A 54,149-nucleotide genomic window follows, 5' to 3' on the forward strand; every position below is an offset into this window, starting at 1 on the left:
ATTGCCGGGCCGGGGCCGCTGTGGTGCAGAATTGTCGCATGCGCCTTTGGAAGTTTTGCCTGTTGCTTGCAGGAGCCACTGCGGCCCTGCCGTCTTGGTCCGCCCACGCCTATGCGTTATGGGGGGAGCCCAAGTACCCGTCCGGCTTTGACCACTTCGCCTATGTGAACCCGCAGGCCCCCAAGGGCGGGGAGCTGCGGCTGGTCAGCAATCTGCGCACTTCCACCTTCGACAAGTACAACCCGTTCACCATCAAGGGCTCGGCGCCGGCCTATCTGTCGTCGCTGATGTTCGACACCCTGCTGCTGGGCAGCATGGACGAGACGTCGACCGGCTACGGCCTGCTGGCCGAGGATGTGAGCGTGGCAGCGGACGGACTGTCGGCCACCTTCCGCCTGCGGCCGCAGGCGCGCTTTCACAATGGCAAACCGGTCACGGCCCAGGATGTGAAGCACAGCTACGACACGCTGATCGGTCCTTATGTGTCGCCTGGCTACAAGACGCTGCTGGCCGAGGTGGCAGGCTGCGAGGTGCTGGATGCGCGCACCGTGCGCTTTGTCTTCAAGGTGCCCAACCGCGAGCTGCCGCTGACCGTGGGCGGCCTGCCCATCTTCAGCCGCGACTGGGGCCTGGACGAGGACGGCAAGCCCAAACCTTTCGACCAGGTGGTGATGGACACCCCCATTGGCAGTGGCGCCTACCGGATCGGGCCGGTGCGCTTTGGCAAGGACATCACCTATGTGCGCGACCCGCAGTACTGGGCGCGCGACTTGCCGGTGCGCAAGGGTGCGGCCAATTTCGACCGCATCAGCGTCAAGATCTACAAGGACAACACGGCCAAGCTCGAAGCGCTGAAGGCCGGTGAGTTCGATCTGATGCGCTTTTTCAGCGCCGGCGACTGGGCGCGGCGGGTGAATGGGCGCAAGTTCACCAGCGGCGAGCTGGTCAAGGGCGAGTTCGCGCACAAGCTGCCCACGGGCTTTCAGAGTTCGGTGCTCAACACCCGTCGCCCGCTGCTGCAGGATGCGCGGGTGCGCGAGGCCCTGGGGCTGGCGGTGGACTTCGACTGGATGAGCCGACAGATGTTCTATGGTGCCTACCAGCGGGTCAACGGCATTTTTGGCAACACCTTGTGTGAAACCCATGGCAGCCCCACGCCGGCCGAGCTGGCGCTGATGGAGCCCTGGCGCAAGCAGCTGCCTGCAGCCGCCTTCGGGCCCATGACGGTGCCGCCCAGCACCTTGCCGCCCAGCAGCCTGCGTGACAATCTGCGCCGCGCCAAGCAACTGCTGGCGGATGCGGGCTGGACGGTGCAGGACGGCGTGCTGCGCAATGCCAAGGGCCAGGCCATGGAGCTGGAGTACCTGGACAGCGGCGATGGCGGCATCCGCACCGTGGCGCCCTGGCAGCGCAACCTGGAGAAACTGGGCATCCGCCTGAACTTCCGTGCGGTGGACTTCGCCCTCTACCAGCAGCGCCTGCAGAAGTTCGACTTTGACATCACCACCATTGCCTACCAGGGCACGAACAACCCGGGCCAGGAATTTGCGGACCTGTTCGGCAGCGCAGCGGCGGACCAGGAAGACTCTGGCAATTTCCCCGGGGTGAAGAGCCCGGCCGTGGATGCCTTCATCAAGGCCATGACCAGCGCCAAGACGCAGGAACAGCTGCTGCCCGCCTGCCATGCGCTGGAACGCGCCATTGCGCACGGTCACTACCTGATTCCGCAGTGGTCGGCCGGCACCCACCGCATGGCCTACAACGCCTGGCGCCTGGCGGTGCCCAGCGTGGTGCCGCCGTATTCCAGCGGCGAAGGCTGGGTGATGGACACCTGGTGGGCCCGGTCGCCCGCAGGCAAGCCGGCCCCCTGAGCCGTTTTTCCGGGCCGTTCCCCGCCATCGGGGCGGAAGGCGTGCCAGGAATTCAGCGCGGCAGGCGCTTGGCCAGTTTGGCAGCGTACATGGCCTGGTCGGCACGCACCAGCAGTTCGGCGCTGCTGCGGCCTGCTTCCGGAAAGCGCGCGGCACCGATGCTGGCGCCCACCTGCAGCGCCTGGCCCAGGTAGTCCACCGGGGCTTCCACGGCGGCCGTCACCTTGGCCAGCAACTGGTCCAGCTGGAATTGCGGACCCTTGCCCTGGGCCACGATGACGAATTCATCCCCGCCCAGCCGGGTCACGGTGTCCGTGCTGCGCAGGCAGGCCTGCAGCCGCTGTGCGACGGTCTGCAGCAGCACATCGCCGGCCGCGTGGCCGTGGGTGTCGTTGACGGGTTTGAAACCGTCCAGGTCCAGCAGCAGCACATAGCCGTGCAGGTCTTCCCCGGCCTGGGCATGTGCCAGCGCATGGCCCAGGGCTTCTTCCAGCACCACGCGGTTGCCCAGCCCGGTCAGCGGATCGTGGCGGGCGCGGTGCTGCAGCGCGCGTTCGCTGTCGCGCAACTGCACGATGGCGCGGTCCAGGGTGCGGGTGTGCTGCCGGCTTTCCAGGAAGGCGCCGATCATGTCGGCCACGGTGTGCAGAAACACCCGCTCGCTGTCCGACCAGCGGCGCTGCTGCTGCAGGTCCTGCACGCACAGATAGCCGAACCACTGGCCCTGGCCCCACACCGGCAGGGCGGCCACGCTGCGCACCCCGGCGGCGATCAGCTGCTGGCGTTCGGGCTCGGGCAGGTCCTCTACGGTGCCCAGCAACCCGGAGCGTTCCTCAAAGCAGCTGCGCCAGCGGGCCGGCACCAGGGCCTGTGCTGCGTCCGGCCAGGGGGCTCCGGCCACCACGCGGGCCTGGGCCTGCCAGGTGGTGGCGGTGGTCTGCAGGTTCTCGGCCAGGTAGATGCGGTCCGCACCGGTGGTGCGCAGCACCTGGGCCAGCACCTCGGGCAGTGGACTTTGCTGGCCGGCGGCGGTGGCCAGCAGGCTGCGGGCGCAATGGGCCAGGGTGGACTGGCGGGCAAAACGGGAGTCCAACTCTTCGAGCAGGGCGTCATAGGCCTGGACCACGTCGGACAGTTCGTCGTTGCGCAGCCCCTCCCCGGCATCCGCCGGGCCGGCGTGGCTGCGCACGGTGCGCTGGTCGCTGATGGCCTGGCGAAAGCGTGCCAGCGGGCGGCCGATGAGGTGGCGGAACACCAGGGCAGCCCCCAGCAGCACCACCACCAGCATGGCGGCGAACACGGCCAGTTGTTGGCCCAGGTTCTGCATGGCGGCCTGGGCCATGGAGAAAGGGGTGAACTGCACGCTCAGGTGGCCCACCTGGTGGTCGCGCCCTTGTTCGTCGCGGTGGTGCAGCGGCATGGCCAACTGGTTGGTGTGTGCGGGGTCCTGGGCTGGGAGGATGGTGTCGAGGGCGGATTCGGAGGCGATGACGTTGTCGCCGCAGCTGTCGTGCAGGCGCACGGCCTGCACCAGGGGCTGCTGGGCCAGGGTGTCCACGATCCCGCGTGCGGTGGCGCCATCGCAGTCCCACAGCGGCTTGATCAGGGTGCGCGCAAAAATGCGCAAGGTCTGTTCGCGCAGTGCGGTGTGCTGCGCTTTTTCGCTGTGGTAGTTGACGGTGGCCGTGGTGCCTGCGGCCAGCACAAAGGCCAGCACCAGCGGCCACAGCAGCCGCTGCACGAACTGCCCGTGCAGCGTGCGGCGGCGGGGCAGCGGAGGCGCGGATGTGGCGGGAGAAGGGGGCATGCGGGCCTCAGGGCTGGAACAGCAGATGGCGGTAGCGCGGCGGCACCAGACGCTGGTCGTAGAAAGGGTTGGCAATGTCGATGGTGGTGCGCTCGCGGAAGAAGCGCGCGTCGGGCGGGTGGCGGTACTGGTTCCATACGCGCATGAACTGGCCGTTGGCCACGATGCGGTCAAAGCCGGTCTGCAGCGCCTGGTACAGCGCCTCGGTATCTGGTCCCGGGGCCACCCAGACAAAGCGGAACCAGGGGTAGCGCACCAGGAGGTAGGGGTCGACGGTGAGTTGGGGGTAGTACTTCTGGAAGTGGGGCAGGAAGTAGTTCAGCGTCTCTTCCAGGCCCAGCGGGAACAGGTCCAGAAAGCCTGCCTCCATCTGTTCGGCGAATTCCCCGTTGCTCCAGTGCTTGATTTCCTTGGTGGGGATGCCGGCCGCGCGGTAGATCTCCACATCCATCCAGCCCACGTTCTGCCCCATGGAGAACTGCGCCAGGTCGGCGGCCGTGCGCACCTGGGCCAGCTTGTCGCGCTGCGAGGCCAGCAGCAGGTTGATGCGCCAGCCCAGCAGCCCCCGGTCCAAGGGGATGGGCACCATGCGCAGCTTGCCTTGCTCCACCAGTCGCAGCCGTGCCGGGGTGGCGGGCATCATGTCGATGTGGGTGTGGCCGTGGCTGATCTGGTAGAGGTTGCGGCGTTCGTTGCCCTGCGGGGCGTCGGTGAAGGTGGCCTGCATGCCGGCGGCATCCAGCGCGGCGCGCACCAGGGCGCGGGCATGGGCCAGGTGGGGCTCGTTCTGCACCACGAAAACGGGTGCAGCCGCCTGGCATGCCGGGCCACCCAGCCCGCAGGCGAGTGCCAGAATGCGCAGAGCGGATCGAATGCGGAGGAGCCAGACCATGGTGTCCATGCAGCGGATAAACGGGCAAGATGTAAGCAAAAGCTGCAAAGCTTAGCCGATTCCGCGCGACATAATGCATGTTCTATGCTGGCCTATATCCTCAAACGCTTTCTGTTGATGGTGCCCACCTTGCTGGGTGTGTTGCTGCTGACTTTTGTGGTGATCCAGTTCGTTCCCGGCGGCCCGGTGGAGCAGTACCTGGCAGAGGCCAAGGCCGGTATCGGCGGGGGCGGTGCCGAAGGTGGGGGCATGGCCTACCGCGGGGCGCAGGGGGTGGACCCGCAGCGGCTGGAGCAGATCAAGGCCCTGTACGGCTTTGACAAGCCGGCGCACGAGCGCTTTTTCCAGATGCTGGGCCAGTTCGCACGGTTTGACCTGGGGCGCAGCTTTTTCCAGAACAAGGATGTTTGGACGCTGATTGCCGAAAAGCTGCCGGTCTCCATCAGCCTGGGGTTGTGGACGTTTTTCATCAGCTATCTGGTGGCCGTGCCGCTGGGCGTGGCCAAGGCGGTGCGCGCGGGCAGCCGCTTCGATCTGCTGACCACGCTGCTGATTCTGGTTGGCTATGCCATCCCCGGCTTTGTGCTGGGCGTGGCCTTGCTGGTGATTTTCGGGGGGCAGCTGCAGTGGTTCCCGCTGCGCGGGCTGACATCGGCCAACTGGGACGAGTTGAGCACCCTGGGCAAGGTGGCCGACTACCTGTGGCATATCGCACTGCCGGTGACGGCCATGGTGGCGGGCAGCTTTGCCGTCACGGCCATGCTGACCAAGAACGCATTTCTGGAAGAGATCCGCAAACAGTACGTGCTGACGGCCCGGGCCAAGGGCCTCTCGGAGCGGCAGGTGCTGTGGAAGCATGTGTTCCGCAACGCGCTGATTCCCATCATCACCGGCTTTCCGGCGGCGTTCGTGGGAGCGTTCTTCACGGGTTCGCTGCTGATCGAGACCCTGTTTTCGCTGGACGGGCTGGGCCTGCTCAGCTATGAGAGCGTGATCCGCCGCGACTACCCGGTGGTGCTGGGTTCGCTGTTCTTTTTCACGCTGATCGGTCTGGTGACCAAGCTGATCAGCGACCTGTGCTACGTGTGGGTGGACCCCCGCGTGAAATTCGATTGAAAGCGCACTCGGTGCACACTTCAGGGCCCTTCCACACGCACAGGCTCCCGGCGGCGTTCGCGCAGGCGCAACGCCAGCACGGCCAGCAGCGCCAGATTGATGAGCAATACCGCGGCGCCTTGCCAATGGGGGGCGTGCAGCAGGTGCTGCACCTCCAGGGGCACATAGATGCTGCAGGACAGCACGCCCAGCCATTCACCCCAGGCCCGGTCCTGCCACAGGCCCCAGGCTTCAACCCAGCGCACGGTGATGTACAGCCCACCCAGCCACACCAGCGTGTGCACGGGTGTGGCATTGACGCGGTCGACCGCCTGCATCAGCAAGGCCGGGTAGTGCTGCTGGGGACTCAGGCCGATATGCCCCATCCATTCCAGCGCCAGATGGTGCAGATCGTGGTGCAACAGTTCCAGCAGTCCCAGCAGGCCGACCAAGGCGGTCACCCCTTTCAGGGCCTCGAAAATCGCCACGCCGCGCACGGCGTGGCGCAGACCGGCTGGGGGAGAAGCAGTGGGGGGAGAGGGCATGAGCGCGAGGGAATGGGAAGGCGGGCGGTGTGCTGTCGCCGCAGTATGGGTGCGCAGCTGCGTGCCTGGCAATGGATGCACCGTCGGCAGCAGTCGCTGCTGACAGTACAAGGAGTGTTTGCATGACGGTGGAGACAGCGCGTTCGCCAGCCGCCCGCGCGTGGGCGCGGTTTCGGCGCAATCGCCTGGGCTTTTGGAGCCTGGTGCTGTTTGTGGTGCTGGTGGTCATCAGCCTGGGGGCGGAGCTGGTCAGCAACGACAAGCCGCTGGCCGTGCGCTATGAGGGGCAGATGTACTGGCCGCTGTGGCACAGCTATCCCGAAAAGGTGTTTGGTGGCGACTTTGACACCGCCACCGACTACCTGGACCCCTTCATCCAGGCGCAGCTGTCCAAGGGCAGCAACTGGGCGGTGTTTCCGCCCAACCCCTATGGCGCCAACACCATCAACTACTTTGCCCAGTCGCCCAACCCGGCGCCGCCCACCACGGCCAACTGGCTGGGCACGGACGACCGGGGCCGCGACATGCTGGCCCAGCTGCTGTACGGTTTTCGCGTCAGCGTGCTGTTTGCGCTGGCGCTGACAGCCACCGGCGTGCTGCTGGGCGTGGTGACCGGCGCCATCCAGGGCTTTTTCGGCGGCAAGACAGACTTGGTGTTCCAGCGCTTCATCGAAATCTGGGGCTCCATGCCTGAGCTCTACCTGCTGATCATCTTCTCTGCCGTGTTTGCGCCCAGCATCACCTTGCTGCTGGTGCTGCTCAGCCTGTTTGGCTGGATGGGGCTGTCCGACTATGTGCGGGCCGAGTTCCTGCGCAACCGCCAGCTGGATTATGTGAAGGCGGCGCGGGCGCTGGGGGTGTCCAACGGCCAGATCATCGGTCGCCACATCCTGCCCAACAGCATGACGCCGGTGGTCACCTTTCTGCCCTTTCGCATGAGTGCGGCCATTCTGGCGCTGACGTCGCTGGACTTTCTGGGCCTGGGGGTGCCGCCCGGCACCCCCAGCCTGGGCGAGCTGCTGAGCCAGGGCAAGAACAATATCGACGCCTGGTGGATTTCGCTGTCCACCTTTGGCGTGCTGGTTACCACGCTGCTGCTGCTGACCTTCATGGGGGATGCGCTGCGCGATGCGCTGGACCCGCGCAAGGCGATGGAAACACCGGCGGCACCTGCCGCCCCCGCCGGTGCGGGCAAGGGGGGCGCATGAGCGAGTCCACATCGATGAATCCGGTCCCTCTGCTGTCGGTACGCGATCTGCGCGTGGCCTTTGGCAGCAAAGAGGTGGTGCACGGCACCAGCTTTGAGCTGCATGCCGGTGAAAAACTGGCCCTGGTGGGTGAATCCGGCTCGGGCAAGACGGTGACGGCGCTGGGTCTGCTGCGCCTGCTGGGCGATGCCCGCATCAGCGGCCAGGCCCTGCTGGATGGGCGCGACCTGCTGACTTTGCCGGAGCGGCAGATGCAGACCGTGCGCGGCGGTGATGTGGCCATGATCTTTCAGGAGCCGATGACGGCATTGAACCCGCTGATGACCGTGGGCGACCAGGTGGCGGAGGTGCTGCTGATCAAGCAGGCGCTCAGCAAGGCCCAGGCCTGGAAGCAGGCCGTGGAGCTGCTGGCCACCACCGGTATTCCGGAGCCCGAGCGCCGCAGCGCCGCCTATCCGCACCAGCTCAGCGGTGGCCAGCGCCAGCGCGCCATGATTGCCATGGCCCTGGCGTCCCAGCCGCGCCTGCTGCTGGCCGATGAGCCCACCACCGCGCTGGATGTGACGCTGCGCACGCAGATTCTGGAGCTGCTGGGCGACCTGCAGCGCCAGACCGGCATGGCTATGGTGTTGATCACCCATGACCTGCACCTGGTGCGCCGCTTTGCCGACCGTGCCGTGGTGATGGAGCATGGCCATCTGGTGGAGCAGGGCCCGGTGGCGCAGCTGTTTGCAGCGCCGCAGCACCCCTACACCCGCAAACTGCTGTCCAGTGCGCCCCGGCGCCAGGTGGTGGAAGTGGCGGACGGCGCCGTGCCCCAGCCCCCTGTGCTGCATACCCAGGATCTGCGCGTGGCCTATGCCACGCCGCTGCCGGGCATCAAGGGGTGGTTCCGCCATGGCGAATTCGTGGCTGTGCAGGGCGCCAGCCTGGCGCTGCAGCCAGGCCAGACCCTGGGTGTGGTGGGCGAGTCGGGTTCGGGCAAGTCCACCCTGGCGCAGGCCATCCTGGGGTTGCTGCCGTCCAAAGGGGTTTTGGACGTGGGCGGTCAGCCTTGGCAGCAGCCGGCCATCCGCAACAGCCCCCACAACCAGCGGCTGCGCCGCCAGGTGCAGGTGGTGTTCCAGGACCCGTTCTCGTCGCTGTCGCCGCGCATGACGGTGGGCGAGATCGTGGGGGAAGGCCTGCGGGTGCATGCGTCCGCGCTGTCGGCCGGGCAGGTGCGCCAGCAGGTGCTGGCCATGCTGGAGGAGGTTGGCCTGAGCGAAGCCCAGTTCCCCGGCCTGCTGGAGCGCTACCCGCATGAATTTTCCGGCGGCCAGCGCCAGCGCATTGCCGTGGCCCGCGCCCTGGTGCTGGAGCCGCAGCTGCTGGTGCTGGACGAGCCCACCAGCGCGCTGGATGTGACCATTCAGCAACAGGTGCTGGCCTTGCTGCAGCGCCTGCAGCGCGAGCGCGGTCTGGCGTATCTGCTGATCACCCACGATATGGACGTGATCCGTGCCATGGCCCACCAGGTGCTGGTGATGAAGGATGGCGCCATCGTGGAGCAAGGCCCGGCCCTGGAGTTGCTGGCCCAGCCCCGCCATCCCTATACCCAGAAGCTGGTGGCGGCCACGCAATAGGGCAGGCACCCCGGAAGGGGCATGCGCCACCCATGGCCTGCCGGGGCGGAGTGTCGGCGCCTTTGCTCCGCACGGGTGGGCGCATGGCCGCCGCCTTGCCGCAGCAAGCTGTGTGGGTGCTAGTAGCTGCCGGTGGGGTTGACGCCGTCCTGGTGCACCCAGATCACGCGGTCCACCGGTACGCCCATCTCGCGCGCCTGGCGCAGCAGGCGCTCTTCCACCCCCATGGGCAAAAAAGGTGTGCGCGACAGAATCCAGAAGCGGTCCAGCTGCGAGCCCACCACCATGGCCCAGCGGTATTTGGGGTCCAGCGCCACCACGTTGTAGCCGTCGTAGAACGGCCCGAAAAACGCCACTTTCAACGCACCCACATCCGGCCCCAGCACGGTCTTGGCTTTGCCGGTGGCGATATGCCATTCGCGCTTGCGTGGGTCGTAGCCGCGGTTTTCCACGCGGATACCGCCATTGGGCAGGCGGCTGTATTCGGCCTGGGTGCGCTGCAGGCCTTTTTCAAAACGGTTGTCGATGCGCGCGACCTCGTACCACTTGCCCAGGTAGCGGCCTAGTTCAAAGTCGGACACCGGTATGGCCGTGGGGGGAATCGGCGGGCGGCGCAGCGCATACCAGGCAATCGCGCCCACGGTGGTCAGCGCCAGGGTGGCCAGCACGGGGATGTTGCGTTCCAGCACCTGCGAAACCGGCAGATGGCCGCGTGCTTCTGTGGGGTCCTGGCGGAGCGGATCGGGGAGGCGGAGCATGGCAGGTTCCTTTGGCTGCAAACAGGGAAGTCGGGCGGCGCAAACGGGTGCGGTTACCAGCTTAGGCATATCCGCAGGCGCTTGCTATAGGTTCTGACTGTAGGTGTGGCGTAGTTGCAGCGCTTGTAGTCCATTTCTGGCAAAACGCGTGCGCAGGTGCAGGGCTTGCGGTCCTGTCAGCGTACCGGCAGCGGTGTGCCAGAGGGTGGCTTGTGCAGGAAAGCGGATGCAGTACAAAGCTGTGCATTGCGGGTTTTTACGGAGCCGGCGGAGGGGCGCCCCGGCCGCACCGCAGGGAAATTCCATGCTGCATGGCGCGGAACGCGGGCCCTTGCGGCCTTGGTCGAGGGCGCAGCAGTGTTTTTGAATGACCGCTGAAACCGGCCTGCAACGCAGGTGGCACTAGCACAGTTGGCTATGTATTTGTGACTTTGTGCAGGGATTTGCACGCGCACTGTTCAAGCCGGGCGCTGGATGTGGAAGAATCCTGCCCTTTACCGTTGTTCGCAAAAGGAGTCCATCATGGGCAACAAAATCGTGACCGAAGCCGATCGCAAGTTCACCCCCCAACCCGCAGTGCCTAACGGCGTGACCCTGCCCACCGGTGGCCGTGGCCAGCGCGTGAGCCTGGAACGTGGTTCGCACACCCGCAGCAAGAAGAACCCTGGCAAGCGCCACGGTTGATTCCCGGACCTGCAGGCGCCTTGCCTGCGGATCTGCTGCACAACAGCCCGCCTTGGCGGGCTGTTGTCGTTTTGGGGTCGTCCACCGTGTGCAGAGGCACATGCCATGGGCGCACAGGGAGGCCGTCACGACCGTATGCGGCGATCTGGCTGCTGGCCAGGGGGTGTTCTCCCGGATGGTGGAGCCGGACGGCTCTGGCTAGCGTGTGGGCATGCACCACAGGCTTTGCGCATTGGGGGATGGACGGATTTCACCACGGTATGAAGCACCGGGAGTTTCCGGTGCGTGGCGCAGGCATCAGCACGGACTGGCGCGGGTCGCTGCTGCGCTATGGGTGGCACTGTGCGCCGTGACTGGTGCAGCGGGTATAGCAGGTGCGGCAGGTGCAGCGCAGGCCATGCCTTCTGTTGCGCCGCAGCCATCCCCTTTATCTCCGTTGTCGCCAGCTCTGTCAGCGCCTTCTCCCTGGGCAGGCCAGGGCGCCGTGCCCTCGCTGCAAGCCAGCCATGTGGCGGCCTGCACCGCCTGCCATGGGCCGCAGGGGCGGGCCACGCCGTCCGGTTACTTTCCACGCATTGCGGGCAAGCCCGAGGAATACCTCTACCAGCAACTGCTGAACTTCCGCGATGGCCGGCGCAGCTACCCCTTGATGGGCCATCTGCTGCAGCACCTGGATGACGGCATGCTGCGGGGCATGGCGCGTTATTTTGCGGCGCTGGATGTGCCGTATCCGCCGCCGGAGCCCCCGGCTTCCACGGCGGCCCGCCTGGTGCGTGGCGCACAGCTGGTGCGCCAGGGCGATGCCGCACGCGGCATTCCTGCCTGCACCCAATGCCATGGAGCGCAGCTGACGGGCAGTCTGCCGGCGGTGCCCGGGCTGCTGGGTCTCTCGCGCGACTATCTGAACAGCCAGCTGGGAGCCTGGCGTGCCGGGCGGCGCGCCGCCCGCGCGCCGGACTGCATGGCCCAGGTGGCCAAGGGGCTGGCGCTGGAGGATGTGGCCGATCTGAGCGCCTGGCTGGCCACACAGCCCGTGCCCGTGCACTCCAAGCCATCCGCCTCTGCGGCCGTGCGCTGGCCGCTGCCTTGCGGTGCGGCGCCGCAACCCGGGGAGGGGCGGCCATGAGTGCGCCACGGATGCCGCGCGCCATGGCGCAGCCCATGCCGGTCGGCCTGGGGGCGCGGGGGCGGCGCCGGTGGATGCGGGTTGTGGTTCTGTGCGCCTTGCTGGCTGTGGCCGCGCTGGCCTGGCTGCTGTGGCGTGGCAGTGCGGCGGGCACGCCGTCGGAGACGAAGGGTGCGGAGTCGTCGGCGCCGCCTTCTGCCGCGGTGCTGGAGCGCGGGGCCTATCTGGTGCGGGTCGGCGCCTGCATGGGCTGCCACACCGCCCAGGGCGGTGTGGTGCTGGCGGGGGGAGGCGAGGTGCGCACGCCGTTTGGCGTGTTCCATGCGCCGAATCTGACCCCCGATGCCGAGACCGGTCTGGGCCGCTGGAGCCTGGCCGATTTTCGTCGCGCCATGCGCCACGGCGTGGCGCCCGGCGGGCGCTTGCTGTACCCCGCATTCCCTTACGAGCAGTACACGGCCTTGCGTACGGATGACGTGGATGCCCTCTACCACTACCTGCGCAGCCTGCCGCCGGTGGCGCAGCCGGCCCAGCCGCATGTGCTGGCGTTTCCCTATGGGTCCCAATGGGCGCTGGCCCTGTGGCGCGGGCTGTACTTCCGCCCGGCCGCTGCTGTGGCGCAGGAAGGGGAGGCTGGGCCACTGGAAGCGGGGCGGTATCTGGTGCAGGCTGTGGCACATTGCGCGGCCTGCCATTCCCCGCGCAATGGCCTGGGGGCGCTGGGGGGCGGCCAGCGGCTGGAAGGGGGGCTGATGCCCACCGAGGGCTGGCAGGCGCCGTCGTTGCTGGACAGCCGCGAGGCCGGCGTGCAGCGCTGGACGCCGCAGGCCGTGGTGCAGCTGCTGCGCACCGGGCGCACCGATGAAGGGGCCACGGCCAGTGGCCCCATGGCGGATGCGGTGTTCTGGAGCACCCGGTATCTGACGGACGGCGATGCCCGGGCCGTGGCAGCCTATCTGCAGCGTCTGCCGGATGCGGCGGCGGGTACAGGAGCCAGTGGGGGAGAGGCCGCGGTGCCGCCGCCCGCCGCAGGGGGCGGCCAACGCTATGACAGCGGCGCCCAGGCCAATTTCCGTCACTATTGTGCGGACTGCCATGGTGCCCAGGGCCAGGGGGGCGGCCCTGGCGGGGCGTTTCCCCCGCTGGCGGGCAACCGGGCAGTGCTGCGCAGCGACCCCGGCAATATGCTGCGCAGCATATTGCAGGGCGGCTATGCCCCCGCGACGGCGGGGAACCCGGCGCCGCACGGCATGCCTCCGTTCATGCAGACCCTGGGCGATGCGGAAATCGCAGCGCTGGCCACGTATATCCGCCAGTCCTGGGGCAACCAGGCTGCGACAGTCGCTACCATGGAGGTTTTTCGCGCCCGGCAGGGCCGTCCGTGACGGCGGCTGGCGGGCCAGGAGTGCAATGCAAATGAAGGATGCGGCTGTGCCGACCGCGGCGCCCGAGGTGTCTGCCGACCCCTGGTGGGTGGTGTGCCTGTGCGCTGGCTGGTGCGGGGTGTGCCGGGATTACCGCAGCGGATTCGATGCCGTGGCCCAGCGCTGGCCGGACGTGCGCTGGGAATGGCTGGATGTGGAGGATCGGGAAGACCTTGTGGACGATGTGGATGTGGAAACTTTTCCCACGCTGCTGATCGGCCAGGGGGCGCGTGCGTTCTTCCTGGGGCCGCTGCTGCCGCAGCATGCGGTGCTGGAGCGGCTGGTGGCCTCTTTTATCGATGGCGCGCCGGCCACGCCCCAGTTGCCGCCCGAGGCCACACCGCTTTTTCAGCGGGTGACAGCCGCACTGGCGTAAGGCGGTCTGGAGGCTTCCATCCGGCTTGTGGGCTGTCTTTGCGAATCAACGCTTTAGCGGCTACAATACGGGCTTCACGACCAAACGGGCGGGTAACAACCGCCCGTTTTTTTTGGTCGGTAGGATTTGGAGCTCGAAGCTGCCGCCCTATCAGAGCGGTGGTTATCGGGTTTTTTGTACTTCCGGGATTGAACTGAATACACGTGGCATTACAGCAAATCGTTGAAGAAACCGTGACAGGTCTGGGCTACGACCTGGTCGAGATCGAACGCACCGCAGGCGGGCTGTTGCGTATTACGATCGATTTGCCTTGGGCGCCGCCGGCCGAGGGCCAGCCTGCGCCGCTGCTGGAGCAGTTCATCACCGTCGAAGACTGCGAACGTGTGACACGCCAACTGCAGTTTGCGCTGGAAGTCGATGGCGCCGATTACAAGCGCCTGGAAGTTTCGTCGCCCGGCATCGACCGTTTGCTGCGCCACGAGCAGGACTTCATCCGTTTTGAAGGCCAGGAGGTGGACTTGACGCTCAAGGAAGCCATTGGCGAGGCGGCGACCGGCAGCATCAATGCCAATCGCAAGAAATTCCGCGGCACGCTGGAGCGCGCCGAAGGCGGTGGGTGGCAGATCGTCTGGAGCGATGCCCCTCCCATCAAGCCTGGGGTACGAGTGAGTAAAAAGCGTGAAGCGCCGCCACTGCAGGCGCTGGGCTTCACGTTCGACGAGTTGCGTGAAGCGCGGCTGGCGCCCATCGTCAATTTCAAAGGGCGCGCGGCCAAGCCGGAGTAAGGCTGGATCGTCATCGTTTGGGCAAGGAAGGCGCTGTGGGTGCCTCCTCTTGGAAAGAAAATAGGAGAGTCGTCGCATGAATCGCGAACTGTTGATGTTGGTGGAAGCCATTTCGCGTGAAAAGAATGTCGAGCACGATGTGGTTTTCGGCGCGGTGGAACAAGCGCTGGCGCAAGCCACAAAGAAGCTGTACGAAGGTGAAGTGGACATTCGTGTGGCGATCGACCGCGACAGCGGCGACTACGACACTTTCCGCCGCTGGGTGGTGGTGCCGGATGACGCCGGTCTGCAAAACCCCGATGCCGAAGAAATGCTGATGGACGCGGAAGATCGCGTGCCCGGCATCCAGGTGGGCGAGTTCATTGAAGAGCAGATCGAATCGCTGCCCATCGGCCGTATCGGTGCGATGGCCGCCAAGCAGGTCATCCTGCAGAAGATCCGTGACGCCGAGCGCGAAATGCTGCTCAACGAATTCATGGCCCGTGGCGAAAAGATCTTCACCGGCACGGTCAAGCGCATGGACAAGGGCGACATCATTGTCGAATCCGGCCGTGTGGAAGGCCGTCTGCGCCGTGGGGAAATGATCCCCAAGGAAAACCTGCGCAACGGCGACCGCGTGCGCGCCATGATCATGGAAGTGGACCTGACGCTGCGTGGCGCTCCCATCATCCTGTCGCGTTCCGCACCGGAGTTCATGATCGAGCTGTTCCGCAACGAAGTGCCGGAAATCGAGCAAGGTCTGCTGGAAATCAAGAGCTGCGCACGCGATGCGGGCAGCCGTGCGAAAATCGCCGTGATCTCCCATGACAAGCGCGTGGATCCCATCGGTACCTGCGTGGGCGTGCGTGGTTCGCGCGTCAATGCCGTGACCAATGAGCTGGCCGGCGAGCGCGTGGACATCGTGCTGTGGTCGGAAGACCCTGCGCAGTTCGTGATCGGCGCCCTGGCGCCTGCGAACGTGTCGTCCATCGTGGTGGATGAAGAAAAGCACGCCATGGACGTGGTGGTGGACGAGGAAAACCTGGCCATCGCCATCGGCCGTGGTGGTCAGAACGTGCGTCTGGCCTCCGACCTGACAGGTTGGAAGATCAACATCATGGATGCCGCCGAGTCTGCCCAGAAGCAGGCTGTGGAAACCGACTCCGCCCGCAAGCTGTTCATGGAAAAGCTGGACGTGGATGAGGAATTCGCCGGCATCCTGATTGACGAAGGTTTCAGCAGCCTGGAAGAGGTGGCCTATGTGCCCATCGCCGAAATGCTGGAAATCGAGGCGTTCGACGAGGAAACCGTCAACGAACTGCGTGCACGTGCCAAGGATGCACTCCTGACGATGGAAATCGCCAAGGAAGAGAGCGTGGCCCATGTCTCCCAGGATCTCCGTGATCTGGAAGGCCTGACACCGGATCTGGTGGCCAAGCTGGCTGCTGGTGGTGTGCAAACCCGTGATGATCTGGCTGACCTGGCCATCGACGAGCTGACCGAACTGACCGGTCAGACCGCTGATGAAGCCAAGGCGCTGATCATGAAGGCGCGCGAGCACTGGTTCACGCAGGGTGAAGAGTAAGGGTACGGAGGTAAGTAGGAAATATGTCGTTGAATACAGTCGCCGAGTTTGCCGCCGAACTCAAGAAAACCCCCGAGACCCTGCTCGAACAACTGAAGTCCGCAGGTGTGGCCAAAGCCACGTCTGCAGATCCTTTGACCGAATCGGACAAGCAAAAACTACTCAGCTTCCTGAAGGCCAGCCATGGCGCGGAAGGTGCTGACCGCAAGAAGATTACGTTGACCAAAAAATCGACGAGTGAGATCAAGCAGGCCGATGCCACTGGCAAGGCCCGCACCATTCAGGTGGAAGTGCGCAAGAAGCGCACCTTCATCCAACGCGACGAAACCCCGGCCGAAGCTGCCGCCCAGGCTGCACGCCCTGCGGCCGAACTGGCCCGCCGTGAGGAAGAGGCACGCCTGCAAGTGGAAGACCTGCGCAAGCAGGAAGAAGCACTGGTGACCGAACGCAAGGAACGCGAAGAGCGCGAAGAGCTGGTGCGCCGCGAGCGCGAAGCCGAAGAGCGCGCCCGTGCCTATGCCGAAGCCGAAGCTGCCAAGGTGCGCCAGGAAAAGGAAGCCAAGAAGGAAGCCGCTGCAGAAGCTGTGGCCGCCCAGGAAGCTCGCGTTTCGGCACAGGCCGAAGCCCGTGCCAAGGCCGACGAGGAATCCCGCCAGCGCGCTGCGGAAGAAGCCGCACGTGCCAAGGATCTGGACGAGCGCCGCCGCAAGGCCCTGGCAGAAGCCGAAGCCATCCGTGCCATGATGGCCGCTCCCAAGAAGGTGCTGGTCGCCAAGAAGCCGGAAGAGCCCAAGAAGCCTGCAGCAACCACGGCCGATGCCAAGAAGGCCGCGCCTGCAGCCAAGGATGGCAAGCCTGCCGCCGGCGGTGCGACCGCCAACGCGGGTGCCGGCAACCGCAACGGCGGTGGCAAGGAAGTCAAGTCGGCCAAGCTGTCCTCCAGCTGGGCCAATGACGCCAACGGCAAGAAGAAGGAAATCAAGACCCGTGGCGACAGCTCGGGCGGCGTGGGCCGTTCGAACTGGCGCGGTGGTCCGCGTGGTGGCCGTCGCGGCAATGACCGCAACGACCAGCAACAACAGCAGAGCCAGGAATTCCGCCAGCTGGAGATTTCGGTGCCCGAAACCATCACTGTGGCCGAACTGGCGCACAAGATGGCCATCAAGGCTTCCGAAGTGATCAAGTCGCTGATGAAGATGGGCCAGATGGTCACCATCAACCAGCCGCTGGACCAGGACACCGCCATGATCGTGGTGGAAGAAATGGGCCACGTGGCCAAGGTGGCTGCACTGGACGATCCGGAAGCGTTCACCGCCGAGGAAGTGTCCAACTCCGAAGCCGAGATGATCTCCCGCGCTCCTGTGGTGACCGTCATGGGCCACGTGGACCACGGCAAGACCTCGCTGCTGGACTACATCCGCCGCACCAAGGTGGCGTCGGGCGAAGCCGGTGGCATTACCCAGCACATCGGTGCCTACCACGTGCAGACGCCACGCGGCATGATCACCTTCCTGGACACCCCGGGTCACGAGGCCTTCACGGCCATGCGTGCCCGCGGCGCCAAGTCCACCGACATCGTGATTCTGGTGGCCGCTGCCGACGACGGCGTGATGCCCCAGACCAAGGAAGCCATCAAGCACGCCAAGGCGGCTGGTGTTCCTATCGTGGTGGCCATCACCAAGTCGGACAAGCCCGATGCCAACCCCGACCGCGTCAAGCAGGAGCTGGTGGTGGAAGAGGTGCTGCCCGAAGAGTACGGTGGTGACTCGCCTTTCGTGTCCGTGTCGTCCAAGACCGGCCAGGGCATCGACGAGCTGCTGGAGCAGGTGCTTCTGCAGGCCGAAGTGCTGGAACTGAAGGCGCCAGTGGATGCCGCTGCCAAGGGTCTCGTGATCGAAGCACAGCTGGACAAGGGCCGCGGTACCGTGGCCACCGTGCTGGTGCAGTCCGGTACGCTGAAGGTGGGCGACATCGTGCTGGCAGGCCAGACCTATGGCCGCGTGCGTGCCATGCTGGACGAAGACGGCAAGCAGACCAAGGAAGCCGGTCCGTCGATTCCGGTCGAAATCCAGGGTCTGAACGAAGTGCCCATGGCCGGTGATGACTTCATGGTGCTGAGCGACGAACGCCGTGCCCGTGAAATCGCCACCTACCGCGCTGGCAAGTTCCGCAACACCAAGCTGGCCAAGCAACAAGCCGCCAAGCTGGAAAACATGTTCGCCGAAATGTCCGCTGGCGATGTGCAGACGCTGCCCATCATCATCAAGGCCGACATGCAGGGTTCGCAGGAAGCACTGGCTGCCTCGCTGCTCAAGCTGTCGACCGAGGAAATCAAGGTCCAGCTGGTGTACTCCGGCGTGGGCGGTATCTCGGAATCCGACGTCAACCTGGCGCTGGCTTCCAAGGCCATCATCATCGGTTTCAACGTGCGTGCAGACGCCCAGGCCCGCAAGACGGCCGAAGGCAACGACGTGGACATCCGCTACTACAACATCATCTACGACGCCGTGGATGAAGTGAAGTCGGCCATGTCGGGCATGCTGGCCCCCGAGAAGCGCGAAGAGATCATCGGTATGGCCGAGATCCGCACCGTGTTCGTGGCAACGAAGATCGGCACCATTGCCGGTTCGTACATCACGCAAGGTCACGTCACCCGCAATGCACACTTCCGTCTGCTGCGCGACAACGTGGTCATCTACACGGGCGAGATCGAGTCGCTGCGCCGTATGAAGGACGACGTCAAGGAAGTCAAGGAAGGCTTCGAGTGCGGTATCAAGCTCAAGAACTACAACGACATTCGTGAGAACGACATGCTCGAAGTGTTCGAGATCAAGGAAATCGCGCGTACGCTGTAATCACTGATGGCAACACGCAAGAAGTCCGCTGCGCCCAATCGCAGCTTCAAAGTCTCCGACCAGATCCAGCGCGATCTGTCGGAGCTGATCGCCCGCGAGTTGAAGGACCCGCGCGTTGGCATGGTCACGCTGCAAAGCGTGGAGGTGACGCCCGACTATGCCCACGCCAAGGTCTACTTCAGCCTGCTGGTGGGTGATCCTGAACAAACCGAAATGGCACTGAACCAGGCCGCAGGCTTTCTGCGCAACGGCCTGTTCAAGCGCCTGCACATCCATACCGTGCCCACGCTGCACTTCCATTTCGACCGCACCACCGAGCGTGCGGCCGACATGAACGCCTTGATTGCCAAGGCTGTGGCGTCGCGCGGACCTGAAGAAGGCTAAGCATATGAACGCCCCTCGCACACGGGTGCAGCGGCGCCCTGTGCATGGGGTGTTGCTGCTTGACAAGCCGCTGGGCCTTTCCAGCAATGACGCTTTGCAGAAGGTGAAGTGGTTGTTGCGCGCGGAAAAGGCCGGCCATACCGGAACCCTGGACCCCCTGGCCAGTGGCGTGCTGCCGCTGTGCTTTGGTGCGGCCACCAAGTTCAGCCAGCTGCAGCTGGAAGCACCCAAGACCTATACCGCCATTGCCCGCCTGGGGCAGACCACGACCACGGCCGATGCCGAGGGCGCGGTGCTGCGCGAGCGTCCGGTGGACCTGGTGTCCATCACGCCCGAGCGTCTGGCTGCCGTGCAGGCCCAGTTCACTGGCGACATCCAGCAGGTGCCGCCGATGTACAGCGCCCTGAAGAAAGACGGCAAGGCCTTGTATGAGTACGCTCGCGCGGGTGTGGAGATCGAGCGCCCGGCGCGCGCGGTCACGATCCACGCACTGAAGCTGGCGCTGACGCAGGACGAGGACGGCCAGCCGGCCATTGAAATGGTGGTGACCTGCAGCAAGGGCACGTACATCCGTACGCTGGCCGAGGATGTAGGCGAGGCCCTGGGCTGTGGTGCGCATCTGCGCGCGCTGCGCCGTACCGATACCGGTGGCATCGATCTTGCACGCTGCGTGACGCTGCAGGCGCTGATCGATATGCCGGAGGCCGAACGCATGCAGCATGTGCTGCCTGCGGACACATTGCTGCATGCCCATGTGCCTGTCACATTGGGCGAGCAAGATGCCGGACGTTTCCTGTCCGGCTTGCGCCGCCGTGGCGACTGGCCCGATGCCAGTGCCGTGGCGGTGTATGGAGACCAACCCCGTGCCCTGTTGGGTGTGGGGCATGTCACAAGCGGGGAGCTGATTCCTGACCGCCTGCTCAGTCCCCTGGAAATTCAACAGATTTTGGAAGGCACGCCGCTGCACACAGAGCGCGGCAGTTTGGAAACTTTATGAGCAAACAAATCCGCAACATCGCCATCATTGCGCACGTTGACCATGGCAAGACCACCATGGTTGACCAGCTGCTGCGCCAATCCGGTACCTTTGCCGAACACGAAAAAGTCGTGGACACGGTGATGGACAACCACGCCATCGAACGTGAACGTGGCATCACGATTCTGGCCAAGAACTGCGCCGTGTCCTGGAAGGACACCCACATCAACATTCTCGACACCCCCGGTCACGCGGACTTCGGTGGCGAAGTGGAACGTGCCCTGTCCATGGTGGACGGTGTGGTGCTGCTGATCGACGCGCAAGAAGGCCCCATGCCCCAGACGCGTTTCGTGACCAAGAAGGCGCTGGCCCTGGGCCTGCGTCCCATCGTGGTCGTGAACAAGGTGGACAAGCCAGGTGCCAACCCCGACAAGGTCGTCAACGCTGCGTTCGACCTGTTCGACAAGCTGGGCGCCACTGATGAACAGCTGGACTTCCCCGTGGTGTATGCCTCGGGCATCAACGGCTGGTCTTCGAAGGAAGAGGGCGAGCCCGGCGCACAATGGGGTACCGACATGTCGGCCCTGTTCGACACCATTCTGGAGCACGTGCCTTCGGTGCAAGGCGATGCTTCGGCACCCCTGCAGATGCAGATCTCGGCGCTGGACTACTCCACGTTCGTGGGCCGTATCGGCGTGGGCCGCATCACCCAAGGTACGCTGAAGGTGAACCAGAGCGTGACGGTCATGGCCGGTCCGGAAGGCAAGCCTTACAACGGCAAGATCAACCAGATCCACCAGTTCCAGGGTATCGATCGCGTGCAAGTGACCGAAGCCGGTCCTTCGGACATCGTGCTGATCAGCGGTATCGAAAACATCGGTATCGGCGAAACCATCACCGATCCCGCCAATCCCCAGCCTCTGCCGATGCTGAAGATTGACGAGCCCACGCTGACCATGAACTTCTGCGTGAACACCTCGCCTCTGGCAGGTCGTGAAGGCAAGTTCGTGACCAGCCGCCAGATCTGGGACCGTCTGCAAAAGGAACTGCGTTCCAACGTGGCGCTGCGCGTCAAGGAAACCGACGAAGACGGTATCTTTGAAGTCTCCGGCCGTGGTGAACTGCACCTGACCATTCTGCTGGAAGAAATGCGTCGCGAAGGCTATGAGCTGGCTGTGTCCAAGCCCCGCGTGGTGATGCAGATGATCGACGGTGTCCGCCACGAGCCTATCGAGCTGGTGACGGCCGACATCGAAGAAGGTCACCAAGGCGGCGTGATGCAGGCCCTGGGCGAGCGCAAGGGCGAGCTGGTGAACATGGAGCCCGATGGCCGCGGTCGCGTCCGTCTGGAATACCGCATCCCGGCCCGTGGCCTGATCGGTTTCACCAACGAATTCCTGAACCTGACCCGTGGTTCCGGCCTGATCGCCAACATCTTCGACAGCTACGAACCCCATAAGGGCGACATCGGCGGCCGCAAGAACGGCGTGCTGATTTCCATGGACGACGGTGAAATCTTCACCTACGCCCTGGGCAAGCTGGACGACCGTGGTCGCATGTTCGTCAAGCCCAACGACCCCGTGTATGAAGGCATGATCGTCGGTATCCACAGCCGTGACAACGATCTGGTGGTGAACGCCACCCGTACCAAGCAGCTGACCAACTTCCGCGTGAGCGGCAAGGAAGACGCGATCAAGATCACGCCTCCCATCGAGCTGTCGCTGGAATACGGCGTGGAATTCATCGAAGACGACGAGCTGCTGGAAATCACCCCCACCAGCCTGCGCGTGCGCAAGCGCCACCTGAAGGAGCACGACCGCAAGCGTGCTTCGCGCGAAAACGCGTAAGCCAGCGGCTGCTTCGGCAGCTGTTGCACACAAAGGCCGCCCTGTGCGGCCTTTTTCTTTGGGCATTGCGGTTGCAATAGCTGCCGCCGCAGGGCCAGATCGCGCAATACGCTGGCGGTGGTGCGCGCGGGGGACAGAAATCGGCACCATCCTCGGTTATCGTGCCGGTTTGACCGGGCGCAGCCGTAGTACTCGTGGCGTGCGCCGGATCCGCGAACCCCTACGGAGAGATTTCCCCCATGACAGAGACAACCGCAGACGTTCTGGCCGAAGTGCGTGGCCAGGTCGGCTTTATCACCCTGAACCGCCCCAAGGCCATCAATGCCCTGTCGCTGGGCATGGTGCGTGCGTTGCTGGCCCAGCTGCTGGCCTGGCAGCATGACGACAAGGTGCTGGCCGTGGCGATCCGCGGCAGCCACAAGGAAGGCGTGTTCGGCCACTTCTGCGCGGGCGGGGACATCCGCTTTCTGCATGCGGCAGGCAGCACGGGCAACCCCGAGCTGGAGGACTTCTTCACCGAGGAATACGCCCTCAACCACCTGATCTTCAACTATCCCAAGCCCTATATTGCCTTCATGGACGGCATCGTCATGGGCGGCGGCATGGGCATCAGCCAGGGCGCCAGCCTGCGCATCGTGACCGAGAAGACCAAGATGGCCATGCCCGAGACCGTCATCGGTCTGTTCCCCGATGTGGGCGGCGGCTACTTCCTGTCGCGCTGCCCCGGTCATGTGGGGGAGTGGCTGGCGTTGACCGGTGACACCATCACCGCGGCCGATGCCATCGCCTTCAAGCTGGCCGATGCCTACCTGCCCACGGCAGAGCAGGGCGCGCTGTGGGAGGCGCTGGCCACCCAGTCCTTTGCCGACGGGCAGGCGGTGCAGGCTTTTGCACAGGCACGCACGCAGGCGCAGGCACCGGGCACGGTGCGCAGCACGGCCGATATCGACCGCGTGTTTGCCCTGCCCACGGTGCAGGCCATCATCGACACGCTGGAAGCCGATGGCAGCGAATGGGCCCAGAGCACGGCGGCGGCGCTGCGCAAGCGTTCGCCCCTGATGCTGCATGTGGTGCTGGAGCAGATTCGCCGCGCGCGCGGCATGGATGTGGCCAGCGATCTGCGCATGGAGCGCGACATGGTGCGCCACTGCTTCTATCTGCGCCCCGGCCAGAGTGAGACCGTGGAGGGTGTGCGTGCGCTGGCGGTGGACAAGGACCACAACCCGCAATGGAATCCGCCACGCATTGAAGAGGTGAGCGAGGAGCTGTGGCGCGCCTTCTTTGTTAGCCCCTGGCCAGCGCACTCCCACCCGCTGGCCATGCTGAAAGACGCGTAAGCCGGCACGGCAGGCGCTGCGGGCGCCGCTGCGCCGCAGACCGAGGCCGCACCCAGGTGCGGCTTTTTTCTGCCTGATTGGTGGCTGGATGCTGCGCAGCCACCAGCAGCAGTTGGACCATGCCCGATGCGGCGCCGGCAGCCCGCGCGCCATGCACGGCCACGTTGTCACACAGGCGCAAAAAAAGCCGCGCAAGGCGGCCTGTGGCGGGGTGAGTGTGCGCCTTAGCGGTTGCGGCTTTTCAGGGCGCGTTCCACTTCGCGCTTGCCTTCGCGGTCCTTGATGACATCGCGCTTGTCGTGCTCGGCCTTGCCCTTGGCCAGTGCGATGTCGCACTTCACGAAGCCGTTCTTCCAGTGCAGGTTGATGGGCACCAGGGTGTAGCCTTTTTGTTCGACTTTGGTCGTCAGGCGCTCGATGTCGTTCTTCTTGAGCAGCAGCTTCTTGATGCGCGCGGCGTCGGGGTTGACGTGGGTGGAGGCGGTCTTGAGTGGGTTGATCTGGCAGCCCAGCAGGAACATCTCGCCCTCCTTGATGAGGACGTAGCCATCGGTCAGCTGCACCTTGCCTTCGCGCAGGGCCTTGACCTCCCAGCCGTGCAGCACCACGCCGGCTTCGTAGCGCTCTTCGAAGAAGTAATTGAAAGCCGCTTTCTTGTTGTCTGCAATGCGCGAGGGTGTTTCGGTTTTTTTCGTTGCCATGGGTCTTTGATACGGTGCGCCCCGTGCCAGCAGGGCTCTCTCTACAATGGGCGCTTTGCCGCAAGATGCAATTCTAGTTTCGCACGGTCTGTCGTGCCGCCAGGGAAATCATTCCCGGTGGGCGCCAGGGCCCTGCAGCGCTCTGATGAAAAACGTCCACAAATCCGTCCTGATCTGGTACAGCCCTGCTGAAATGTACGCCCTCGTTACCGATGTGGCGCGCTATCCGGAGTTTTTGCCATGGTGCTCCCACACCCAGGTGCTGGAGCAGGACGCCACGGGCATGACGGCCGAGGTGGGCATGTCCCTGGGCGGACTCAAGAAGTCCTTCATCACCCGCAACACACACGAAGCAGGCCACAGCGTGGCCATGCGGCTGATCAAAGGGCCGTTCTCGCGGCTGGAAGGGCGCTGGATCTTCCACCCCGTAGGTGATGGCAGCCAGCGCGCTTGCAAGGTCGAGCTGCAACTGGATTACGGTTTTGACTCCGCGCCGCTGGCGGCGCTGGTCGGGCCGGTGTTCGACCGCATCGCCAATTCCATGGTGGATGCCTTCATCAAGCGTGCCGAAGCCGTGTATGGCTGAGCATTCCCCATCTGAGGCGGTCGCGCCGCCCCCGGCGGAGCTGGCGGTGTGGGTATGCCATTCGCCCGCGCCGGGCGAAGTGCAGGAGCACTGCCTGCAACTGCCTGCGCCCGCCACCGTGGCCGACGCCCTGCAGGCGGCTGGCCTGGCTTGGCAGGAAGGGCAGGCTTGCGGCATCTGGGGGCGGGTGTGCGATGCCGCCACCCTGCTGCATTCCGGGGACCGGGTGGAGCTCTACCGCCCCTTGACAGTGGACCCCAAGGTGGCGCGCCGCGAACGCTTTGCCCAGCAGGGCGCACGCCGCTCCGGGCTGTTTGCCAAGCGCCGGGCGAACAGCAAGGCAGGCTACTGATCGCTTGATGAGGCCGTGCGCCAGGTGCGCGCCGTGCCTGATTCTTGTAGGCGGGTGGCATGGCCTTCCACGATCTCTTGAGCCATCCTTCAACTTTAGAACGGCACGTCCCCAGGCTTCGGTGTGGCCCCGCATCGGGCCGGGTGCATGGTGTGTTCTTGCATAAGTCATGTGGACGTGCTGTGTCGTAATGGGCGCCGCGCCGCACTAGCAGAAGTCGGCCGCGGGCGTGTAGGGCAGGGCAGTTCAGGGTGTGCCATGCATGGGGACTGGGGCCATCCGTTGGCAAAGGGAATCGAAGGGCAGGTACAATCTTTCTTTTGGAGCTTTCACATGCGCCTTCTCGGTAAAGCACTGACGTTCGACGACGTTCTGCTGGTTCCCGCATTCTCTGAAGTCCTGCCCAAGGACGTTTCCCTCTCCACCCAATTCACGCGCAACATCACGCTGAACCTGCCCCTGGTTTCGGCCGCGATGGACACTGTGACAGAAGCGCGTCTGGCGATTGCCATTGCCCAGGAAGGCGGCATTGGCGTGATCCACAAGAACATGACGGCCGAGCAGCAAGCCGCCGAAGTGTCCAAGGTCAAACGCCACGAATCCGGTGTGGTGCACGATCCCGTGGTGATCACCCCCAATCACACCGTGCTGCAAGTGCTGCAGCTGTCGGAAGAGCGCGGTATCTCCGGTTTCCCCGTGTGCGACGGCGGCAAGGTGGTCGGCATTGTGACCAGCCGCGATGTGCGTTTCGAAACGCGCTACGACGTCAAGGTCCGCGAGATCATGACGCCGCGTGAAAAGCTCATCACCGTCAATGAAAAAGACGGCACCACCCCGGCTCAGGCCAAGGCGCTGCTGAACAAGCACAAGCTCGAGCGTATCCTGGTGGTGAACGATGCCTTTGAGCTCAAGGGTCTGATCACGGTCAAGGACATCAACAAGCAGACCACCTTCCCCAATGCGGCGCGTGACTCCGCCGGCCGCCTGCGTGTGGCCGCTGCCGTGGGCGTGGGTGCTGGCACCGAAGAGCGCGTGGAACTGCTGGTCAAGGCCGGTGTGGATGCGCTGGTGGTAGACACGGCACACGGCCACTCCAAGGGCGTGATTGACCGCGTGCGCTGGGTCAAGCAGCACTACCCTCAGGTGGACGTGATCGGCGGCAATATTGCCACCGGCGCGGCTGCGCTGGCACTGGTGGAAGCCGGTGCCGATGGCGTGAAGGTTGGTATCGGCCCAGGCTCCATCTGCACCACCCGTATCGTGGCAGGTGTGGGTGTGCCCCAGATCATGGCCATCGACAACGTGGCCCAGGCCCTGAAGGGCACGGGCGTGCCGCTGATCGGTGACGGTGGTATCCGTTTCTCGGGTGACATCGCCAAGGCGCTGGCTGCTGGTGCCTCCACCATCATGATGGGCGGCATGTTCGCCGGTACCGAAGAGGCTCCAGGCGAAGTGATCCTGTACCAGGGCCGCTCGTACAAGAGCTACCGTGGCATGGGCTCGATCGGTGCCATGCAGCAAGGCTCGGCCGACCGCTACTTCCAGGAATCCTCCACCGGCAACCCCAATGCCGACAAGCTGGTACCCGAGGGCATCGAAGGCCGCGTGCCCTACAAGGGCTCCATGGTTTCCATCGTCTACCAGATGGCCGGCGGCGTGCGCGCCTCCATGGGCTACTGCGGTTGCGCCACGATTGCCGAGATGAACGAACGCGCCGAGTTTGTGGAAATCACGGCGGCCGGCATCCGTGAATCCCATGTGCACGATGTGCAGATCACCAAGGAAGCGCCGAACTACCGCGCGGACTGAGTTCTGCCCAATCTGACCAGATTGCAAATTCTGGTCTGAATGCTAAAATCTGGTCTGACTCCAACGTCAGGCCAGATTTTTCTTTTTGCGCAACCACTTTTATGCAATCCGTCGGCATCTACGAAGCCAAGACCCGTTTCTCTGCCTTGATCGAACTGGTCGAGCAGGGCGAGGAAGTGCGCATCACGCGCCACGGCAAGGAAGTGGTGCGCATGCTGCCGGTGCGCCGCAAGCCGGTGATCACCGATGAGCAGATCGCCCGCGAGCTGGAGCAGATCCAGGCGCTGCAGCGCTCCATCCGCCCAGCCACGGCGGCGGATGAAGCTGCCCCTCTGCGCCAGACCGGACGGAGCGTGGCATGAGTGCTTTCATTCTGGATGCCTCCGTTACCGCCGCCTGGCTGCTGCCCGAGCATGCCAGCCGCCACACCGAGCGCCTGTACACCCGCATCCGCCGCGATGAGGTCGATCCGCAAGCCCCCAACCTCTGGCAGTGGGAATGCGGCAATCTGATCGCCTCGGGTGTGAATAATGGCCGCATTCCGCATGGGTCTGTCGAAGGCCTATGGGGCGTGCTGGAAGCCATACGCCACCGGGTGGAGCTGCACGAGTTGGCGCCCGCCCAGCACAAAGCCGTGCTGGATGTGGCGCTGGACACGGGCTTGCCCACCTACGATGCCGCCTATCTGTGGCTGGCGCAGTCGCTGCGCCTGCCACTTGCCACATTAGATGCCGCCCAGATGGCTGCCGCCCGCAAAAGCGGCGTCACGCTGCTGGCGCCCGAAGATTTCTAGCCCCTTTTTGTCACCCTCTTGCCCTTGATCACCATGCAACACGACAAGATCCTCATTCTGGACTTCGGCTCTCAGGTCACGCAGCTGATTGCTCGCCGCGTGCGCGAAGCCCATGTCTACTGCGAAGTCCACCCCTGCGATGTGAGCAGCGACTGGGTGCGCGAATTCGCCGCCGACGGCAAGCTCAAGGGCATCATCCTGTCCGGCAGCCATGCTTCCGTGTACGAAGTGGACGACCGCGCACCGGACGCCGTGTTCGAGCTGGGCCTGCCCGTGCTGGGCATTTGCTACGGCATGCAGACCATGGCCACCCAGCTGGGCGGCAAGGTCGAAGGCAGCAACAGCCGCGAATTCGGTTACGCCGAAGTGCGCGCCCATGGCCACACCGAACTGCTCAAGGGCATCGAAGACTTCGTCACGCCCGAAGGCCACGGCATGCTCAAGGTCTGGATGAGCCACGGCGACAAGGTCACCGAGCTGCCTCCCGGCTTCAAGGTCATGGCCTCGACCCCCAGCTGCCCCATCGCCGGCATGGCCGACGAAGCACGCCGTTACTACGCCGTGCAGTTCCACCCCGAAGTCACGCACACCGTGCAAGGCCAGGCGCTGCTCAATCGCTTTGTGCTGGACATCTGCGGCACGCAGGCTGACTGGATCATGGGCGACTACATCGAAGAAGCGGTGGCCAAGATCCGTGAACAGGTGGGTGACGAGGAAGTGATTCTGGGTCTGTCCGGCGGCGTGGATTCGTCGGTGGCTGCGGCGCTGATCCACCGCGCCATCGGCGACCAGCTGACCTGCGTGTTCGTGGACCACGGCCTGCTGCGCCTGAACGAAGGCGATATGGTCATGGACATGTTCGAAGGCAAGCTGCACGCCAAGGTGGTGCGTGTCGATGCTTCCGATCTGTTCCTGGGCGAGCTGGCCGGTGTGTCCGAGCCCGAGCAAAAGCGCAAGATCATCGGCCGCCTGTTCGTGGATGTGTTCAAGGCTGAAGCCTCCAAACTCAAGGCGGCCAACGCCGGCAGCAAGGGCGCAACCTTCCTGGCCCAGGGCACGATCTATCCCGATGTGATCGAGTCCGGCGGCGCCAAGAGCAAGAAGGCTGTCACCATCAAGAGCCACCACAATGTGGGCGGCCTGCCGGAACAGCTGGGTCTGAAGCTGCTGGAGCCGCTGCGCGACCTGTTCAAGGACGAAGTGCGCGAACTGGGTGTGGCCCTGGGCCTGCCGCGCGGCATGGTCTACCGCCATCCCTTCCCCGGCCCGGGTCTGGGTGTGCGCATCCTGGGCGAGGTGAAGAAGGAATACGCGGACCTGCTGCGCCGCGCCGATGCCATCTTCATCGAAGAGCTGAACAACTGGATCGACGAAAAGACCGGCAAGAGCTGGTACGACCTGACCAGCCAGGCTTTCACCGTCTTCCTGCCCGTGAAGAGCGTGGGCGTGATGGGCGACGGCCGCACCTACGACTACGTGGTGGCCCTGCGTGCGGTGCAGACCAGCGACTTCATGACGGCCGACTGGGCTGAACTGCCTTATGGCCTGCTGAAGAAGGTGTCCGGCCGCATCATCAATGAGGTGCGTGGCATCAACCGCGTGACCTATGACGTGAGCACCAAGCCGCCTGCAACTATCGAGTGGGAATAATCCCGCTGGCTGGTGGAGCCTGGCGTTCCACTGCAGATTAAAAAGCCCGCAATTGCGGGCTTTTTTTTATGGAGCCCTTGGTAGGGCATGCATCAAAAGCAGTTTGTCCATGGAGTTTTGGACGCGTTGCCGGACCTGTTGCTCGCCGTTGTCGGAGAGGCGTAGAGCAATATAGTCAGTTATCTGGAATCGAACCTACAACAATCACTGCAAGAAAAACGATAAAAAGAGCAACCACGAGCAGGCTGCGCCCTGTCCCAATCCGCCCGTGGGATACCTTGAATCCTTCTTCCGCATCCCAGGTGGTCCGACCGTTCGCGCGAAGCATCCTATAGGCGTAAATCAATGTACCCAAGTTGATAAAAGGGAATCCTGCGGCCAAGCCTCGCCACCAGACTTTGACGCTGCGTTTCAACGCCTGACCGTAGGTAAGGGCATGGGGGCCGTTGTAGATCAACCGGGTCTTGAGCAGGAACTTGCCTGGCGTGGTGCCAAATGTGGACAGGCAGAACGGTTCTACAAAAACCCACGTGAATAGTGCAAGCAGACCAATTGCGTATTCATTTTCCTTTGTGATAGGTAGTTGGGGAGAAAATATCCCCCATAGAACTCCGATAGTAAATGACCATAACCATATGTCGAAGATCCGCGCAAAGAACCGAACCCATGGTCGCACTTGATTGACGTCTGTTTCCTCGGTTGTTGGGATCTTTGAAGAAGAAAAAGATTCAGGCGTACTGAAGGTGGTGGGCTTGTTTACCTGTGCATCTAGCCAATTCGGCGAGGCTGCCGAAGCGGCCACTGCCTTGCCGCAGGCTTGGCAGAATTGCGCTTGCGCAGGCAGTGCGGTGCCGCAGTGGGTGCAAAACATTTTATTTCCTCCCTGATTGAAACATTTTGTTTTATCTTACCTGCACAGCACGCCGGTTCTCTTGTCTGCTCGCGGCCCGATCAGAGCATTCGGATCGACATGAATCGAATGGTTTGTCCGCAGTTCAGGATGGATTAGCGTTTTGCGGTTGACCGGCGTGGCTGGGATTTTGCTTGGCCACGGACGTACCGTTTGCCATGCATGCGCCTCCAGGGCTGCTGCTTGCGGGCAGCCCTCATGGCGGCATGCCGTCGCTGCGCTGGATTCAACAAAGGTAGAAGAGCCTCCGCCATCGACCAGCGCAGAACGTAGCCACCATACGGGTCAGCGGCACGCAGTTGTGTAGGGCTGACCTGGTGCGCACAAGGATGCCGACTTCGGGTTGCACAGGCTCAGGCTGCCTGCGTCAGCGCCTGGTCGATCACATCGCGCAGACGGCGCAGTTCTGCGGTGGTCAGGTCGCTGCTGTAGCGAACCTGGTGTTCCGGACGCCGCGCGCTGGGGATGACGCTGGTGATCAGCAGGTGGTGCTGGTCTGCCCCCAAAGACTGGATGGTGGCATCCAGTTGCGCGCATACGGTGGTTGGGGTGATTGCCATGTGGACTCCTGTTTCCCCGCAGACTGTTGAAACGTCTGCTACGTGCGGGGAGGAGTGCGCGGCTCAACGTTTTAGCAGTTGGTAACGCCCCTGCAATAGTCATAACTCGGGCGACCAGCGCTTGAAGCTGGTGTGCAAATTCTAGCAGCTGCTGCTAGGTGGTGTGGCGGAACTGCGCCAGCGGAGGGTTCAGAACGCGTCCACGCTGTGTTCGCCCAGCGGGGACTGCTGGGCCAGCAACTGCAGCACCTCTTCCGGCGGCAGCGGTTCCGGCAAGGGCGCCAGGACGGGTGGTGGTGCATGGGATTCCAGGCGTGCAGCATCAGCGTCGGTCATGGGCGGTCTCCTGGCTGGGGAAGGCACGGTGGGTTCGTCTGTTCACTATCGGTGGCGGCGGAAGGCGTCATGTGAGGTAGACAGGGTGTCTGCTTGTCAGCAGGGAGCTGATTGGCATTTCAGCGTGCTGGCGGCGGTGTGCCAACCGAGTGGGCATGCAAGGCGTGCAGGTGCTGCGGGCTATGGGGCAGGGCGGTGCGGCGGACAATTTCTTACAGAACTTTCCATTGCTGGCGGTGCAAACTTTCTAGACTTCCCACGCTTTGCGAAGGAGCTGTGCGATGAAAAAATGGTGTGCGATGTTGTCTGTGGTGGCCCTGTTGTCGGGCTGTGTGGTGTACCCGGGCTATGGCCATGACCATGGCCGTGGAAACGACCGGGACTTCTGCCCGCCCGGTCAGGCCAAGAAGGGCAACTGCTGAGCTGCGGCCGAGGTGCTGTGATGATTGGAAACACCTGATCGGGTGGCATTCCAGTAGGCTTGCGCGTTCTGTTTTTCTGGTTCCGAACAATGATTTTTTCTCTGGCTCCCCGCTGGCTGTTGCCGGCCTTGTTGTGTGCGCTCCCGTTGTCGGTGCTGGCGGACCATGACGACCATGGCCACCGCCACAAGCACAAAGGCGGCAGCTACAGGGAAGAATTCTGGGACGGCCACTGCAAGGTGGAGCGCAAGTGGAAGCGCAACGGCGAGTTCAAGGAAAAGCGCAAGTGCCAGGCGCAGCCCATGGTCTACCACCGCCCGCCGCCGCCCGTCATGGTGTATCCGGCAGCGCCACCCGGTGCGATCGTGATCAGTCCGCAGGTCGTGATCCGTCCCTAAGGCCCGGAGTCCCCTGCGGCGGTGCATGCGCACCGCTGACACCACACCCCGCTTCTGGCGGGGTGTTTCGTTTGCTGCCATCCCATGCCACGCAGCCAGTGGCGGTCGAAGGGCGCACAGCGGTGGATGGCGGCGACAGGGCGGGGTTTTGCCGGTTATGCCAGGCATGGCACAGGTGAGATTAGGCAAAATGTGAGCAACTTGTGCCCTTGCAGCTGTGATTCTGGCGGTTTTGCCGGTGAAAGCCTGGATGGATGGCACAGGCCGCTTTATTTTCAGGGGCGTGCGACCAGCCGTGGGGTTTGGGCAGGCGGGGCGTGCCGCACGCCAGCAGCCGGTCATGCGCTCCACCTGATGGTGACCCATGCGCTGGCTGGATTTTCTGATCGACTTTTTCCACGATAAATACCCCTCGGCCGAGCGCCTGGGGGTGCCGGTAGCGCGCTGGCGCCAGAGCATCTACCGCACGGTATTCGAGACCAACACGCCCATGGGCAAACGCTTTGAAAAGCGGCTGACCGTGGCCATTGTGCTAAGCCTGTGCGTGGTGATTGCGCACAGCATTCCGTCGATTGCCCAGGGCTGGGTGGTGTACGGGCTGCGCACGCTGGAGTGGCTGTTCACGCTGGCGTTCACGGTGGAATACGGGCTGCGGCTGATTTCCGTGCGCCGGCCATGGCGCTATGTGCTGAGCTTCTACGGGCTGGTGGACCTGCTGGCCATCATTCCCGGCTACCTGTCGCTGTTCCATCCGGAATACCAGTTCCTGGGCGCCATCCGGGCGCTGCGGCTGGTGCGCACCTTCCATGTGTTTCCCATCCTGCGCGGCTTTCTGGAGGACTACTTCATGCTGGGCCGGGCGCTGAAGCACAGCGCACGCAAGATCTTTGTGTTCCTCAGCGTGGTGGCGGTGATCGTGTTCGTGATGGGCGCGCTGATCTTTGTGATCGAAGGTCCCGAGCATGGCTTTACCAGCATGCCCATGGGCATGTACTGGGCCATTTCCACCGTGACCACCGTGGGCTATGGCGATGTCACGCCGTCCACGCCGCTGGGCAAGATCTTTGCCTCCGCGATGATGCTGGTGGGCTGGAGCATTCTGGCCGTACCCACCGGCATTGTGGGCGTGGAGCTGTCGCGCGGCTTCGGCACCAAGCCCTGCCGCCGGCCGCTGCACTGCGAGACCTGCGGTGAGGCGCGCCATGAGGACGATGCCCGCTTTTGCCGGCGTTGCGGCACCCGGCTGACGGAGGAGCGTAACGAGGCCGAAGCAGGCACGGTGCGGGCGGCGGCGCCGGATGTGGGCGCTGACGGTGCTGGTGGCAGCACTGCCAGCACCGCGAGGACGGCAACGATGGCTGGCACCGCCCCTGCCGATCCCGCCGCGGCTCCTGCAAAGCCGCCTGCCAACGACGGCAGGCGAACAGATGGGGCGCAGGCTGCTTGATAAGCCTTACGGCTTGCGTTTGACGGCCAGGGGGGCAGGCACGGCCCCCGGGAGCTGCAAGGCCGCGCGGGCCAGGGCATCGGCTTGCTGGTTGCGGTGGCGCGGCACCCAGTGCAAGGTCACGCCCGCAAACTGCCGCACGGCGGCACGTGCCTGGTCATACAGCGGTGTCAGGCGCACCACGGGTTTGGGCTTGGCCAGGGTGAGCTGTTCTACCAGGATGCTGCTGTCGCTGTAGACACGCGCATGCTGGGCCTGCTGGGTGCGCAGCACTGCCAGTGCGGCCAGCAGGGCCAGTACCTCGGCCTCGTTGTTGCAGCCGGTGCGGTGGGTGTCCTGGGACACGGTGTGGCAGGCCCCGGCAGGGCTGACCAAGACCGCTCCCAGCGCCATGCGGCCAGGGTTGGGCAGGGCGCTGCCATCGATGTGGACAGTCCACCAGGGCGTGGAGGGCGCGGCCGAATCAGGCGATCCAGCGGAAGTGGAAGCGGAGGAGGCAGGGGAAACAGGGATGGCAGCGGTCTCAGGCATGGCTGCACTGTAGCGCCGATGGCGTTAGCTGGCTGCGGTATGGCGCGAGTGGGCGCGTGGCGGGCCAGTTGCCGGGTGGAAATGCTTCGAATTGGTGCGAAATGCGGCAGGGCAACACCAAGATGGTGCATGGCGTTTGATTTTCATCAAGTACTTGGCGTACCATCAAAAATAATATGGGCGCATGAATAAAAACCCGTTGCGCTGAACTGCTGACCCCGCCCGTAAGGGCTGGCACGCATTTGGCGCGACCTACAAGGCACCTCGGTGCCATACCCACGGGAGTCCTTATGGCCGACCCTCAATCCCCCTCTACCCGCCAAGAGGAACTGCGCAGTTTTGCGTTCCTGACCGTGGTCATGGCCCCCGTCATTACGGGTGCCATCATCGTGACCTACGGTTTTCTCGTCTGGTTCTACCAAATGTTCGCCGGCCCTCCCCACGCCTGATGGGGAGTGATGCATGAGCGATGAACTGCATATCGCCAGCCTGGTCGTGCATGTGGCGCCCGCGTCGTTGACGGGGGTGGCGCAGGCGGTGACCGGTGTCGACGGGCTGGTGCTTCACGGCACCCACCCCAGCGGCAAGCTGGTCGTCACCCTGGAAGGGCCCAGCGCCGCTTCCGTCCTAGACCGTGTTTCCACCATCCAACACCTGGAGGGCGTGATCAACGTCTCTCTGGTCTACCAGCATGCCGAGGCATGGCAATCACTCCATCAAGAGGTAAAGCATGAGCAGCACAAGGCGTGACTTCGTTCGTCAATCTGCCGCCGCGGCCGCAGGTGCCGTGGCCGGCATTCCCATTCAAGCCATTTCGCAGGGAACCGTGCCGCAGGCCGGTGGCGCGCAGCTGACATGGTCCAAGGCCCCATGCCGCTTCTGCGGCACAGGCTGCGGTGTGATGGTGGCCGTCAAGGACAACCGCGTGGTGGCCACGCAGGGCGACCCGGAAGCCGAGGTGAACCGGGGGCTCAACTGTGTCAAGGGTTACTTCCTGTCCAAGATCATGTACGGCGAAGACCGGCTGACCAAGCCGCTGCTGCGCATGAAAAATGGCGTGTATGCCAAGGACGGCGAATTCCAGCCCGTGTCCTGGGACAAGGCCTTCGACGTGATGGCCGAGCAGTTCAAGAAGGCGCTGAAGAAGCAGGGTCCTTCGGGGGTGGGCATGTTCGGCTCGGGCCAGTGGACGGTGTGGGAAGGCTATGCCGCCTCCAAGCTGTTCAAGGCGGGTTTCCGCTCCAACAATATCGACCCCAATGCGCGCCACTGCATGGCGTCCGCGGTGGCGGGCTTCATGCGCACCTTCGGCATGGACGAGCCCATGGGCTGCTATGACGATATCGAGCAGGCCACGGCCTTTGTGCTGTGGGGCTCGAACATGGCGGAAATGCACCCGGTGCTCTGGACCCGCGTGACCGACCGCCGCCTGAGCAGCCCGGACGTCAAGGTGGCCGTGCTGTCGACCTTCGAGCACCGCTCTTACGAGCTGGCCGATATCGAGCTGACGTTCAAGCCCCAGACCGATCTGGCGATCCTGAACTACATCGCCAACCACATCATCGCCACCGGGCGTGTGAACCAGGATTTCGTCTCCAAGCACTGCAATTTCAAGCTGGGCAATACCGACATCGGCTATGGCCTGCGTCCCGAGCATCCGCTGCAGAAAGCGGCCAAGAACGCGGACGATCCGAATGGCGCCAAGCCGATGACCTATGAGGAGTACGCGAAGTACGTCTCCAAGTACACGCTGGAGTACACGACCGAGCTGACCGGCGTGCCCGCGAACCGGCTGAAAGCGCTGGCCGAGTTGTACGCAGACCCCAAGACCAAGGTGGTGTCCTTCTGGACCATGGGTTTCAACCAGCACACCCGCGGTGTCTGGGCCAACAACATGGTCTACAACATCCACCTGCTGACCGGCAAGATCGCCACGCCCGGCAACAGCCCGTTCTCGCTGACGGGCCAGCCTTCGGCCTGCGGCACCGCACGGGAAGTGGGCACGTTCTCGCACCGTCTGCCGGCGGACATGGTGGTGACCAACCCCAAGCACCGCGCCATGGCCGAAGCGATGTGGAAGCTGCCGGAAGGCACCATCCCGGGCAAGCCGGGCTACCACGCCGTGCTGCAAAACCGCATGCTCAAGGACGGCAAGCTCAATGCCTACTGGGTGATGGTGAACAACAACATCCAGGCCGGTGCCAACCTGGCCCAGGAAGGCTACCCCGGCTACCGCAACCCCGAGAACTTCATTGTGGTCTCGGATGCCTATCCCACGGTGACAGCCGTGGCCGCCGACCTGATTCTGCCTACCGCCATGTGGGTGGAAAAAGAGGGTGCCTACGGCAATGCCGAGCGCCGCACCCACTTCTGGCACCAGCTGGTGAAGGCGCCGGGGGAAGCCCATTCGGACCTGTGGCAGCTGATGGAGTTCTCCAAGCGCTTCAAGATCGAGGAAGTCTGGCCCGAGGAGCTGCTGGCCAAGAAGCCCGCCTACCGCGGCAAGACCATGTACGAAGTGCTGTTCCGCAATGGCCAGGTGGACAAGTTCCCGCTCACGGACATGGACAAGGCCTACGACAACGAAGAATCGGCCCACTTCGGCTTCTATGTGCAAAAAGGCCTGTTCGAAGAGTACGCGGCCTTTGGCCGTGGACATGGCCATGATCTGGCGCCGTTTGACGAGTACCACAAGGTGCGCGGCCTGCGCTGGCCTGTGGTGGATGGCAAGGAAACCCGCTGGCGCTACCGCGAAGGCTCCGATCCCTATGTGAAGGCCGGCACGGGCTACCAGTTCTACGGCAACGTGGACAACAAGGCCAATATCTTTGCCCTGCCGTACGAGCCGGCCGCCGAGTCACCGGACAAGGAGTTCCCGTTCTGGCTGTCGACCGGCCGTGTGCTGGAGCACTGGCATTCGGGTTCGATGACCCGCCGCGTGCCCGAGCTGCACCGTGCCGTGCCCAATGCCCTGTGCTACATGCATCCCGAGGATGCGAAGGCGCTGGGCCTGCGCCGGGGCAGCGAGGTGGAGATCGCATCGCGCCGTGGCGCCATGCGCTCGCGGGTGGAAACCCGTGGCCGCAACAAGCCGCCGCGCGGGCTGGTCTATGTGCCCTGGTTTGATGCCAGCCAGCTGATCAACAAGGTGACGCTGGATGCGACGGACCCGATCTCGCTGCAGACGGACTTCAAAAAATGTGCCGTCAAGATCACCAAGGTTTGATGGCAGGAGTGTGGATCATGAACTTCATTCGTACTCTTTTTCTGATGCTGTGCATGGGAGCCGCCCTGGCACAGCCAGTGGCACGCCCTTTCACGGACGCTGCACGCGGCCCCGCGCCCATCATGGAGACCACCAAGCCTCCGGTGCTGGGCAATGCCATCAATGACGATGTGCGCCGCACGCGCAACTACACCTGGCAGCCGCCGACCATTCCGCACCGGGTGGATGGCTACCAGGTGGACAAGAACTTCAACAAGTGCATGGACTGCCATTCGCGCACCAAGGCGGAAGTCTCGCAGGCGGTGCCGGTGTCGGTGACGCACTACATGGACCGCGACGGCCACATGCTGGGCCAGGTCTCCACGCGCCGCTACTTCTGCATGCAGTGCCATGTGAGCCAGGATGCAGTCCGCCCGCTGGTGAACAACACCTTCATGGATGTGGACGCCCTGATCCTGAAGTCCATGCGGTCGCAGTCGGGCGCACAGGCCACCCAGAAAAACTGACGCTGCCTTGTGCAGCACAAGAGAACCATCATGTTGACACTTCTCAAGCGCTACTGGGCGGTCATCCGCCGCCCCAGCGTGCACTTCAGCCTGGGGTTTCTGACCATCGGGGGCTTTATTGGCGGCATCCTGTTCTGGGGTGCCTTCAATACCGCCATGGAGTTCACCAACACCGAGAAATTCTGTACCAGCTGCCATGAAATGCGCGACAACGTGTATGCCGAGCTGAAGAGCACCATCCACTACACCAACCGCTCCGGTGTGCGGGCCGTGTGTTCCAACTGCCATGTGCCGCATGACTGGACCGACAAGATGGCCCGCAAGATGCAGGCGTCCAAGGAAGTCTGGGGCAAGATCTTCGGCACCATCGACACGCCGGAAAAATTCCAGGAAAAGCGCCTGGAGCTGGCGCAGCATGAATGGGCGCGTCTGAAGGCCAATGATTCACTGGAGTGCCGCAACTGCCACAACTACGACTCCATGGACTTCACCCGCCAGAGCCTGCGCGCGCAGAACATGCACGCGACCTACCTGGCGAGCAAGGAAAAGACCTGCATCGACTGCCACAAGGGTATTGCCCACAAGCTGCCGCACATTCCACCGGGGCAGGGACCGGGCAACGACACCCCGGGCCAGGTGGTTCCCATGGCCGCCACACCGGTGGCGCAAGCGAAGTAGTGGGGATGGCAGGAGACGGCGCCGCAGCCCCGGATCGACCGGTATCGCTGGCGGTCTCGGGTCTGGGGTGTCTGCGCGGCGGCAAGGTGCTGTTCCGCGACCTCGGCTTTGTGCTGGAGCGCGGGCAGGCCCTGGTGGTGAATGGCGCCAATGGAGCGGGCAAGAGCAGCCTGCTGCGCAGCCTGGCAGGACTGCTGCCCTGGCGGGCCGGGCAGCTGCAGTGGTGTGGGCACACCTTGAAACCCACCGATGCGGCGTATGCGCAGCGTCTGGCCTATCTGGGCCACCACAGCGGCATGAGCGACACCTTGACCGGGCTGGAGAATCTGCGCTTTGCGCTGACCCTGGCGGAGGTCCCTTGGGATACCGGTCAGGTGCAGCAGGTGCTGCAGCAGCTGGCTCTGCAGGATATGGTGTCGCGCCCCCTGGGCCGGCTGTCCCAGGGGCAGCGGCGCAGGCTGGCACTGGCCCGCGTCTGGCTCAGCCAGCGGCCGCTGTGGCTGCTGGACGAACCGGACAATTCCCTGGATGGCGAAGGCTGCCAGCGTCTGGTGCAGATGCTGGACCAGCATCTGGATGCCGGAGGGCTGGCGGTGGTGGTCTGCCACCGCGGCCTGGCGCTGCCGCCGCAGCACACCCAGACCCTCTCGCTGTCTGCGGCAGCAGAGCGTGCCCCGGCTCTGGTGCAGGAGGCAGTGCCATGCTAGCCGCGGTTTTGGGGCGCGAGCTGCGCCTGGCCTCCCGGCGCCCGGCCGATGCGCTGGGCGGACTGCTGTTCTTTGTGCTGGTGGGCAGCCTTTTTCCGCTGGCGCTGGGGCCGGACGCCAACTTGCTGCAGCAGATTGCGCCTGGTGTGATGTGGGTGGCCGCCTTGCTGGCCGTGCTGTTGGGCCAGCACCGGTTGTTTGAAGGCGACTGGGCCGATGGCTCGCTGGAGCAGTGGCTGCTGGCGCCCCAGCCGCTGCCACTGCTGGTGCTGGCCAAGGTGGCGGCGCATTGGCTGCTGGGCGTAGCCCCCTTGCTGTTGGTGGCGCCGCTGCTGGGCTGGCAGTACGGGCTCGACGGCGCGGTGATCGCTGTGCTGCTGGCGTCCCTGGCGCTGGGCACCCCCAGCCTGTACCTGCTGGCGGCCTTGGGCGCTGCACTGACCTTGGGGTTGCGCGGGCAGTTGCTGCTGGTGCTGGTGGTGCTGCCGCTGTCCATCCCCGTTCTGATTTTTGGCAGCCATGCGGTGGCCCAGGCCCAGCAGGGGCTGAGTGCGGCGCCTGCGCTGAACCTGCTGGGCGCTTTTCTGTGCCTGGCCCTGCTGGCAGGGCCGTGGGCCATTGGTGCGGCGCTGCGCCTTGCCTTGGAGTGACATGAAAACCCTGAACCCCGTTTCCTCCCAGACGGTGGCAACTTCGGCTCGCACCGTGCCCCGACGCTGGCGCCAGCTGGCATCACCCCCCGTCTTCTATCACTGGGCTGGCCGGGTCTGGCCCTGGATGGCGGTGCTGGCGGTGGTGCTGGCGGTGGCCGGTCTGTGGCTGGGGTTTGCGGTGGCCCCCACCGACCACCAGCAGGGCGAGGTGTACCGCATCATCTTCCTGCATGTGCCTGCGGCCTGGATGTCGATGTTCATCTACCTGGTGGCCGCCCTGCATGCGGCCCTGGGTCTGGTCTATGGCACCCGCCTGTCGCCGCTGCTGGCACGGGCCCTGGCGCCGACGGGCGCGGTGTTCACGGTCATCGCACTGTGGACCGGAGCAGCCTGGGGCAAGCCCACCTGGGGAGCCTGGTGGGTGTGGGATGCCCGGCTCACGTCGGAGCTGATCCTGCTGTTCCTGTACCTGGGCTATCTGGGCGTGGTGTCCGCCATCGAGGACCCGCGCCGCGCGGACAGCGCCGGCGCCATCGTGCTGCTGGCGGGCGTGGTCAACGTTCCCATCATCTATTTTTCGGTGCAGTGGTGGAGCACGCTGCACCAGGGCGCCACCATCCGCATGGATGCCGCGCCCAGCATGACGCACACCATGCTGGCCGGCATGCTGCTGATGGCGCTGGCCTGCTGGGCCTACACCCTGGCCATGGCGCTGGTGCGCACCCGTTGCCTGATTGTGGAACGCGCAGGCGAGGAGCAACTGTGATGCAGGACCATGCTTTTTTTATTGCCCTGGCCTACGGCGTGAGTGCCATGCTGCTGGTGGCTGAAGTCTGGTCGCTGTGGCGGCGCTGCCGCAGGCAGGCCGCACACACCGAAGGGGAGTTGCCGGAATGAAGCCACGTCAAAGAAGGCTGCTGTGGGTGCTGGCGGGTCTGGTGCTGGTGGCCACTGCGGTGACCCTGGTGTTGCGGGCACTGAATGCCAATGTGATGTTCTTCTACAGCCCCACGCAGGTACTGGCCGGGGAGGCGCCGCCGTCTGCCGCCTTTCGCCTGGGCGGGCTGGTGGAGTCCGGCTCGCTGCAGCGCAGCCCCGATGGGCTGCAGGTGCGGTTCATGGTGACGGATGGCGCACAGCGCGTGCCGGTGCAGTACCGTGGCCTGCTGCCGGACCTGTTCCGGGAGGGCAAGGGGGTGGTGGTGTCCGGCAAGCTGCAGGCGGGTGGCGGGTTTCAGGCCCGCGAAGTGCTGGCCAAGCACGATGAGAACTACATGCCTCCCGAAGCCGCGCACGCGTTGAAACAGGCCCAGCCTGCCAAGGAGCTGCCATGATTCCGGAGCTGGGACTGTTCGCACTGGTGCTGGCGTTGATAGTGGCCGCGGTCCAGGCCGTGGTGCCGTTGGCCGGTGCGCACTGGGGCGTGGTGGGCTGGGTGCGCCTGGCGCGGCCCGCTGCCATGCTGCTTGCCGTGCTGAGCCTGCTGTCGGCCGGCTGCCTGGTCTGGTCTTTCTGGCGGGATGACTTTTCCGTGCTGTATGTGGCGGGCAATTCGCACAGCGCGCTGCCTGCCGTCTACAAGCTGACCGCGATGTGGGGCGGCCACGAGGGCTCCATGCTGCTGTGGCAGGTGCTGCTGGCCTGCTGGAGCTGGGTGGTGGCGTGGCGCAGCCGCCATCTGCCCCCGGCGTTCGTGGCCCGGGTCCTGGCGGTGCTGGCCTGGATCGGCGTGGGCCTGCTGCTGTTTCTGCTGTTTCTCTCCAACCCCTTTACCCGGCTGGTGCCTGGCGCACCCGAAGGCAAGGACCTGAATCCGCTGCTGCAGGACCCCGGCATGGTGTTGCATCCGCCGCTGCTGTACATGGGCTATGTGGGCTTTGCCGTGCCTTTCGCCTTTGCGCTGGCGGCGCTGATTTCGGGAGAGCTGGGCGCTGCCTGGGCGCGCTGGTCCCGCTCGTGGACGCTGGCCGCCTGGGGCTTTCTCACCGTGGGCATTCTGCTGGGCAGCGCCTGGGCGTACTACGTGCTGGGCTGGGGCGGCTGGTGGTTCTGGGACCCGGTGGAAAACGCTTCCTTCATGCCCTGGCTGGTGGGCACCGCGCTGCTGCATTCGCTGATAGTGACGGACCAGCGCGGCGCATTCCGCAGCTGGTCGGCCTTGTTGGCTATTTCGGCGTTCTCGTTGAGCCTGCTGGGCACGTTCCTGGTGCGCTCGGGGGTGCTGACCTCGGTGCACGCCTTTGCCGTCGATCCCGGGCGCGGGCTGTACATCCTGTGCTTCATCGTGGCCGTGGTGGGGACTTCGCTGTGGCTGTTTGCCTGGCGGGCCCAGGCGCTGGGGCAGGGTGAAGGCCGGTTCGCCATGCTGTCGCGCGAGTCGCTGCTGCTGGTGAACAACGTGCTGTTCAGCGCGGCCGCGCTGGCGGTGCTGATCGGCACGCTGTATCCGCTGGCCCTGGATGTGCTCAGCGGCGAGAAGATTTCGGTGGGCCCGCCGTACTTTGAAGCCGTGTTCGTGCCCCTGGTGCTGCCGGCCCTGCTGTTGATGGCCGTGGGCACGGTGGCGCGCTGGAAGCACAGCACCGAGCGGGAGCTGTGGGTCCGCCTGCGCATGCCTGTGCTGTGGACCGGGGTCTGCACCACAGTGCTGGTGCTGGCCGAAGGCTGGCTGGGTGCGCAGGTCTCCGCCGCCACGCTGCTGGGCATGGCCCTGGGGCTGTGGTGCATTCTGGGCACCGCGGGCCATGCGGTGCAGCGCCTGCGCCAAGGGGTGGACAGCGGCCAGGGGTGGCAGCGTGTGCTGCGCCAGCCTTGGGGCTGGTGGGGCATGCTGGCGGCGCACACCGGGGTGGGCGTTTTCATTCTGGCGGTGAGCCTGGCCAACGGCATGGAGCGCAAGCTGGAAACCACACTGGCGCAGGGCGAGTCGGTGGAGCTGGCGGGCTACCACTTCCGCTTCGACAGCCTGGCAGCTGTCGAAGGACCGAACTACGACGCACAGCGTGCGCAGTTCAGTGTGCACACCGAGGGACAGACGCCGTGGCGGATGTTCCCGGAAAAGCGTGTGTTCCGCGTCCAGAGCATGCCGCTGAGCCAGGCGGCCATCGACAGCAGCTGGACGCGAGACGTGTTCCTGGCCCTGGGGGAACCGCTGGACCCCGAAGGCCGCGCCTGGACGGTGCGCCTGCAGATCAAGCCGTTCATGGACTGGATCTGGGTGGGCACCCTGATGATGGCGCTGGGCGCCGGCCTGAGCCTGCTGGACCGGCGCTTCCGCCTGGCCCCGCGCCGTGAGCCACGGGCTGCGCTGCAGCCTCTGCAGGAAAGGAGCGCCTGATGCGGTTCATCTTGCCCTTGGCGGCCTTCCTGGCCTTGGCGGTGATGCTGGGCCTGGGGCTGCAGCGCAATCCGCGCGATGTGCCGTCTGCGCTGGTGGAGCGGGCGGCGCCGGCCATTGAACGCCCCCTGCTGGACAAGCCGGAGCAGTTGCTGAGCGTGCAGGCGCTGCACGGGCAGGCCTGGGTGCTGAATGTGTGGGCCTCGTGGTGTGCGCCGTGCCGGCAGGAGCTGCCGGTGCTGCAGGCCATGTCACAGGCTGACCAGGTGCCGGTGTATGGCCTGAACTACAAGGACCAGTCGGCCAAGGCCCAGGCGCTGTTGCGCGTGGCGGGCAATCCCTACCAGGCATCGGCCGTGGATGCGGACGGGCGCGTGGGCATGGACTGGGGCATACAGGGAGTGCCCGAGACGTTTGTGATCGATGGACAGGGGCGGGTGCGCTATCGCCATGCCGGGCCGGTGACGGCCGAGGTCTGGCGTGACCGCATCCGACCGGTATTGGAGGCCGTGCGATGAAGCTCCACACAGTGCTGGGTGGTGGCCTGTTGCTGGTGGCCCTGGGGGGACATGCCAACCCGGCCGAGCCCTTGCAGGCCAGGGAAATGGCGCTGGCGGCGCAGCTGCGCTGCGTGGTCTGCCAGAACCAGACCGTGGCCGAATCGCATGCCCCGATGGCGGCCGACATGCGGCGTGAAATCCGCGCACAGATGGAGCAGGGCCGCAGCGATGCCGAGGTGGTGGCCTTCTTCGAGCAGCGCTACGGCGCTTTCGTGCGCTACAACCCGCCCTGGAAGCCGTCCACCTGGCTGCTATGGGGCGGTCCCTTTGTGGTGGTGATTGCGGGGCTGCTGCTGCTGCGCCGCACGTTGCGGCGGCGCCAGACGCCACCGTCCACGCTGTCGGCCGCACAGCGCCAGCAGGTGCAGACGTGGCTGCACCAGTCCGACGGGAAGGAGCAGCCATGAACGATGTGCAACTGCTGTGGGTGGGCGTGCTGGCCCTGATCCTGCTGAGTTTGGGGGTGTTGCTGCCAGCCTTGCTGGTGGAGGTGGCACCGGAATCGCTGCCACGCAGCGACGATGCGCTGCGCGGCCTGTACCAGACCCAGCTGGCCGAGCTGGAGCGCGAACGGGCGGGGGAGCGCCTGAGTGCGGCAGACCATGCCCAGGCGGTGGATGAGTTGCAGGCGCGCCTGCTGGCCGAGCTAGAGCGGCGCACCCCGGCTGGCCTGCGCCGGCACAGTGTGTGGCTGCAGCGCGGCAGCGGCCTGCTGCTGGCGGTGCTGGTGCCTGTGGGCGCGATGCTGCTCTATACGCAGGTGGGCGATCCGCAGGCGGTGGTGCGCCTGGGCCAGGTGCAGGAAAGCGACCACATGGCCCGGGAGGGGCAGGTGCAGGCCATGGTGGCCAGCCTGGCCCACAAGCTGCAGGAGGAGCCGCAGAATCTGCCCGGCTGGCTGATGCTGGCGCGTTCCTACGAAACCCTGGAGCGCTACGGCGATGCCGCCCAGGCCTACCAGCAGGCCTTGGAGGAAGCACGCCGCAGCGGTCTGGATACCGACACCCAGGCGCGGCTGCTGGCAGACCAGGCCGATGCCTTGGCTTCGGCGGCCGGCGGCAGCCTGGAAGGGGAGGCGGGGGCTGCCATTGCGCAGGCCCTGCGTCTGCAGCCGACCCAGGCCAAGGCCCTGGCCCTGGCCGGCAGTGCCGCGGTGCGGCGTGGGGACATCGCCCTGGCCCGCCAGCATTGGCAGGCGTTGCTGGCGCAGATGGAGCCCGGGTCGGACATGGCGCTGCGGGTGCAGGATGATCTGCTGAAGCTGGAGGCCTTGCAGGCTGGCCCCGACAAGTGAGCAACCCCGGAGGCTGGTTGCCGGTGGCGGTGTGACCACGGACTACGGCGACAGCGGCGGCTGCGGGTCGGTGGGCCGGCCTCCATACTGCGGGTCGCCCGCCATGACAAAGGCCCTGGCTGCGGACACAGCCAGGGCCTTTTTCGCGGTGTTCACCCGCTTCACCGTGGGGGCGGCGCAGCCGCCCGGGGTTGCTTGCGTGTGCAGAGCGCTGCACCGTGCCAGGTAACACTACATCACACAGAGCCTGCTGAACAAGGTTCAGTAGGCGCTGGGCTTGGCTGTCTTGTCCAGCAGGGCAAATTGCGCCGGGTAGAACTTCTCCGCCACATCCAGGTGGGAGCGCACCCGGCCCTTGAGTGCATTGGTGCCGATGTGGCTGAACAAGGGGTTCAGCGGGTCGCTCTCAGGGCCACGTGCCTGCTGCGCCAGATGGGAGGGCAGGTCCAGCAGCGGCACTTCCTGGGCGTGCAGGCTGGGCGAGAAGAAATACGCGATCGAGTAGCGGCTGACGCCCGAGCGGGGAGACAGCACGCGGTGCACATTGGCGCGCAGATAGCCGTTGGTGGCCAGCTCCAGCATTTCGCCGATGTTCACCACAAAGGCGTTCTTGCGGGGCGGCACATCCAGCCAGCCTTGCGGGGTCTGCACCTGCAGCCCGCCCACCTGGTCCTGCAGCAGCAGGGTGAGCAGGCCTCCATCCTTGTGGGCTCCGACGCCCTGGTCGGACTGGCCCTGGGCCTGGCCGGGGTAGTGGATGATCTTCAGGCGGTTGTTGTGCGGCGGTGCCACCAGGGCGTTCAGGGCCGTGGCGGGCTGCTCCAGTGCCACCAGAAAGGCCTGCAGCAGGCGCTTGGCCACATCGCGCGTGGTGTCCAGCCAGGCCAGGATATCGCTTTGCAGCTGCGGCAGCTCGGCAGGCCACTGGTTGGGGCCTTGCAGGCCCCACCAGGCGGGCGTGTCGGCGGCTTGTGCCACGGGCTCCAGCTCTTCGCCGAAGTCGATCTGTTCGCGCAGGTCGGGCTGCAGGCGGGTGATTTCACCGCCCACACCGGTGTAGCCCCGGAAATGGCGGGAGTGGTGGATGGCAATGCGCTGCTTCACCTCGGGGGGCAGGGCGAAGAACTGGCGGGCCACGGCTTCCAGCCGCTCGATCTGCTCGGGCGCAATGCCATGCCCTTCCAGATAGAAGAAACCGATGTCGCGTGCAATCCGAGCCAGCCGGGCGTGGGCGGGCGTGTGCCGGGTGGAGTCGCCCAGCTCGGCCAGGTTGATGACCGGCAGGGAGTCCAGCGGGGTGTCCAGGGCGGAAAGGGCCTGGGCAGCATTCAGGGATGTGGTGGCGGGGCGAAGGGCTTGTGCAACGGTGCTCATGAAGGCTCCTGGAGAAGTTCAAGGTCGGGTGTGGAGGCGGGCAAGGCCGTGGCGGTCTGCGCATGGCCCAAGGCCTGGCCCAGGTCGGCCAGCAGGTCGTGCGGGTGTTCGATGCCGATGGACAGGCGCACCAGCCCCGGGGCAATGCCCACCCGTGCCAGCTCGGCATCGGGCAGCAGGTGGTGGGTGGTTTCCGCCGGGATGGCGGCCAGGGATTTGCTGTCGCCGATGTTGACCAGGCGCAGAAACAGCTGCAGCGCGTCATAGAAGCGCTGGGCGGCGGGGCGGCCGCCGTGCAGCTCCAGGGACAGCAGCCCGGGCACGAGGCTGCCGCGCAGGTACTGCGTGGCATGGCCGTGGTCGGGATGGCCGGGGTGGGCCACGTGGTGGATGCGCGCCACCTGGGGTTGGGTCTGCAGAAAGTCCAGCACGGCCCGGGTGTTGCTGCTGATGCGTTCCATGCGCAGCGCCAGCGTTTCCAGCCCTTGCAGCAGCAAGAAAGCCGAATGCGCCGCCAGCGTGGCGCCGGCATTGCGCAGCATGACGGTGCGTGCACGGGCGACCAGGGGGGCATCGGGATAGCGTTCGGTGAACACCACCTGGTGAAAGGCCGGATCGGGGTGGGTCAGCTGGGGGTAGCGGTCGGACCGGGCCTGCCAGTCGAAGCGGCCGCCATCCACAATCAGCCCGCCCATGGCCGTACCGTGGCCGCCGATGTACTTGGTGGCCGAGTGCACCACCACATCGGCGCCATGCTCCAGCGGGCGGATCAGCAGGGGCGTGGCGCTGGTGTTGTCCACCACTACGGCCACGCCCTGGGCATGGGCCAGCGCGGCAATGGCGGCGATGTCGGCGACATCGCCGGAAGGGTTGCCCACGGATTCCAGAAACACTGCCTTGGTCTGCGGCGTGAAGGCCGCGCGCAGGGCGTCGTGGTCGCCCCGGCCCACCACGGTGCTGGCAATGCCGCGGCCTTGCAGCACATGCACGACCAGGTTGTGGGAGCCGCCATACAGGGCCGAGGCCAGGATCACATGGTCCCCGGCCCGGGCCAGCGTGGCCAGGGTGATGTCGATGGCAGCCATGCCGGAGGCCACGGCCAGTGCGGCCGTGCCGCCTTCGAGCCGGGCGATGCGCTGCTCCAGCACGGTTTGCGTGGGGTTGCCGGTACGGGCGTAGATATGGCCTTCCTGCACCAGGTCGAACAGTTCGGCGCCGTGTTGCGCATCCTCAAACAGAAAGGATGTGGTCTGGTAGATGGGCACGGCCGCGCTGCGCTGGTGCTGCAACCCGTCATAGCCGGCGTGCAGCACGACGGTGTCGGGCTGCCATGCGGGTGTGGGCGCTGGCACAGGCGCTGGCGGCTGCCGGCCCTGGGCAGGTGCGGTGCTCATGCGGGCTGCGCCTCCTTGGCGGCAGGGGCTGCGGCCTGGGGGGCCGGCTGGGCGCGCACCAGCGTGCCCACGACCTGCTGCGGGTTGCGCAGCAGGTTCAGAATGGGGCAGTTCTTCTCGACCGCCGCGAACAGCTCGTTCAGCTGCGCATCCGAGGCGCTGGAGGCGACCTGGACTTCGTACTGGATGTTGTGCGGCCAGATGGGGGTGGCCTCGTGGCCGGGGTGGCCGCCGCGCGGATCGATGGTGCCGCGCACATCCACTTCGATGCTGTCCAGCGGCACCTGCAGCAGCGCAGCCTGGATTTCAAAGATGTGCGTCACGCAGGTGCCCAGCACGCCCAGTTGCAGCTCGGGCGAGGAGGGGCCCAGGTTGAAGCCGGCAAAGTCGTAGGGGCTGTCGCTGATGACCTGGTGCTCGCGGATGCGCAGGCGGCGGATGCCGCTGCGGCCTTCGGCCGAGACATGGGCGTGCAAGGACGTGGCCTGGGCACTGCCGTCGGCAATGCGTTGCTGGCGAGCCAGTACGGCGCGGCGTTTGTGGGACAGATAGTCGTTCAGGCTCATGGTGTGCTCCGTTGGAATGCCGCCATGGTCTGCCAAGCCTGCACCGCAAGGCTACGAAGCTTTTTGTGTTTGCATATGCGCTTTTTGCTGTGCGGCCGTCGCCTGGGCGCGGCGGTGTTTTGCGCATATGGATACACGCTTTCGTTCGTTGCCGCAGCGCGGTCTGGCGTCCTATCGTGCTGCCACTTTTCACAGTTTCCTGGAGGGAGCACATGGACGAATTTCTGCCCACGGCGCACGGCACGCCCTGGAACCGCCGCCATTTCCTGGGAGCGGCTGCGGCCGCTGGTGCAGCCGGTGCCGCAGGCCTGCTGCCGCTGGCGGTGCATTCGCAGCCGCGCAAGATCACCCTGGCCTGGAGCCAGGCCAGCTTCTGCCAGGTGCCGGTGCCGATTGCGCTGGAGCGCGGCCTGTTCGAGAAGAACGGCCTGCAGGTGGAGGTGCTGAACTGGGGCGGTTCTGCCGACCAGTTACTGGAGGCGCTGGCAACCGGCAAGGCCGAAGTGGGGGTGGGCCTGATCCACCGCTGGGTCAAGCCGCTGGAAGCCGGGCTGGACGTGAAGATCGTGGGCAGCGTGCACGGCGGCTGCCTGCGCCTGGTGGGGGTCAATGCGGCCGGGGTGACGCGCGATGTGAAGTCGCTCAAGGGCAAGGTGATCGGAGTGGCCGACCTGAACAGTCCGGCCAAGCAGTTCTACGGCATCCACCTGGCCAAGCTGGGGCTGGACATCGACAAGGATGTGGAGTGGCGGGTCTACCCTGCCGACCTGCTGGATGTGGCGGTGAAGAAGGGCGAGGTCCACGCCATTGCCGATGGCGACCCGAATCTCTACCTGATCGAAAAGCGCAACCCCGGCGTGTTCACCGAACTGGGCAACAGCGCCACCGGGGAATATGCCGAGAAGATCTGCTGCGTGCTGGGCGCGGGCGCCAAGTTCGTGCGCGACGACCGCAAGAGCGCTGCCGCGGTGGTGCGTGCATTGGCGCAGGCATCGGACTATGTGGCCGAGAACCCCAACGAGTCTGCCAAGATCTTCGCCAAGTACACGCCCAAGTTCGAGGTGCCTGATCTGCAGCGCCTGATTGCGGAGCTGACGTACAAGCACCATCCGCACAACAGCCGTCTGCAGGATGAGGTGCGTGAATTCGCAGCCGATTTCCGTTCGGCCGGCATTCTGAAGAAGAGCACCGACCCGGCACGCTTTGCGCGCCATATTACCCAGGATGTGCTGTCATGAGTGACGCCACCGTACTTCTGGAGCTGGCGCCGCAGGCCGGCGCGCCGATCCTGCAGCCCGCCACGCCCACGGCCGCACCTTCGACCACGGCCACCGCCGTGGCTGCGGATCCGGCACCTTCTTCGGCGGAGCAGGGTGTCTGGCGCCAGGGGCTGGTGGCGGCCCTGGCCTGGCTGCTGCTGGGCGCGCTGACCTGGTGGTGGCCCAACAAGGAAATCGGCTTCAGCGACTGGGCATACACCACGGAGTTTGCCGTGCTCACGGCCGCGCTGGCTGTGCTGCTGGCCGCGCTGGCCCTGGCGGGCGAGCGCGCGGGCCGGGTGCTGCGCTGGCTGCGGCCGGCGGGTGCCTGGCTGATCGCTGCGCCGGCGCTGCTGGCAGTGTGGGAGGTGCTGACGGCCAAGCTGGGCGTGCTGCCGCCGCCATTCTTTGCGCCGCCGCAAAGCCTGCTGGAGGTCTACCTGGACGATTCCGCCCGGCTGGGGCTGTCGGTGGCGCATTCGCTGCGGCTGCTGGTGCACGGCATCGTGATCGGCAGCCTGGTGGGTTTTGTCACCGGCGTGTGGGTGGGCTGGTCGCGCGTTGCGGGCTACTGGGTCCATCCCTTGCTGCGCTTTCTGGGACCGGTTCCGGCATCGGCACTGCTGCCACTGGCATTCTTCTTTGCCCCCAGCAGCTACAGTGCCGCGGTGTTCCTAGTGGCATTGGCCACCTTCTTCCCGGTGGCGGTGCTGACCTGGTCCGGGGTGGCCAATGTCAGCAAGAGCTATTACGACGTCGCCCGCACCCTGGGTGCATCGGAATGGTTTCTGGTGCTACGCGTGGCGATTCCGGCAGCGCTGCCCCAGGTGTTTGTGGGACTGTTCATGGGGCTGGGCGCGTCGTTCTCGGTGCTGATCACGGCGGAGATGATGGGCGTGAAAGCGGGCCTGGGCTGGTACCTGCAGTGGGCCCAGGGCTGGGCGGCCTACGCCAATATGTACGGCGCGCTGCTGGTGATGGCGGTGTTGTGCTCGGGCTTGATCACCCTGCTGTTCACCGTGCGTGACCGGCTGCTGGGCTGGCAGAAAGGAACCGTGAAATGGTGAGCGCTGCAAATGCAAGTGCCAGCAATGCGCAAGCGCTGGAGAACCCGGAGTCCCAGACCGGGGCACGCATCGATATCGCCCAGGTGTCGCACCAGTTTGCCCAGCTGCCGGTGCTGAGCGATGTCAGCCTGCAGGTGCAGCCGGGCGAGTTCGTGGCCCTGCTGGGGCCCAGCGGTTGCGGCAAGTCCACGCTGCTGCGCCTGGTGGCCGGGCTGGAGCCACCGCGCAGCGGCCACATCACGCAGGATGGCCAGCCCATCACGCGGCCCGATCCTTCGCGCATCGTGGTCTTCCAGGACCCGACCTTGTTTCCCTGGCGCACGGTGCGCGACAACGTGGCCCTGGGGCTGCAGGCGCGCAAAGTGCCCAAGGCACAGCATGCCCGGGTGGACGAGGCGCTGGCACTGGTGGGGCTGTCCGAGTTTGCGGACAGCTACCCGCACCAGCTCTCGGGCGGCATGGCCCAGCGTGCCGCACTGGCGCGTGCCCTGGTGAATGAGCCGCAACTGCTGATCCTGGATGAGCCGCTGGGCAAGCTCGATTCGCTGACCCGGCTGACCATGCAGGCCGAGCTGCTGAAACTATGGCAGCGCGCAGGCTTTTCGGTGCTGCTGGTGACACACGATGTGGAAGAGGCCTTGTTCCTGGCCAACCGGGTGGTGGTCTTCTCCGACCGTCCGGCCCGCACCGTGGCCGAGCTGGCCGTGGATCTGCCCTATCCGCGCCACCGCACGCAGCCACGCTTTGTGGAGCTGCGCCAGCAGGCGCTGCGCCATCTGGGACTGGGTGATGCGACCTGATGCCTGAGCGGATTGCAGACGCACCCTGGCTGTTCTGGCTGTTGGAAGCGGTGCACCGGTGCCAGGTGGGCCTGCTGCAGCTGTGGCATGCGCTGGGCCTGAGCGGCGAGGTGGACGGCCAGCCTGCCTGGCCCTGGGCACAGCGCATGGCGGGCGAGCGCCTGCTGCAGGACCTGGGCCAGGCACGCCAGCTGGTCTGGAGTCTGGCGGCCGTGGCCGCCGTGCTGGTGCTGGTGGGCGTCGCGGTACTGTGGCGGCGCGGCCGGCCCTGGCTGCTGGCCGGCGCCTTGCTGGCCCTGGTGCTGGCGCCCTGGCCGGAACGCCAGGTGGTGCTGGCATCGGCGGTGCCCACCAGTTTTCACCGCAACCCTCTGCCTTTTACCGATGCGGCGATCGTCCAGGGCGCGGCGCTCTACCAGCGGCAGTGCCTGCGCTGCCATGGCGAAGCGGGCAACGGGCAGGGCCCGGATGCGGCAGACCAGCCGGTCTGGCCGCCCAGTTTTTCCGGCCCGCTGCTGTGGCGCCGTGCGGAAGGAGAGCTGCTGCAGGCGGTGCGCCATGGCATGCAGGATGCGCAGGGGCGCACGACCATGCCTGGCTTTGCCGCGCAGCTGTCGGTTCCCGAGAGCTGGGCGTTGCTGCATTTTCTGCGTGCCCAGGCGGCGGGACAACTGCTGCGTGCCACGGGCAGTTGGGCCCAGCCCATTGCCTTGCCCGACATGCCGTTGCGCTGCCACCGCCCGGACAAGCTGCAGGTGCGCGACTGGCAGGGCCAGCGCCTGCGGGTGGTCAGCAGCGCCCGCGTGCAGGATGTGGCGCCGGACCCGCGCATGGTGACGCTGTGGCTGCCCCAGCCGGGGCAGGATGCTGCGCACCTTCCAGACCATGTGGATTGCGCCGTTACCTCGGGGGCGACCGCGTTGCAGGCACTGGGCTGGATCAATGCGGGCGAATCCGTGCGCGAGGTGCAGTTGCTGGCGGACAAGGCCGGTTGGCTGCGGGCGCGCAACGGCCGGGGCACGGAAAGTTGGAGCGATGACGATCTGCTGTGCCGCACCACGGATGCGCCGGCCGCTGCCCGGGGGCAGACCGAAGAGGACGGCTTGACCCGTATTCTGCGGCGCATGGATGCCGAGCCGCTGGGCTATGTCCAGGGTGGGCGGGTGCACGGCGGGCGCTGAACGCGGCCCACGTACCGCAACCACGGTCGCATTGACTGCGGATGAAAAAAAGCAGTCCTGCCGCGGTGCAGGACTGCTTTTTTGAGGAGGGAGGGACAGGGTTTCAGCCGTCGCTGTCTTCGTTCAGCTTCTGGCGCACCACATCCGGCGTCAGCGTGGGCACAAAGCTTTCGATGAAGTGGTAGGCATAGTCGCGCAGCCAGATGCCCCGGCGCACGGCAATGCGGGTGAGGTTGATCTCGAACAGGTGGCGGGCATCGATGGCGCGCAGCAGCCGGTCCCGTTCGGGGTCGAATGCGATGGAAGCCACGATGCCGATGCCCATGCCCAGCTCCACATAGGTCTTGATCACGTCGGCATCCATGGCAGTCAACACCACCTCCGGCGCCAGGCCTTCGCGTGCAAAGGCCTCGTCAATGTGGGCGCGCCCGGTGAAGCCATGCTCGTAGGTGATGATGGGGTGGCGGGCCAGATCCTCCAGCGAAATCGGCGTGCTCTGCTGCAGCAAAGGGTGATCGGGCGGGACGATCACGCTGTGGGACCAGCGGTAGCCGGGTAGGGTGACCAGTTGCTCGTAATCGGCCAGGGCTTCGGTGGCCACGCCGATGTCGGCTTCCCCGGTCAGCAGCATGTCGGCAATCTGCTGGGGAGAGCCCTGGCGCAGGTGCAGCGTGACGCCGGGGTAGATCTGGCGGAAGTCCCGCACCACGGCAGGCAGGGCATAGCGGGCCTGGGAGTGGGTGGCCGCGACGTAGAAGACGCCGGTGTCCTTTTCCTTGAAGTCCTTGCCCGCGTTCTTGAGGTTGCCGGCCTCCAGCAGCAGGCGGTCGATGATGGGCAGCAGGGTCTTGCCGGGCGTGGTCAGCCCGGTCAGCCGTTTTCCGGCGCGGGTGAATATCTCGACCCCGAGCTCTTCTTCCAGTTCACGGATCTGCCGGCTGATGGCCGGCTGGGAGGTGAACAGCACGGATGCCACTTCCGTCAGGTTGTAGTTGTTGCGGGCGGCTTCACGGATGGAGCGCAGTTGCTGGAAATTCATGGTGAGGGCTCCACGGTCTGTAATGGTTTCTCAGTGGGCGGGTTCCAGAAACTCCAGCTGGTTGCCGGCTGGGTCTTTGATGTAGATCTGCTGCGCCGGCTGGTCGGGGTGGCTTTCGATGAAGGCCAGGTCAAAGGCATGCAGGCGCTGCTTCAGATCGCCAATGCCTTGCACGTTGAACGCCACATGCTGCGAGGGTTTGCGGCCCGTGGCCCCGGTTTCCGGTGTGAAGCACAGGCGCTGCTCGCCCATCTCGAACTGCAGCAGCTGCTTGGTTTCGGGGGAATGCAGTTCGTGGGCGCCCAGCACCGTGGCATAGAAAAAGCGGATGGCTTCCTTCGAATGGGCCGGAAACTGAAAATGGATATGGTTGACCGAGGTGATGATCATGTGCGTGCGAAGCCCTTGCGGCCCGGGACGATCTGCCGGGTTGCAACAAGCCTGGTGTATTCAAAGGGAAGGGGAAGCGGGGCCAGCGTTTGCTGGGCCTACCGATGGCAGAAACCCGTGGGGTCTGACGGGGCGGTCAAGGAGCCCGTCAGGGACAGGGAAATACCGTGCGCTGGAGTAGGTCAGTGGCGCTCATCAATGCCTCGCCCGGGAAGAAAGTGGGTATGGCATTCACTATAAAAAAAGACTCTTATAAATACAATAAATGTTTTATTACTTTTTAATTACCTAAAGATATTTAGATTACTGAATATGCCTGCAGTGCTGTTTGTGCTGGGTGCTCTGTCGTGGGTGATTGGCAATGCAGCGCCTGAGGATGGGGCCGTGTGCAGGACAAGGCCGGTCGTGCGGGCGCCCATGTGAAACCGCCAGCGACCCGTGCCACAAATGGCCGGGGTCGCTGG

At 65.1% G+C, this 54,149-nt stretch carries 56 protein-coding genes; 42 read left to right on the top strand and 14 right to left on the bottom strand.

The window, feature by feature from the left end; genetic code table 11:
- The first annotated feature begins 38 nt into the window (after nt 1-38).
- Nucleotides 39-1,871: an extracellular solute-binding protein gene (locus CT3_RS08375; protein WP_066535025.1), complete on the top strand. Its 1,833-nt coding sequence runs from the start codon at nt 39-41 to the stop codon at nt 1,869-1,871.
- 52 nt (nt 1,872-1,923) lie between these two features.
- Here the strand turns inward: CT3_RS08375 and CT3_RS08380 are convergent, their stop codons facing one another.
- Nucleotides 1,924-3,678 carry a sensor domain-containing diguanylate cyclase gene (locus tag CT3_RS08380; protein WP_066535021.1) on the bottom strand — a complete coding sequence of 585 codons (1,755 nt, stop codon included), beginning with the start codon at nt 3,676-3,678 and terminating at the stop codon, nt 1,924-1,926.
- Nucleotides 3,679-3,685: 7 nt separating this feature from the next.
- Nucleotides 3,686-4,570, bottom strand: coding sequence for an amino acid ABC transporter substrate-binding protein (locus CT3_RS08385; protein WP_066536120.1), 885 nt, complete (start codon nt 4,568-4,570; stop codon nt 3,686-3,688).
- A gap of 84 nt (nt 4,571-4,654) precedes the next feature.
- On the opposite strand from CT3_RS08385, the gene CT3_RS08390 reads away from it, so the two are divergent.
- On the top strand, nt 4,655-5,686 hold the full coding sequence (locus tag CT3_RS08390) for a microcin C ABC transporter permease YejB (protein WP_066535015.1): 1,032 nt from the start codon (nt 4,655-4,657) through the stop codon (nt 5,684-5,686).
- A gap of 20 nt (nt 5,687-5,706) precedes the next feature.
- Here CT3_RS08390 and CT3_RS08395 read toward each other — a convergent pair whose 3' ends face one another.
- Nucleotides 5,707-6,210 (bottom strand): DUF2127 domain-containing protein, encoded by a 504-nt coding sequence (locus CT3_RS08395; protein ID WP_066535011.1) that lies wholly within the window; start codon nt 6,208-6,210, stop codon nt 5,707-5,709.
- A gap of 122 nt (nt 6,211-6,332) precedes the next feature.
- Between CT3_RS08395 and CT3_RS08400 the strand changes: the two genes are divergently transcribed.
- Nucleotides 6,333-7,418, top strand: coding sequence for an ABC transporter permease (locus CT3_RS08400; RefSeq protein ID WP_225608567.1), 1,086 nt, complete (start codon nt 6,333-6,335; stop codon nt 7,416-7,418).
- The gene (locus CT3_RS08405; protein WP_066535002.1) at nt 7,415-9,043 is read left to right on the top strand and encodes an ABC transporter ATP-binding protein; all 1,629 of its coding nucleotides are present in this window, start codon (nt 7,415-7,417) and stop codon (nt 9,041-9,043) included. The genes CT3_RS08400 and CT3_RS08405 overlap by 4 nt, the downstream gene beginning before the upstream one ends.
- 119 nt (nt 9,044-9,162) lie before the next feature.
- On the opposite strand, the gene CT3_RS08410 is transcribed toward CT3_RS08405, so the two are convergent.
- The gene (locus tag CT3_RS08410; RefSeq protein WP_083520377.1) at nt 9,163-9,801 is read right to left on the bottom strand and encodes a lipocalin family protein; all 639 of its coding nucleotides are present in this window, start codon (nt 9,799-9,801) and stop codon (nt 9,163-9,165) included.
- A gap of 522 nt (nt 9,802-10,323) precedes the next feature.
- On the opposite strand from CT3_RS08410, the gene CT3_RS21230 reads away from it, so the two are divergent.
- From CT3_RS21230 to CT3_RS08460, 11 genes are all read left to right on the top strand, one after another.
- Complete coding sequence (locus CT3_RS21230; protein ID WP_172591824.1) at nt 10,324-10,485, top strand: hypothetical protein; 162 nt, start codon at nt 10,324-10,326, stop codon at nt 10,483-10,485.
- A 397-nt stretch (nt 10,486-10,882) separates the two neighbouring features.
- A complete protein-coding gene (locus CT3_RS08415) occupies nt 10,883-11,611 on the top strand; it encodes a c-type cytochrome (protein WP_066535000.1) in 729 nt (242 codons plus the stop codon).
- A complete protein-coding gene (locus CT3_RS08420) occupies nt 11,608-12,996 on the top strand; it encodes a c-type cytochrome (RefSeq protein ID WP_225608568.1) in 1,389 nt (462 codons plus the stop codon). Before CT3_RS08415 ends, CT3_RS08420 begins: the two co-directional genes overlap by 4 nt.
- A gap of 31 nt (nt 12,997-13,027) precedes the next feature.
- Nucleotides 13,028-13,411, top strand: a complete 384-nt coding sequence (locus CT3_RS08425; protein WP_098066113.1) for a thioredoxin family protein — start codon at nt 13,028-13,030, stop codon at nt 13,409-13,411.
- A 203-nt stretch (nt 13,412-13,614) separates the two neighbouring features.
- On the top strand, nt 13,615-14,196 hold the full coding sequence (gene rimP, locus CT3_RS08430) for a ribosome maturation factor RimP (protein ID WP_066534994.1): 582 nt from the start codon (nt 13,615-13,617) through the stop codon (nt 14,194-14,196).
- Nucleotides 14,197-14,272: 76 nt separating this feature from the next.
- Nucleotides 14,273-15,760, top strand: a complete 1,488-nt coding sequence (gene nusA / locus CT3_RS08435) for a transcription termination factor NusA (RefSeq protein ID WP_066534993.1) — start codon at nt 14,273-14,275, stop codon at nt 15,758-15,760.
- 23 nt (nt 15,761-15,783) lie between these two features.
- Complete coding sequence (gene infB / locus CT3_RS08440) at nt 15,784-18,615, top strand: translation initiation factor IF-2 (protein WP_066534992.1); 2,832 nt, start codon at nt 15,784-15,786, stop codon at nt 18,613-18,615.
- A gap of 6 nt (nt 18,616-18,621) precedes the next feature.
- On the top strand, nt 18,622-18,999 hold the full coding sequence (rbfA, locus tag CT3_RS08445) for a 30S ribosome-binding factor RbfA (RefSeq protein ID WP_066534991.1): 378 nt from the start codon (nt 18,622-18,624) through the stop codon (nt 18,997-18,999).
- A gap of 4 nt (nt 19,000-19,003) precedes the next feature.
- Nucleotides 19,004-19,996, top strand: coding sequence for a tRNA pseudouridine(55) synthase TruB (gene truB / locus CT3_RS08450; protein ID WP_066534985.1), 993 nt, complete (start codon nt 19,004-19,006; stop codon nt 19,994-19,996).
- Nucleotides 19,993-21,822, top strand: coding sequence for a translational GTPase TypA (gene typA / locus CT3_RS08455; protein ID WP_066534982.1), 1,830 nt, complete (start codon nt 19,993-19,995; stop codon nt 21,820-21,822). Before truB ends, typA begins: the two co-directional genes overlap by 4 nt.
- Before the next feature lie 239 nt (nt 21,823-22,061).
- Nucleotides 22,062-23,159, top strand: coding sequence for an enoyl-CoA hydratase/isomerase family protein (locus CT3_RS08460; RefSeq protein WP_066534979.1), 1,098 nt, complete (start codon nt 22,062-22,064; stop codon nt 23,157-23,159).
- Nucleotides 23,160-23,383: 224 nt separating this feature from the next.
- On the opposite strand, the gene smpB is transcribed toward CT3_RS08460, so the two are convergent.
- Nucleotides 23,384-23,860 carry an SsrA-binding protein SmpB gene (gene smpB / locus CT3_RS08465; RefSeq protein WP_066534976.1) on the bottom strand — a complete coding sequence of 159 codons (477 nt, stop codon included), beginning with the start codon at nt 23,858-23,860 and terminating at the stop codon, nt 23,384-23,386.
- A 145-nt stretch (nt 23,861-24,005) separates the two neighbouring features.
- Between smpB and CT3_RS08470 the strand changes: the two genes are divergently transcribed.
- From CT3_RS08470 to guaA, 6 genes are all read left to right on the top strand, one after another.
- Nucleotides 24,006-24,446, top strand: coding sequence for a type II toxin-antitoxin system RatA family toxin (locus tag CT3_RS08470; protein ID WP_066534972.1), 441 nt, complete (start codon nt 24,006-24,008; stop codon nt 24,444-24,446).
- Nucleotides 24,439-24,798 carry an RnfH family protein gene (locus CT3_RS08475; protein WP_066534970.1) on the top strand — a complete coding sequence of 120 codons (360 nt, stop codon included), beginning with the start codon at nt 24,439-24,441 and terminating at the stop codon, nt 24,796-24,798. Before CT3_RS08470 ends, CT3_RS08475 begins: the two co-directional genes overlap by 8 nt.
- A gap of 333 nt (nt 24,799-25,131) precedes the next feature.
- Nucleotides 25,132-26,607: an IMP dehydrogenase gene (guaB, locus tag CT3_RS08480; protein ID WP_066534967.1), complete on the top strand. Its 1,476-nt coding sequence runs from the start codon at nt 25,132-25,134 to the stop codon at nt 26,605-26,607.
- A 101-nt stretch (nt 26,608-26,708) separates the two neighbouring features.
- On the top strand, nt 26,709-26,969 hold the full coding sequence (locus CT3_RS08485; RefSeq protein ID WP_066534965.1) for a type II toxin-antitoxin system Phd/YefM family antitoxin: 261 nt from the start codon (nt 26,709-26,711) through the stop codon (nt 26,967-26,969).
- On the top strand, nt 26,966-27,400 hold the full coding sequence (locus tag CT3_RS08490) for a type II toxin-antitoxin system VapC family toxin (protein WP_066534962.1): 435 nt from the start codon (nt 26,966-26,968) through the stop codon (nt 27,398-27,400). The genes CT3_RS08485 and CT3_RS08490 overlap by 4 nt, the downstream gene beginning before the upstream one ends.
- A 33-nt stretch (nt 27,401-27,433) precedes the next feature.
- A complete protein-coding gene (gene guaA, locus CT3_RS08495) occupies nt 27,434-29,050 on the top strand; it encodes a glutamine-hydrolyzing GMP synthase (RefSeq protein WP_066536111.1) in 1,617 nt (538 codons plus the stop codon).
- Nucleotides 29,051-29,225: 175 nt separating this feature from the next.
- On the opposite strand, the gene CT3_RS08500 is transcribed toward guaA, so the two are convergent.
- From CT3_RS08500 to CT3_RS21235, 3 genes are all read right to left on the bottom strand, one after another.
- Nucleotides 29,226-29,921 (bottom strand): RDD family protein, encoded by a 696-nt coding sequence (locus CT3_RS08500; protein ID WP_083520376.1) that lies wholly within the window; start codon nt 29,919-29,921, stop codon nt 29,226-29,228.
- A 392-nt stretch (nt 29,922-30,313) separates the two neighbouring features.
- Nucleotides 30,314-30,520 carry a hypothetical protein gene (locus CT3_RS08505; protein ID WP_066534959.1) on the bottom strand — a complete coding sequence of 69 codons (207 nt, stop codon included), beginning with the start codon at nt 30,518-30,520 and terminating at the stop codon, nt 30,314-30,316.
- 189 nt (nt 30,521-30,709) lie between these two features.
- Nucleotides 30,710-30,856, bottom strand: coding sequence for a hypothetical protein (locus tag CT3_RS21235; protein WP_172591823.1), 147 nt, complete (start codon nt 30,854-30,856; stop codon nt 30,710-30,712).
- A 281-nt stretch (nt 30,857-31,137) separates the two neighbouring features.
- On the opposite strand from CT3_RS21235, the gene CT3_RS21240 reads away from it, so the two are divergent.
- The 3 genes from CT3_RS21240 (at nt 31,138) to CT3_RS08515 (ending at nt 33,123) form a co-directional block, all read left to right on the top strand.
- Complete coding sequence (locus CT3_RS21240) at nt 31,138-31,278, top strand: hypothetical protein (RefSeq protein WP_172591822.1); 141 nt, start codon at nt 31,138-31,140, stop codon at nt 31,276-31,278.
- A gap of 89 nt (nt 31,279-31,367) precedes the next feature.
- Complete coding sequence (locus CT3_RS08510) at nt 31,368-31,676, top strand: hypothetical protein (RefSeq protein ID WP_066534954.1); 309 nt, start codon at nt 31,368-31,370, stop codon at nt 31,674-31,676.
- A 364-nt stretch (nt 31,677-32,040) separates the two neighbouring features.
- Nucleotides 32,041-33,123 carry an ion transporter gene (locus tag CT3_RS08515; RefSeq protein ID WP_083520375.1) on the top strand — a complete coding sequence of 361 codons (1,083 nt, stop codon included), beginning with the start codon at nt 32,041-32,043 and terminating at the stop codon, nt 33,121-33,123.
- A gap of 6 nt (nt 33,124-33,129) precedes the next feature.
- Here the strand turns inward: CT3_RS08515 and CT3_RS08520 are convergent, their stop codons facing one another.
- Nucleotides 33,130-33,654, bottom strand: a complete 525-nt coding sequence (locus CT3_RS08520) for a ribonuclease HI family protein (RefSeq protein ID WP_083520374.1) — start codon at nt 33,652-33,654, stop codon at nt 33,130-33,132.
- A gap of 290 nt (nt 33,655-33,944) precedes the next feature.
- On the opposite strand from CT3_RS08520, the gene napE reads away from it, so the two are divergent.
- Genes napE through ccmI form a run of 14 tightly spaced genes read left to right on the top strand, consistent with a single transcriptional unit; the run spans nt 33,945 to nt 44,615 of the window.
- Nucleotides 33,945-34,103, top strand: coding sequence for a periplasmic nitrate reductase, NapE protein (napE, locus tag CT3_RS08525; RefSeq protein WP_066534945.1), 159 nt, complete (start codon nt 33,945-33,947; stop codon nt 34,101-34,103).
- 13 nt (nt 34,104-34,116) lie between these two features.
- Nucleotides 34,117-34,404 (top strand): chaperone NapD, encoded by a 288-nt coding sequence (locus CT3_RS08530; RefSeq protein WP_225608569.1) that lies wholly within the window; start codon nt 34,117-34,119, stop codon nt 34,402-34,404.
- Nucleotides 34,385-36,880, top strand: coding sequence for a periplasmic nitrate reductase subunit alpha (napA, locus tag CT3_RS08535; protein ID WP_066534942.1), 2,496 nt, complete (start codon nt 34,385-34,387; stop codon nt 36,878-36,880). Before CT3_RS08530 ends, napA begins: the two co-directional genes overlap by 20 nt.
- A gap of 17 nt (nt 36,881-36,897) precedes the next feature.
- Complete coding sequence (locus CT3_RS08540; RefSeq protein ID WP_066536105.1) at nt 36,898-37,386, top strand: nitrate reductase cytochrome c-type subunit; 489 nt, start codon at nt 36,898-36,900, stop codon at nt 37,384-37,386.
- Between the two features lie 30 nt (nt 37,387-37,416).
- Nucleotides 37,417-38,064: a cytochrome c3 family protein gene (locus CT3_RS08545; protein WP_066534939.1), complete on the top strand. Its 648-nt coding sequence runs from the start codon at nt 37,417-37,419 to the stop codon at nt 38,062-38,064.
- Between the two features lie 5 nt (nt 38,065-38,069).
- Nucleotides 38,070-38,771, top strand: coding sequence for a cytochrome c biogenesis heme-transporting ATPase CcmA (gene ccmA / locus CT3_RS08550; protein WP_083520373.1), 702 nt, complete (start codon nt 38,070-38,072; stop codon nt 38,769-38,771).
- A gap of 53 nt (nt 38,772-38,824) precedes the next feature.
- Entirely contained in the window at nt 38,825-39,421 is a 597-nt protein-coding gene (gene ccmB, locus CT3_RS08555) for a heme exporter protein CcmB (RefSeq protein ID WP_066536098.1), read from the top strand.
- A 1-nt stretch (nt 39,422) separates the two neighbouring features.
- Entirely contained in the window at nt 39,423-40,190 is a 768-nt protein-coding gene (ccmC, locus tag CT3_RS08560; RefSeq protein ID WP_225608570.1) for a heme ABC transporter permease CcmC, read from the top strand.
- Nucleotides 40,190-40,321, top strand: a complete 132-nt coding sequence (ccmD, locus tag CT3_RS08565) for a heme exporter protein CcmD (RefSeq protein WP_083520371.1) — start codon at nt 40,190-40,192, stop codon at nt 40,319-40,321. The genes ccmC and ccmD overlap by 1 nt, the downstream gene beginning before the upstream one ends.
- Nucleotides 40,318-40,758 (top strand): cytochrome c maturation protein CcmE, encoded by a 441-nt coding sequence (gene ccmE / locus CT3_RS08570; RefSeq protein ID WP_098066119.1) that lies wholly within the window; start codon nt 40,318-40,320, stop codon nt 40,756-40,758. The genes ccmD and ccmE overlap by 4 nt, the downstream gene beginning before the upstream one ends.
- The gene (locus CT3_RS08575) at nt 40,755-42,761 is read left to right on the top strand and encodes a heme lyase CcmF/NrfE family subunit (protein ID WP_066534930.1); all 2,007 of its coding nucleotides are present in this window, start codon (nt 40,755-40,757) and stop codon (nt 42,759-42,761) included. Before ccmE ends, CT3_RS08575 begins: the two co-directional genes overlap by 4 nt.
- Complete coding sequence (locus CT3_RS08580; RefSeq protein ID WP_066534928.1) at nt 42,761-43,279, top strand: DsbE family thiol:disulfide interchange protein; 519 nt, start codon at nt 42,761-42,763, stop codon at nt 43,277-43,279. Before CT3_RS08575 ends, CT3_RS08580 begins: the two co-directional genes overlap by 1 nt.
- A complete protein-coding gene (locus CT3_RS08585) occupies nt 43,276-43,728 on the top strand; it encodes a cytochrome c-type biogenesis protein (RefSeq protein WP_066534925.1) in 453 nt (150 codons plus the stop codon). The genes CT3_RS08580 and CT3_RS08585 overlap by 4 nt, the downstream gene beginning before the upstream one ends.
- Complete coding sequence (ccmI, locus tag CT3_RS08590; protein WP_066534922.1) at nt 43,725-44,615, top strand: c-type cytochrome biogenesis protein CcmI; 891 nt, start codon at nt 43,725-43,727, stop codon at nt 44,613-44,615. Before CT3_RS08585 ends, ccmI begins: the two co-directional genes overlap by 4 nt.
- 261 nt (nt 44,616-44,876) lie before the next feature.
- Here the strand turns inward: ccmI and CT3_RS08595 are convergent, their stop codons facing one another.
- Genes CT3_RS08595 through CT3_RS08605 form a run of 3 tightly spaced genes read right to left on the bottom strand, consistent with a single transcriptional unit; the run spans nt 44,877 to nt 47,949 of the window.
- A complete protein-coding gene (locus CT3_RS08595; RefSeq protein ID WP_066534921.1) occupies nt 44,877-45,989 on the bottom strand; it encodes an isopenicillin N synthase family dioxygenase in 1,113 nt (370 codons plus the stop codon).
- Nucleotides 45,986-47,383, bottom strand: coding sequence for an O-acetylhomoserine aminocarboxypropyltransferase/cysteine synthase family protein (locus CT3_RS08600; protein WP_083520369.1), 1,398 nt, complete (start codon nt 47,381-47,383; stop codon nt 45,986-45,988). Before CT3_RS08600 ends, CT3_RS08595 begins: the two co-directional genes overlap by 4 nt.
- On the bottom strand, nt 47,380-47,949 hold the full coding sequence (locus tag CT3_RS08605) for an OsmC family protein (protein ID WP_066534920.1): 570 nt from the start codon (nt 47,947-47,949) through the stop codon (nt 47,380-47,382). Before CT3_RS08605 ends, CT3_RS08600 begins: the two co-directional genes overlap by 4 nt.
- A gap of 212 nt (nt 47,950-48,161) precedes the next feature.
- On the opposite strand from CT3_RS08605, the gene CT3_RS08610 reads away from it, so the two are divergent.
- Genes CT3_RS08610 through CT3_RS08625 form a run of 4 tightly spaced genes read left to right on the top strand, consistent with a single transcriptional unit; the run spans nt 48,162 to nt 52,256 of the window.
- Nucleotides 48,162-49,187: an ABC transporter substrate-binding protein gene (locus tag CT3_RS08610; protein ID WP_066534918.1), complete on the top strand. Its 1,026-nt coding sequence runs from the start codon at nt 48,162-48,164 to the stop codon at nt 49,185-49,187.
- Nucleotides 49,184-50,275 (top strand): ABC transporter permease, encoded by a 1,092-nt coding sequence (locus CT3_RS08615; RefSeq protein WP_083520368.1) that lies wholly within the window; start codon nt 49,184-49,186, stop codon nt 50,273-50,275. Before CT3_RS08610 ends, CT3_RS08615 begins: the two co-directional genes overlap by 4 nt.
- Nucleotides 50,269-51,075 (top strand): ABC transporter ATP-binding protein, encoded by an 807-nt coding sequence (locus CT3_RS08620; RefSeq protein WP_066534916.1) that lies wholly within the window; start codon nt 50,269-50,271, stop codon nt 51,073-51,075. The genes CT3_RS08615 and CT3_RS08620 overlap by 7 nt, the downstream gene beginning before the upstream one ends.
- On the top strand, nt 51,075-52,256 hold the full coding sequence (locus tag CT3_RS08625) for a c-type cytochrome (protein ID WP_066534912.1): 1,182 nt from the start codon (nt 51,075-51,077) through the stop codon (nt 52,254-52,256). The genes CT3_RS08620 and CT3_RS08625 overlap by 1 nt, the downstream gene beginning before the upstream one ends.
- Before the next feature lie 103 nt (nt 52,257-52,359).
- Here CT3_RS08625 and CT3_RS08630 read toward each other — a convergent pair whose 3' ends face one another.
- Together CT3_RS08630 and CT3_RS08635 are read right to left on the bottom strand one after the other, a co-directional pair.
- Nucleotides 52,360-53,295 carry a CysB family HTH-type transcriptional regulator gene (locus CT3_RS08630; RefSeq protein ID WP_066534910.1) on the bottom strand — a complete coding sequence of 312 codons (936 nt, stop codon included), beginning with the start codon at nt 53,293-53,295 and terminating at the stop codon, nt 52,360-52,362.
- 30 nt (nt 53,296-53,325) lie between these two features.
- On the bottom strand, nt 53,326-53,685 hold the full coding sequence (locus CT3_RS08635) for a VOC family protein (protein WP_066534908.1): 360 nt from the start codon (nt 53,683-53,685) through the stop codon (nt 53,326-53,328).
- Nucleotides 53,686-54,149: the final 464 nt, after the last annotated feature.

Source organism: Comamonas terrigena NBRC 13299 (genome assembly GCF_006740045.1).
Classification (GTDB): Bacteria; Pseudomonadota; Gammaproteobacteria; order Burkholderiales; family Burkholderiaceae_C; genus Comamonas; species Comamonas terrigena.

What these genes read in the sequence shown, in the direction of transcription:
- CT3_RS08395 (WP_066535011.1), bottom strand. Translation starts at nt 6,210, where the DNA reads ATGCCCTCTCCCCCCACTGCTTCTCCCCCAGCCGGTCTGCGCCACGCC.
- napA (WP_066534942.1), top strand. Translation starts at nt 34,385, where the DNA reads ATGAGCAGCACAAGGCGTGACTTCGTTCGTCAATCTGCCGCCGCGGCC.
- smpB (WP_066534976.1), bottom strand. Translation starts at nt 23,860, where the DNA reads ATGGCAACGAAAAAAACCGAAACACCCTCGCGCATTGCAGACAACAAG.
- ccmI (WP_066534922.1), top strand. Translation starts at nt 43,725, where the DNA reads ATGAACGATGTGCAACTGCTGTGGGTGGGCGTGCTGGCCCTGATCCTG.
- ccmD (WP_083520371.1), top strand. Translation starts at nt 40,190, where the DNA reads ATGCAGGACCATGCTTTTTTTATTGCCCTGGCCTACGGCGTGAGTGCC.
- ccmA (WP_083520373.1), top strand. Translation starts at nt 38,070, where the DNA reads ATGGCAGGAGACGGCGCCGCAGCCCCGGATCGACCGGTATCGCTGGCG.
- CT3_RS08460 (WP_066534979.1), top strand. Translation starts at nt 22,062, where the DNA reads ATGACAGAGACAACCGCAGACGTTCTGGCCGAAGTGCGTGGCCAGGTC.
- CT3_RS21230 (WP_172591824.1), top strand. Translation starts at nt 10,324, where the DNA reads ATGGGCAACAAAATCGTGACCGAAGCCGATCGCAAGTTCACCCCCCAA.
- CT3_RS08625 (WP_066534912.1), top strand. Translation starts at nt 51,075, where the DNA reads ATGCCTGAGCGGATTGCAGACGCACCCTGGCTGTTCTGGCTGTTGGAA.
- CT3_RS21240 (WP_172591822.1), top strand. Translation starts at nt 31,138, where the DNA reads ATGAAAAAATGGTGTGCGATGTTGTCTGTGGTGGCCCTGTTGTCGGGC.
- infB (WP_066534992.1), top strand. Translation starts at nt 15,784, where the DNA reads ATGTCGTTGAATACAGTCGCCGAGTTTGCCGCCGAACTCAAGAAAACC.
- CT3_RS08425 (WP_098066113.1), top strand. Translation starts at nt 13,028, where the DNA reads ATGAAGGATGCGGCTGTGCCGACCGCGGCGCCCGAGGTGTCTGCCGAC.
- guaA (WP_066536111.1), top strand. Translation starts at nt 27,434, where the DNA reads ATGCAACACGACAAGATCCTCATTCTGGACTTCGGCTCTCAGGTCACG.
- CT3_RS08390 (WP_066535015.1), top strand. Translation starts at nt 4,655, where the DNA reads ATGCTGGCCTATATCCTCAAACGCTTTCTGTTGATGGTGCCCACCTTG.
- CT3_RS08415 (WP_066535000.1), top strand. Translation starts at nt 10,883, where the DNA reads ATGCCTTCTGTTGCGCCGCAGCCATCCCCTTTATCTCCGTTGTCGCCA.
- CT3_RS08540 (WP_066536105.1), top strand. Translation starts at nt 36,898, where the DNA reads ATGAACTTCATTCGTACTCTTTTTCTGATGCTGTGCATGGGAGCCGCC.
- CT3_RS08595 (WP_066534921.1), bottom strand. Translation starts at nt 45,989, where the DNA reads ATGAGCACCGTTGCACAAGCCCTTCGCCCCGCCACCACATCCCTGAAT.
- CT3_RS08375 (WP_066535025.1), top strand. Translation starts at nt 39, where the DNA reads ATGCGCCTTTGGAAGTTTTGCCTGTTGCTTGCAGGAGCCACTGCGGCC.
- truB (WP_066534985.1), top strand. Translation starts at nt 19,004, where the DNA reads ATGAACGCCCCTCGCACACGGGTGCAGCGGCGCCCTGTGCATGGGGTG.
- rbfA (WP_066534991.1), top strand. Translation starts at nt 18,622, where the DNA reads ATGGCAACACGCAAGAAGTCCGCTGCGCCCAATCGCAGCTTCAAAGTC.
- napE (WP_066534945.1), top strand. Translation starts at nt 33,945, where the DNA reads ATGGCCGACCCTCAATCCCCCTCTACCCGCCAAGAGGAACTGCGCAGT.
- nusA (WP_066534993.1), top strand. Translation starts at nt 14,273, where the DNA reads ATGAATCGCGAACTGTTGATGTTGGTGGAAGCCATTTCGCGTGAAAAG.
- guaB (WP_066534967.1), top strand. Translation starts at nt 25,132, where the DNA reads ATGCGCCTTCTCGGTAAAGCACTGACGTTCGACGACGTTCTGCTGGTT.
- CT3_RS08635 (WP_066534908.1), bottom strand. Translation starts at nt 53,685, where the DNA reads ATGATCATCACCTCGGTCAACCATATCCATTTTCAGTTTCCGGCCCAT.
- CT3_RS08405 (WP_066535002.1), top strand. Translation starts at nt 7,415, where the DNA reads ATGAGCGAGTCCACATCGATGAATCCGGTCCCTCTGCTGTCGGTACGC.
- CT3_RS08585 (WP_066534925.1), top strand. Translation starts at nt 43,276, where the DNA reads ATGAAGCTCCACACAGTGCTGGGTGGTGGCCTGTTGCTGGTGGCCCTG.
- CT3_RS08575 (WP_066534930.1), top strand. Translation starts at nt 40,755, where the DNA reads ATGATTCCGGAGCTGGGACTGTTCGCACTGGTGCTGGCGTTGATAGTG.
- CT3_RS08420 (WP_225608568.1), top strand. Translation starts at nt 11,608, where the DNA reads ATGAGTGCGCCACGGATGCCGCGCGCCATGGCGCAGCCCATGCCGGTC.
- CT3_RS08545 (WP_066534939.1), top strand. Translation starts at nt 37,417, where the DNA reads ATGTTGACACTTCTCAAGCGCTACTGGGCGGTCATCCGCCGCCCCAGC.
- CT3_RS08605 (WP_066534920.1), bottom strand. Translation starts at nt 47,949, where the DNA reads ATGAGCCTGAACGACTATCTGTCCCACAAACGCCGCGCCGTACTGGCT.
- CT3_RS08580 (WP_066534928.1), top strand. Translation starts at nt 42,761, where the DNA reads ATGCGGTTCATCTTGCCCTTGGCGGCCTTCCTGGCCTTGGCGGTGATG.
- typA (WP_066534982.1), top strand. Translation starts at nt 19,993, where the DNA reads ATGAGCAAACAAATCCGCAACATCGCCATCATTGCGCACGTTGACCAT.
- CT3_RS08500 (WP_083520376.1), bottom strand. Translation starts at nt 29,921, where the DNA reads ATGTTTTGCACCCACTGCGGCACCGCACTGCCTGCGCAAGCGCAATTC.
- ccmC (WP_225608570.1), top strand. Translation starts at nt 39,423, where the DNA reads ATGAAAACCCTGAACCCCGTTTCCTCCCAGACGGTGGCAACTTCGGCT.
- CT3_RS08520 (WP_083520374.1), bottom strand. Translation starts at nt 33,654, where the DNA reads ATGCCTGAGACCGCTGCCATCCCTGTTTCCCCTGCCTCCTCCGCTTCC.
- CT3_RS08615 (WP_083520368.1), top strand. Translation starts at nt 49,184, where the DNA reads ATGAGTGACGCCACCGTACTTCTGGAGCTGGCGCCGCAGGCCGGCGCG.
- CT3_RS08475 (WP_066534970.1), top strand. Translation starts at nt 24,439, where the DNA reads ATGGCTGAGCATTCCCCATCTGAGGCGGTCGCGCCGCCCCCGGCGGAG.
- CT3_RS08385 (WP_066536120.1), bottom strand. Translation starts at nt 4,570, where the DNA reads ATGGTCTGGCTCCTCCGCATTCGATCCGCTCTGCGCATTCTGGCACTC.
- CT3_RS21235 (WP_172591823.1), bottom strand. Translation starts at nt 30,856, where the DNA reads ATGACCGACGCTGATGCTGCACGCCTGGAATCCCATGCACCACCACCC.
- ccmE (WP_098066119.1), top strand. Translation starts at nt 40,318, where the DNA reads ATGAAGCCACGTCAAAGAAGGCTGCTGTGGGTGCTGGCGGGTCTGGTG.
- CT3_RS08610 (WP_066534918.1), top strand. Translation starts at nt 48,162, where the DNA reads ATGGACGAATTTCTGCCCACGGCGCACGGCACGCCCTGGAACCGCCGC.
- CT3_RS08410 (WP_083520377.1), bottom strand. Translation starts at nt 9,801, where the DNA reads ATGCTCCGCCTCCCCGATCCGCTCCGCCAGGACCCCACAGAAGCACGC.
- CT3_RS08505 (WP_066534959.1), bottom strand. Translation starts at nt 30,520, where the DNA reads ATGGCAATCACCCCAACCACCGTATGCGCGCAACTGGATGCCACCATC.
- CT3_RS08515 (WP_083520375.1), top strand. Translation starts at nt 32,041, where the DNA reads ATGCGCTGGCTGGATTTTCTGATCGACTTTTTCCACGATAAATACCCC.
- CT3_RS08400 (WP_225608567.1), top strand. Translation starts at nt 6,333, where the DNA reads ATGACGGTGGAGACAGCGCGTTCGCCAGCCGCCCGCGCGTGGGCGCGG.
- CT3_RS08530 (WP_225608569.1), top strand. Translation starts at nt 34,117, where the DNA reads ATGAGCGATGAACTGCATATCGCCAGCCTGGTCGTGCATGTGGCGCCC.
- CT3_RS08620 (WP_066534916.1), top strand. Translation starts at nt 50,269, where the DNA reads ATGGTGAGCGCTGCAAATGCAAGTGCCAGCAATGCGCAAGCGCTGGAG.
- CT3_RS08510 (WP_066534954.1), top strand. Translation starts at nt 31,368, where the DNA reads ATGATTTTTTCTCTGGCTCCCCGCTGGCTGTTGCCGGCCTTGTTGTGT.
- CT3_RS08630 (WP_066534910.1), bottom strand. Translation starts at nt 53,295, where the DNA reads ATGAATTTCCAGCAACTGCGCTCCATCCGTGAAGCCGCCCGCAACAAC.
- CT3_RS08485 (WP_066534965.1), top strand. Translation starts at nt 26,709, where the DNA reads ATGCAATCCGTCGGCATCTACGAAGCCAAGACCCGTTTCTCTGCCTTG.
- CT3_RS08490 (WP_066534962.1), top strand. Translation starts at nt 26,966, where the DNA reads ATGAGTGCTTTCATTCTGGATGCCTCCGTTACCGCCGCCTGGCTGCTG.
- CT3_RS08470 (WP_066534972.1), top strand. Translation starts at nt 24,006, where the DNA reads ATGAAAAACGTCCACAAATCCGTCCTGATCTGGTACAGCCCTGCTGAA.
- CT3_RS08600 (WP_083520369.1), bottom strand. Translation starts at nt 47,383, where the DNA reads ATGAGCACCGCACCTGCCCAGGGCCGGCAGCCGCCAGCGCCTGTGCCA.
- CT3_RS08380 (WP_066535021.1), bottom strand. Translation starts at nt 3,678, where the DNA reads ATGCCCCCTTCTCCCGCCACATCCGCGCCTCCGCTGCCCCGCCGCCGC.